At 61.8% G+C, this 56,213-nt stretch carries 53 protein-coding genes, 4 tRNA genes, 1 pseudogene and 1 riboswitch (2 of these 59 only partly in view); of the genes and pseudogenes, 23 read left to right on the forward strand and 35 right to left on the reverse strand.

What is annotated here, in order from left to right; all coding sequences use genetic code 11:
• The 5 genes from QRM57_RS02400 to QRM57_RS02420 all read right to left on the reverse strand — a co-directional run.
• A protein-coding gene (locus QRM57_RS02400; RefSeq protein ID WP_284985452.1) for a dihydrodipicolinate synthase family protein crosses the window boundary here: on the reverse strand, nt 1–382 show its 5' portion. The gene continues 536 nt to the left of window position 1, outside the view; only the first 382 of its 918 coding nucleotides appear in the window; the start codon lies at nt 380–382; the stop codon falls past the left edge of the window.
• A 38-nt stretch (nt 383–420) separates the two neighbouring features.
• A complete protein-coding gene (locus QRM57_RS02405; protein ID WP_284985453.1) occupies nt 421–1,227 on the reverse strand; it encodes an ABC transporter ATP-binding protein in 807 nt (268 codons plus the stop codon).
• Nucleotides 1,224–3,338 (reverse strand): dipeptide/oligopeptide/nickel ABC transporter permease/ATP-binding protein, encoded by a 2,115-nt coding sequence (locus tag QRM57_RS02410; RefSeq protein WP_284985454.1) that lies wholly within the window; start codon nt 3,336–3,338, stop codon nt 1,224–1,226. The genes QRM57_RS02405 and QRM57_RS02410 overlap by 4 nt, the downstream gene beginning before the upstream one ends.
• Nucleotides 3,339–3,341: 3 nt before the next feature.
• Complete coding sequence (locus QRM57_RS02415) at nt 3,342–4,298, reverse strand: ABC transporter permease (protein WP_255774092.1); 957 nt, start codon at nt 4,296–4,298, stop codon at nt 3,342–3,344.
• 93 nt (nt 4,299–4,391) lie between these two features.
• Nucleotides 4,392–6,014, reverse strand: coding sequence for an ABC transporter substrate-binding protein (locus tag QRM57_RS02420; protein ID WP_284985455.1), 1,623 nt, complete (start codon nt 6,012–6,014; stop codon nt 4,392–4,394).
• A 320-nt stretch (nt 6,015–6,334) separates the two neighbouring features.
• On the opposite strand from QRM57_RS02420, the gene QRM57_RS02425 reads away from it, so the two are divergent.
• The gene (locus tag QRM57_RS02425) at nt 6,335–7,063 is read left to right on the forward strand and encodes a FadR/GntR family transcriptional regulator (protein ID WP_235520029.1); all 729 of its coding nucleotides are present in this window, start codon (nt 6,335–6,337) and stop codon (nt 7,061–7,063) included.
• A gap of 155 nt (nt 7,064–7,218) precedes the next feature.
• On the opposite strand, the gene QRM57_RS02430 is transcribed toward QRM57_RS02425, so the two are convergent.
• A tRNA-Arg gene (locus QRM57_RS02430) sits at nt 7,219–7,292 on the reverse strand.
• Between the two features lie 284 nt (nt 7,293–7,576).
• On the opposite strand from QRM57_RS02430, the gene QRM57_RS02435 reads away from it, so the two are divergent.
• Nucleotides 7,577–9,403, forward strand: a complete 1,827-nt coding sequence (locus tag QRM57_RS02435) for a phosphoenolpyruvate carboxykinase (GTP) (RefSeq protein ID WP_257370383.1) — start codon at nt 7,577–7,579, stop codon at nt 9,401–9,403.
• Nucleotides 9,404–9,524: 121 nt separating this feature from the next.
• Here QRM57_RS02435 and QRM57_RS02440 read toward each other — a convergent pair whose 3' ends face one another.
• Genes QRM57_RS02440 through QRM57_RS02450 form a run of 3 tightly spaced genes read right to left on the reverse strand, consistent with a single transcriptional unit; the run spans nt 9,525 to nt 11,903 of the window.
• On the reverse strand, nt 9,525–9,995 hold the full coding sequence (locus QRM57_RS02440) for an RrF2 family transcriptional regulator (protein WP_284985456.1): 471 nt from the start codon (nt 9,993–9,995) through the stop codon (nt 9,525–9,527).
• 24 nt (nt 9,996–10,019) lie between these two features.
• Nucleotides 10,020–10,475: a hypothetical protein gene (locus QRM57_RS02445; RefSeq protein ID WP_284985457.1), complete on the reverse strand. Its 456-nt coding sequence runs from the start codon at nt 10,473–10,475 to the stop codon at nt 10,020–10,022.
• A 9-nt stretch (nt 10,476–10,484) separates the two neighbouring features.
• A complete protein-coding gene (locus QRM57_RS02450) occupies nt 10,485–11,903 on the reverse strand; it encodes a phosphomannomutase/phosphoglucomutase (protein WP_257370380.1) in 1,419 nt (472 codons plus the stop codon).
• 125 nt (nt 11,904–12,028) lie between these two features.
• On the opposite strand from QRM57_RS02450, the gene QRM57_RS02455 reads away from it, so the two are divergent.
• Both QRM57_RS02455 and QRM57_RS02460 read left to right on the forward strand, forming a co-directional pair.
• Nucleotides 12,029–14,194, forward strand: a complete 2,166-nt coding sequence (locus tag QRM57_RS02455) for a RecQ family ATP-dependent DNA helicase (RefSeq protein WP_257370379.1) — start codon at nt 12,029–12,031, stop codon at nt 14,192–14,194.
• Nucleotides 14,195–14,307: 113 nt separating this feature from the next.
• The gene (locus tag QRM57_RS02460; protein ID WP_257370378.1) at nt 14,308–15,741 is read left to right on the forward strand and encodes an MFS transporter; all 1,434 of its coding nucleotides are present in this window, start codon (nt 14,308–14,310) and stop codon (nt 15,739–15,741) included.
• Between the two features lie 38 nt (nt 15,742–15,779).
• Here QRM57_RS02460 and QRM57_RS02465 read toward each other — a convergent pair.
• Both QRM57_RS02465 and QRM57_RS02470 read right to left on the reverse strand, forming a co-directional pair.
• Nucleotides 15,780–15,867, reverse strand: a tRNA-Ser gene (locus tag QRM57_RS02465).
• A gap of 65 nt (nt 15,868–15,932) precedes the next feature.
• Nucleotides 15,933–18,164 (reverse strand): prolyl oligopeptidase family serine peptidase, encoded by a 2,232-nt coding sequence (locus tag QRM57_RS02470; protein WP_284985458.1) that lies wholly within the window; start codon nt 18,162–18,164, stop codon nt 15,933–15,935.
• A 60-nt stretch (nt 18,165–18,224) separates the two neighbouring features.
• On the opposite strand from QRM57_RS02470, the gene QRM57_RS02475 reads away from it, so the two are divergent.
• A complete protein-coding gene (locus tag QRM57_RS02475) occupies nt 18,225–20,186 on the forward strand; it encodes an FAD/NAD(P)-binding protein (protein ID WP_284985459.1) in 1,962 nt (653 codons plus the stop codon).
• Nucleotides 20,187–20,259: 73 nt separating this feature from the next.
• Nucleotides 20,260–20,358, forward strand: a riboswitch (glycine riboswitch).
• A 144-nt stretch (nt 20,359–20,502) separates the two neighbouring features.
• On the forward strand, nt 20,503–21,969 hold the full coding sequence (cycA, locus tag QRM57_RS02480; RefSeq protein WP_284985460.1) for a D-serine/D-alanine/glycine transporter: 1,467 nt from the start codon (nt 20,503–20,505) through the stop codon (nt 21,967–21,969).
• Between the two features lie 67 nt (nt 21,970–22,036).
• On the opposite strand, the gene QRM57_RS02485 is transcribed toward cycA, so the two are convergent.
• From QRM57_RS02485 to QRM57_RS02525, 10 genes are all read right to left on the reverse strand, one after another.
• Nucleotides 22,037–26,569 (reverse strand): ExeM/NucH family extracellular endonuclease, encoded by a 4,533-nt coding sequence (locus QRM57_RS02485; protein ID WP_284985461.1) that lies wholly within the window; start codon nt 26,567–26,569, stop codon nt 22,037–22,039.
• 180 nt (nt 26,570–26,749) lie between these two features.
• Nucleotides 26,750–27,241 (reverse strand): septum formation family protein, encoded by a 492-nt coding sequence (locus QRM57_RS02490; RefSeq protein WP_284985462.1) that lies wholly within the window; start codon nt 27,239–27,241, stop codon nt 26,750–26,752.
• A gap of 178 nt (nt 27,242–27,419) precedes the next feature.
• Nucleotides 27,420–28,205, reverse strand: coding sequence for a VOC family protein (locus QRM57_RS02495; RefSeq protein ID WP_284985463.1), 786 nt, complete (start codon nt 28,203–28,205; stop codon nt 27,420–27,422).
• Nucleotides 28,206–28,617: 412 nt separating this feature from the next.
• Complete coding sequence (locus QRM57_RS02500) at nt 28,618–28,776, reverse strand: hypothetical protein (RefSeq protein WP_284985464.1); 159 nt, start codon at nt 28,774–28,776, stop codon at nt 28,618–28,620.
• A gap of 114 nt (nt 28,777–28,890) precedes the next feature.
• Nucleotides 28,891–29,109: a hypothetical protein gene (locus QRM57_RS02505; protein WP_284985465.1), complete on the reverse strand. Its 219-nt coding sequence runs from the start codon at nt 29,107–29,109 to the stop codon at nt 28,891–28,893.
• Nucleotides 29,110–29,509: 400 nt separating this feature from the next.
• Nucleotides 29,510–29,983, reverse strand: coding sequence for a type II toxin-antitoxin system PemK/MazF family toxin (locus QRM57_RS20930; protein WP_350309815.1), 474 nt, complete (start codon nt 29,981–29,983; stop codon nt 29,510–29,512).
• Nucleotides 29,984–30,277: 294 nt separating this feature from the next.
• The gene (locus QRM57_RS02510; protein ID WP_284985466.1) at nt 30,278–30,613 is read right to left on the reverse strand and encodes a hypothetical protein; all 336 of its coding nucleotides are present in this window, start codon (nt 30,611–30,613) and stop codon (nt 30,278–30,280) included.
• A 96-nt stretch (nt 30,614–30,709) separates the two neighbouring features.
• A complete protein-coding gene (locus QRM57_RS02515; RefSeq protein WP_284985467.1) occupies nt 30,710–31,609 on the reverse strand; it encodes a hypothetical protein in 900 nt (299 codons plus the stop codon).
• A gap of 9 nt (nt 31,610–31,618) precedes the next feature.
• Complete coding sequence (locus QRM57_RS02520; protein ID WP_284985468.1) at nt 31,619–32,149, reverse strand: hypothetical protein; 531 nt, start codon at nt 32,147–32,149, stop codon at nt 31,619–31,621.
• Nucleotides 32,142–32,684: a hypothetical protein gene (locus QRM57_RS02525; protein WP_284985469.1), complete on the reverse strand. Its 543-nt coding sequence runs from the start codon at nt 32,682–32,684 to the stop codon at nt 32,142–32,144. Before QRM57_RS02525 ends, QRM57_RS02520 begins: the two co-directional genes overlap by 8 nt.
• A 191-nt stretch (nt 32,685–32,875) precedes the next feature.
• Here QRM57_RS02525 and QRM57_RS02530 point away from each other — a divergent pair, with 191 nt between their 5' ends.
• Together QRM57_RS02530 and QRM57_RS20935 are read left to right on the forward strand one after the other, a co-directional pair.
• Nucleotides 32,876–33,373, forward strand: coding sequence for a GvpU-like protein (locus QRM57_RS02530; RefSeq protein WP_284985470.1), 498 nt, complete (start codon nt 32,876–32,878; stop codon nt 33,371–33,373).
• 76 nt (nt 33,374–33,449) lie between these two features.
• Nucleotides 33,450–33,704, forward strand: coding sequence for a DUF3263 domain-containing protein (locus QRM57_RS20935; protein ID WP_350309816.1), 255 nt, complete (start codon nt 33,450–33,452; stop codon nt 33,702–33,704).
• Between the two features lie 100 nt (nt 33,705–33,804).
• On the opposite strand, the gene QRM57_RS02535 is transcribed toward QRM57_RS20935, so the two are convergent.
• Nucleotides 33,805–34,053 carry a hypothetical protein gene (locus QRM57_RS02535; protein ID WP_284985471.1) on the reverse strand — a complete coding sequence of 83 codons (249 nt, stop codon included), beginning with the start codon at nt 34,051–34,053 and terminating at the stop codon, nt 33,805–33,807.
• A gap of 113 nt (nt 34,054–34,166) precedes the next feature.
• Between QRM57_RS02535 and QRM57_RS02540 the strand changes: the two genes are divergently transcribed.
• The 3 genes from QRM57_RS02540 (at nt 34,167) to QRM57_RS02550 (ending at nt 36,379) form a co-directional block, all read left to right on the forward strand.
• Nucleotides 34,167–34,718 (forward strand): hypothetical protein, encoded by a 552-nt coding sequence (locus QRM57_RS02540; RefSeq protein ID WP_284985472.1) that lies wholly within the window; start codon nt 34,167–34,169, stop codon nt 34,716–34,718.
• Nucleotides 34,715–35,506, forward strand: coding sequence for a hypothetical protein (locus QRM57_RS02545; protein WP_284985473.1), 792 nt, complete (start codon nt 34,715–34,717; stop codon nt 35,504–35,506). The genes QRM57_RS02540 and QRM57_RS02545 overlap by 4 nt, the downstream gene beginning before the upstream one ends.
• Before the next feature lie 288 nt (nt 35,507–35,794).
• A complete protein-coding gene (locus QRM57_RS02550) occupies nt 35,795–36,379 on the forward strand; it encodes a hypothetical protein (RefSeq protein ID WP_284985474.1) in 585 nt (194 codons plus the stop codon).
• Nucleotides 36,380–36,530: 151 nt separating this feature from the next.
• Here the strand turns inward: QRM57_RS02550 and QRM57_RS02555 are convergent.
• From QRM57_RS02555 to QRM57_RS02595, 9 genes are all read right to left on the reverse strand, one after another.
• Nucleotides 36,531–36,603, reverse strand: a tRNA-Met gene (locus QRM57_RS02555).
• 71 nt (nt 36,604–36,674) lie between these two features.
• Nucleotides 36,675–37,385, reverse strand: a complete 711-nt coding sequence (locus QRM57_RS02560; RefSeq protein WP_284985475.1) for a hypothetical protein — start codon at nt 37,383–37,385, stop codon at nt 36,675–36,677.
• A gap of 144 nt (nt 37,386–37,529) precedes the next feature.
• Complete coding sequence (locus tag QRM57_RS02565; protein WP_284985476.1) at nt 37,530–37,781, reverse strand: hypothetical protein; 252 nt, start codon at nt 37,779–37,781, stop codon at nt 37,530–37,532.
• 146 nt (nt 37,782–37,927) lie between these two features.
• Complete coding sequence (locus QRM57_RS02570) at nt 37,928–38,539, reverse strand: DUF7341 domain-containing protein (RefSeq protein WP_284985477.1); 612 nt, start codon at nt 38,537–38,539, stop codon at nt 37,928–37,930.
• Complete coding sequence (locus tag QRM57_RS02575; RefSeq protein ID WP_284985478.1) at nt 38,536–39,846, reverse strand: replicative DNA helicase; 1,311 nt, start codon at nt 39,844–39,846, stop codon at nt 38,536–38,538. The genes QRM57_RS02570 and QRM57_RS02575 overlap by 4 nt, the downstream gene beginning before the upstream one ends.
• On the reverse strand, nt 39,843–40,643 hold the full coding sequence (locus tag QRM57_RS02580; RefSeq protein WP_284985479.1) for a phage replication protein O: 801 nt from the start codon (nt 40,641–40,643) through the stop codon (nt 39,843–39,845). The genes QRM57_RS02575 and QRM57_RS02580 overlap by 4 nt, the downstream gene beginning before the upstream one ends.
• A 178-nt stretch (nt 40,644–40,821) precedes the next feature.
• Nucleotides 40,822–41,232 (reverse strand): hypothetical protein, encoded by a 411-nt coding sequence (locus QRM57_RS02585; RefSeq protein ID WP_284985480.1) that lies wholly within the window; start codon nt 41,230–41,232, stop codon nt 40,822–40,824.
• Nucleotides 41,232–41,588, reverse strand: a complete 357-nt coding sequence (locus QRM57_RS02590) for a hypothetical protein (RefSeq protein WP_284985481.1) — start codon at nt 41,586–41,588, stop codon at nt 41,232–41,234. The genes QRM57_RS02585 and QRM57_RS02590 overlap by 1 nt, the downstream gene beginning before the upstream one ends.
• A gap of 157 nt (nt 41,589–41,745) precedes the next feature.
• Nucleotides 41,746–41,964: a helix-turn-helix domain-containing protein gene (locus QRM57_RS02595; protein WP_350309817.1), complete on the reverse strand. Its 219-nt coding sequence runs from the start codon at nt 41,962–41,964 to the stop codon at nt 41,746–41,748.
• Nucleotides 41,965–42,086: 122 nt separating this feature from the next.
• On the opposite strand from QRM57_RS02595, the gene QRM57_RS02600 reads away from it, so the two are divergent.
• The 3 genes and pseudogenes from QRM57_RS02600 (at nt 42,087) to QRM57_RS02605 (ending at nt 44,128) form a co-directional block, all read left to right on the forward strand.
• A complete protein-coding gene (locus QRM57_RS02600) occupies nt 42,087–42,818 on the forward strand; it encodes a helix-turn-helix domain-containing protein (protein WP_284985482.1) in 732 nt (243 codons plus the stop codon).
• A gap of 56 nt (nt 42,819–42,874) precedes the next feature.
• A pseudogene (locus QRM57_RS20940) lies at nt 42,875–43,021 on the forward strand (Arm DNA-binding domain-containing protein); the annotation flags it as partial.
• 51 nt (nt 43,022–43,072) lie between these two features.
• Complete coding sequence (locus tag QRM57_RS02605; protein ID WP_284985483.1) at nt 43,073–44,128, forward strand: tyrosine-type recombinase/integrase; 1,056 nt, start codon at nt 43,073–43,075, stop codon at nt 44,126–44,128.
• A gap of 80 nt (nt 44,129–44,208) precedes the next feature.
• Here the strand turns inward: QRM57_RS02605 and QRM57_RS02610 are convergent.
• Nucleotides 44,209–44,296, reverse strand: a tRNA-Ser gene (locus QRM57_RS02610).
• 102 nt (nt 44,297–44,398) lie between these two features.
• On the opposite strand from QRM57_RS02610, the gene QRM57_RS02615 reads away from it, so the two are divergent.
• The 7 genes from QRM57_RS02615 (at nt 44,399) to QRM57_RS02645 (ending at nt 50,790) form a co-directional block, all read left to right on the forward strand.
• Nucleotides 44,399–45,382, forward strand: a complete 984-nt coding sequence (locus QRM57_RS02615; protein WP_284985484.1) for an NAD(P)H-quinone oxidoreductase — start codon at nt 44,399–44,401, stop codon at nt 45,380–45,382.
• Between the two features lie 29 nt (nt 45,383–45,411).
• Complete coding sequence (locus tag QRM57_RS02620) at nt 45,412–45,954, forward strand: PadR family transcriptional regulator (RefSeq protein ID WP_284985485.1); 543 nt, start codon at nt 45,412–45,414, stop codon at nt 45,952–45,954.
• A gap of 221 nt (nt 45,955–46,175) precedes the next feature.
• Entirely contained in the window at nt 46,176–48,446 is a 2,271-nt protein-coding gene (locus QRM57_RS02625) for a carbon starvation CstA family protein (protein ID WP_284985486.1), read from the forward strand.
• On the forward strand, nt 48,446–48,637 hold the full coding sequence (locus tag QRM57_RS02630; protein WP_284985487.1) for a YbdD/YjiX family protein: 192 nt from the start codon (nt 48,446–48,448) through the stop codon (nt 48,635–48,637). The genes QRM57_RS02625 and QRM57_RS02630 overlap by 1 nt, the downstream gene beginning before the upstream one ends.
• Before the next feature lie 95 nt (nt 48,638–48,732).
• Complete coding sequence (locus tag QRM57_RS02635) at nt 48,733–49,374, forward strand: bacterial proteasome activator family protein (RefSeq protein ID WP_284985488.1); 642 nt, start codon at nt 48,733–48,735, stop codon at nt 49,372–49,374.
• Between the two features lie 8 nt (nt 49,375–49,382).
• Entirely contained in the window at nt 49,383–49,829 is a 447-nt protein-coding gene (locus tag QRM57_RS02640; protein WP_235520068.1) for a hypothetical protein, read from the forward strand.
• A gap of 121 nt (nt 49,830–49,950) precedes the next feature.
• Nucleotides 49,951–50,790, forward strand: coding sequence for an aldo/keto reductase (locus QRM57_RS02645; protein ID WP_284985489.1), 840 nt, complete (start codon nt 49,951–49,953; stop codon nt 50,788–50,790).
• Nucleotides 50,791–50,945: 155 nt separating this feature from the next.
• Here QRM57_RS02645 and QRM57_RS02650 read toward each other — a convergent pair whose 3' ends face one another.
• Nucleotides 50,946–52,376: an SLC13 family permease gene (locus tag QRM57_RS02650; RefSeq protein WP_350309818.1), complete on the reverse strand. Its 1,431-nt coding sequence runs from the start codon at nt 52,374–52,376 to the stop codon at nt 50,946–50,948.
• A 33-nt stretch (nt 52,377–52,409) separates the two neighbouring features.
• Nucleotides 52,410–53,528 (reverse strand): PrpF domain-containing protein, encoded by a 1,119-nt coding sequence (locus QRM57_RS02655; protein ID WP_284985490.1) that lies wholly within the window; start codon nt 53,526–53,528, stop codon nt 52,410–52,412.
• Between the two features lie 241 nt (nt 53,529–53,769).
• Between QRM57_RS02655 and QRM57_RS02660 the strand changes: the two genes are divergently transcribed.
• Nucleotides 53,770–54,708, forward strand: a complete 939-nt coding sequence (locus tag QRM57_RS02660; protein ID WP_235520076.1) for a LysR family transcriptional regulator — start codon at nt 53,770–53,772, stop codon at nt 54,706–54,708.
• A 22-nt stretch (nt 54,709–54,730) separates the two neighbouring features.
• Here the strand turns inward: QRM57_RS02660 and QRM57_RS02665 are convergent, their stop codons facing one another.
• A complete protein-coding gene (locus QRM57_RS02665; RefSeq protein ID WP_284985491.1) occupies nt 54,731–55,300 on the reverse strand; it encodes a hypothetical protein in 570 nt (189 codons plus the stop codon).
• A gap of 246 nt (nt 55,301–55,546) precedes the next feature.
• Here QRM57_RS02665 and QRM57_RS02670 point away from each other — a divergent pair, with 246 nt between their 5' ends.
• Nucleotides 55,547–56,213, forward strand: the 5' portion of a protein-coding gene (locus tag QRM57_RS02670; protein ID WP_257370364.1) for an Lrp/AsnC family transcriptional regulator. It continues 290 nt past the right edge of the window; only the first 667 of its 957 coding nucleotides appear in the window; it begins with the start codon at nt 55,547–55,549; its stop codon lies beyond the right edge, outside the window.

A 56,213-nucleotide genomic window follows, 5' to 3' on the forward strand; every position in this document is an offset into this window, starting at 1 on the left:
CGGCGTGGATGTCGCGGAAGTGGGTCTCCGTCTCCGCTGCGTTGCCGATTGCGTAGTACATGGAGGTCACCACGATCGCGTCGGCACCAAGGTCAACCACCTTGCGGGCTTCCTCGATCACGCGGGTGGTGGTCTGCTCGTTGGCGCCCACGATCAGCGGGACCGCACCGGCGTTGGCGTCGGCGATGGTGGAGACCACCAGCTCACGCTCGTCGTTGGTCAGGTAGGGGACTTCGCCGGAGGAGCCCAGGACGAAAAGGCCGGACACACCGCCGTCGATCAGGTGCTTGGTGACGTTCTTCAGCGACGCGGTGTCGATGCTGCCGTCGGCGTGGCGGGGGGTGATGACCGGGGGGATGACGCCCTGGAATTGAGTGGACACAGAAATCTCCGTTGTTTGTAACTTGTGAAGGGAAAAAACTAGATGTGAAGAAGGCTCGGCGCGGCGCCCAGCAGCTTCTTGGTGTAGTCGTTGCTCGGGTTGTCGAAGACTTGCGCAGCGGAGCCTTGCTCGACGATCTTGCCGAAGTACATGACGCAGATCCGGTCCGAGACGTAGCGGACGGTCTGGATGTCGTGGGAAATAAACACCATTCCCAGATTCAGCTGGGTCTTCAGGTCGGAGAGCAGGTTCAGGACCTGCGCGCGGACCGAAACGTCCAGGGCCGACGTCGGTTCGTCCGCCACGATAATGTCCGGGTCCAGGGCCAACGCGCGGGCAATCGCCACGCGCTGGCGCTGGCCACCGGAAACCTGCGACGGCGTTACTTCGGCCGCCGATTGCGGCAAGCCGACCAGCGCCAACAGTTCCTTGACCTTGGCGGCACGGGAGGAAGCGTTGCCGATGCCATGGATCTGCAGTGGATCGGTGAGGATGTCCTGGATGGTCATGCGCGGGTTCAGCGCCGTGGCCGGGTCCTGGAAGACCACGGACACGGAGCGGCCAAACGCCTTGCGCATGGCTGCGTTCCGCTTGATGGCCGGCTGTCCGTGGAACAAAACCTTGCCCGACGTCGGCGGCTGCAGTCCCACGAGCACCGAAGCAAGCGTGGACTTGCCGCAGCCGGACTCACCGACGATGCCGACGGTTTCGCCGCGGCTGATGGTGAAGTCGACGCCGTCTACCGCTTTGACGATGTTAGGGCGGAACAGGCCATCGGTCCGTGCATGGTGGTAGACCTTGACGTCCTTGAGCTCGATGACCGGTTTGCCGGTTGATTCACTCATCGTGCGTCCTCCTTCAGGTGGCTTGCCCAGTAGTGGTCGGCATCGTCATCGCCATTGGCCGAGGCCACCGAAGTGAGCACCAGCTTTTGGTGGGGATCGGCGTCGGGGCGCAGCGACCGGGCGGCAAAGCGATCTCCCGTGGCAAAGTCGCGCGGGGATGGCACGGTGCCCGGAATCTGGTGGAGCCTGGCGGCGTCCGCTTCAATGGACAGGACGGCACCCAGCAGGCCGCGGGTGTACTCGTGCTTGGGGTTCCGCAGAAGCTCGGAAGCCTGCGCGGATTCCACCACCTGGCCGGCGTACATCACAGTGATGCGGTGGGCCAGGGAGGCCACCAACGCGAGGTCGTGGCTGACGAACACCATGGCAAACCCGAGTTGTTCCCGCAGCTCGTTCAGCAGATCCACAACTTGCTTCTGGACAGTGACGTCCAGGGCGGTCGTCGGCTCGTCGGCCACCACGATCTTGGGGGAACGGGACAACGCCATGGCAATCAGCACACGTTGTCGCTGGCCGCCGGAAAGCTCATGCGGATAGCTGGCAAGTGTCCGGACCGGGTCCAGCTTCACCATCTCCAGCAGTTCCGCGGGTGTCTTGCGGCCACCTCGCTTGGTGAGTTGCTCCATCTGGTCCTTGATCTTCATGGACGGGTTCAGCGAACTGAGGGCGTCCTGGTAGACCATGGCGATCTGCTCACCGCGCAGGCCAACGTAGGCCTTGGGATCGCTGTGCTTGGTGCTGGAATCCAAGAGTTCCTTGCCATCGAACTTGATGGAGCCCGTGACCTCCGCGGTTTTGGGGAGCAGGCCCATGACGGCCAGCGAGGTGATGGACTTGCCGCAACCGGACTCGCCCACAAGGCCCATCGTTTCGCCCTCGCGGACAGTGAAGGACACGTTGTCTACGATCGCGATGTCGCCGAAGCGGCCTGGGAACCGGATGGACAGGTTCTTTACTTCCAGCACGTTGCGTGAGCCTGCCGGTACCTGCGGGAGGCGGTCGGTGCGCTTCGCTTCGATTGCTGCCAGGAGTTCCAGTTCGCGGTCCAGCAGGAGGTGCGGGTTGGCGGCGGCGAGCTTCACATCGGTGAGGACGGCTGAGGCGCCCACCTCTGAAGTGGCGCCGGCGCTGGAAGCCGCCAGTACGCCGTCGAGCTCGTGTTCCTCAACCACTGAAGGCTGGGCAACGGACGTACCAACTGCGGTGTCCACGGCAATAACTGCAGCCGAACCGTCGTCGTCCTTCACCACGGGGGCGCGGCGAAGCTTCGGGTTCACCATGGCGTCGGTGAGGCCCTCGGCCAGGATGTTCAAGGAAAGAACGGTCAAAAGGATGGTGAGGCCCGCGAACGTAGTGGCCCACCAGCCGCCGGACAGGACCAGGTTGCGGCCGTAGGAGATCACGTTGCCCCATGACGGTGCGGGATCCTGGACGCCTGCCCCCAGGAAGGACAGCGAGGCTTCGAGGATGATGGCGTCGGCAACCATGACCGTGGCGAACACCAGCACGGGAGCGGCAGTGTTGCGGACAATGTGCTTGACCAGGATGTAGAAGCGGCCGGCTCCGATGACCCGCTCGGCACGGACGTAGTCCTCGCCATACTGGGCCAGCACGTTGGCGCGGACCACCCGGGCAAGTTGCGGGGTGTAGATGATGGCGATCGCGATGATGATGGTGGGCACCGAGTTGCCGAACGCTGCCAGCAGCACAGCGGCCAGGGCGATGCCCGGGAACGCCATGAGGATGTCCATGAGCCGCATGATGATTTCATTGACGGACTTGCTGGACGCGGCCGCGAACGAACCGAGGAGTGCACCGGCAAGGATGGCCAGCGCAACCGCGCCGAGGCCGATCATCAGCGACGACTGTGCGCCGAAAAGCAGGCGGGAGAAAATGTCCCGGCCCAGGCGGTCGGTGCCGAAGAAGTGCTCGGCGCCCGGAGGCGTGGCGGGAATGAATGTTTCCAGCGGATCATGCGGGGCGATGACGGGCGCGAAGATGGCCGCCAGCACAATCAGCACAAGGAAAAGCAGGGCGATACGGGAGCCCCAGGGCAGGGCCTTGAAACGAATGCCCGGGGCACTTAGCCGTTCTGCGAGCTTGCTGCGCATGAGCTATACCGTCCTGATTCGGGGGTTGATAAGCAGGTAGAGAAGGTCCACCACGATGTTCACCAGAACAAAGGTGACCGAGATGGTGAGCACCACGCCCTGGACCAGGTTGACGTCCAGATTGGTGATGCCGTTGAGGATCAGCTGGCCCATGCCGGGCAAGGCGAAGATCATTTCAATCACGACGGCGCCGCCCAGCAGGTAGCCAACGCGCAGTCCCAGCACGGTCACCGGTGTGACGAGGGCGTTGCGGAGGACGTTCTTGGAGACGACCTCGCGGTAGGGGACACCGTTGCCGATGGCGGTCCGGACGTAGTCGCGGTCCAGTTCTTCCACCATGGAGGTACGGACCACACGGATCAGGGACGCGGACACGGGAATGCCGAGGGCCAAAGCCGGGAGGGCCATGGAGTTGAGCCAACCGCCAAAGCCGGATTCCGGCGTCGCAATTCCGCCCGAGGGGAACATGGGGTTCTCACCCAGGGCGAACCACTGGATCAGCAGGATGCCCAGCCAAAACGACGGCGTGGCAATTGCGGCGATTGAGAAGACGCGGACCAACTGGTCCTGCCACTTGTCGCGGTACAGGGCGCCCATGATGCCAAAGGCCAGGGAGAGGACGATCGCGATGAGGACGCCCAGGAAAGTCAGTTGCAGGGTCAGCGGGAAGGCCGAGCCGATCATGGACGCCACCGACTTTGCCGGTGGGGTGGTGACGCCGAGGTCGAACTGCAGGAGCTTGCCGAGGAAACGGAAGTACTGCAGGACCAGGGGGTCGTTCAGGCCATTGTCCTGGCGGTATTGCTGCTTCGCTTCTTCGCTGGCGCCGTCGCCGAGGGCTGAACTGGCTTGGTCGCCGGGAGCGGCCTGAAGGACGAGGAAGACGAGCAACGTGATGCCCAGGATCATCAATGGCAATGCTGCAAGCCTGCGGCCAAGCAGACGCAATATCGTGACCAATTTGTTCTCCGGTTGATCTGGTTGTGGGGCCCGCTCCGCAGGGTATTTAGGGGTTCAACCCTGCAGAGCAGGCCTCACAACGCGAAGGATTGCTTAGGCAGTGCGTCCGACGCCGACGAACGACAGGCCGGTGGTGGGAAGGGGCTGGAAGCCGTTGAGCTTCTTTTCGTCCCAGGCGCTGGGAAGCTGGCGGTGGAAGACCGGGTAGAGCGGCACTTCATCAGAGACCATGTCCACGATTTCGCCGACGATCTTCTTGGCGTCATCGCCCGAGGCCTGCGAGCCCTTGTCCATAAGGCCCTGCAGCTTGGTGCGCTCCGGGGTGGTCCAGAAAGCGCGCTTGTCCATCCAGGTGGCACCCGAGTAGAACCAGCTCAGCAGGAGGTCTGCATCGTTGCCGAAGACGGAGGGATCGCCCGGGGCTGCGACTACGGAGTAGTCACCCTTGCCAACACGGTCGCTGTACAAGGCGCCGGACTGGAGGCTCTTCACGGTGACCTTGACGCCGGGGATCTTGTTCCAGGATTCGAGGATCAGTGGCGCAACGTCCTTAACCCAGGCGGTGTCTGTGGTGAGGAGTTCGAATTCGAGGGTGGTGACACCGGCCTGCTTCAGGAGTTCCTCGGCCTTCGACGTGTCGAAGCCATAAACGTTCTTGGCCTTGACGTAGTCCGGGTGGCCTTCCTGGAAGTAGGAGGTAGCGGCTTTGGCGTTTCCGAACAGGGCCTTCTTGATGATGGCTTCCTTGTCCAGGCCGTAGTGCAGTGCCTGGCGGACCAGCTTGTTGTCGAACGGTGCCTTGGCACAGTTGAACATGAGGAACAGCAGGCCGAAGGACTGGACGGATTCGACCTTCACCTTGGACTTCAGCCCATCGACGTCCAGGTAGGGAACGTCCTCGATGGCCTGGACGCGGCCGGATTGGACTGCGGTGACGCGGGCAGCGGCATCGGAGAGCAGCAGCCAGGTCATGCCCTTGGCCAGTGCAGGCTTGGGGCCGTTGTAGTCGGCGAATGCCTCGAAGACGATCTTGTCGTCCTTGACTGCGGAGATGAGTTTGTACGGTCCGGAGCCGACTGGCTTGGCGTCGAAGGCTTTCAGATCGGTAGCGAGTGCCTTGGGGACGATCTTGACCACGGAGATCCGGGGTCCGAAGCCGGGGAAGGCGTACTTAAGGGTGAACTCCACCGTCTTGGCATCAACAGGCTTGACGTCCTGGATGAAGGGGATGAACTGCGAGAACAGCGACTTGTTCGCCGGGTCCATCACGCGGGTGAAGGAGAAAGCGACGTCCTCGGTCGTAACGGGGGAGCCGTCGTGGAACTTTGCGCCATCGCGGATGGTCACCTGATAGGTGGTGTCGTTGATCTTCTTGGGGTCCGCTGCGGCCAGGGCGTTGTAGGGCTCGCGGGTGGCCGGGTGCAGCTCGATGAGGCCTTCGAAGATATGCAGGTTGGCAGCCATCGGCGTCGCACCCGAAGAGCTCAGCGGGTCGAAGCCTGTGGAGAGCGCGTAGGAAATGCCTGCCTCGATGGTGAGGTCCTTGTTGACGGCGGCCGTGTTGGTGCTGGTGCCGGTGGTCGTGCTGGCAGCGCCGCCGCACGCAGAAAGTGTTGCCGTGAAGGCGGCTGCTGCACCAACTGCGCCGCTTAGCTTCAGGAAGTTCCGGCGGCTGGCGTCATTGACCAGCGGCAGGCTGTTGATCGTCTTGCTCATAGGGTGCCTCACCAATCGCGTTTCGTGGGTTATCGGATGTAGGACGTCCGATGCTCGTATGGAAACTGTAAGGGCGGTCACAAGAGAACGTCAAGTGAGAGTGGGCGGCCTGGCCTCGTCCGCGCGCCCGGCGGTTTTCCGGCTGCGGCCGGTCCTAAGGGGAAATCCCAGCGAAATCCCTGAACATACTTATCAAGGAGGTGGGACATCCGATATTGTATGTTGCGAGTCACTCATTCTGCGGTGGGCGCTAAGCTCGCCTCAATATTAACACCGCATCGCCCAGGCTTCCCGGGTGATGCAGCGGCAAGGAGAAAGCCATGACAACTTCCGGTGTAGTTCCGCAGGCGCGGTTCAGTGCACAGGCCCGGCTTCGTGCCTTGCAGTCGGACATTATGGAATTGATCCTCGAGCGCGAGCTGGAGGCGGGCGATCCATTGCCGACAGAGAGCGAGCTGTCAGTGGCTCTCGGAGTGGGGCGCAATACGCTGCGCGAATCCCTCAAGGTCCTGCAAGCCCTGGGCGTCATTGAGATCCGGCATGGCTTCGGCATGTTCGTGGCCCCGAGCAATTTTGACGCCCTCGCCGACGGCCTCACCTTCAGGGGCCGGTTGTCGCTGCGGCACCAGGGGCTTGAGGCGTTGCAGCTCGTCGATGTGCGCCAGGCGTTGGAGTCGGGCTTGATCGGCTCTTCGATGGACGTCATGACACCCGAACAGCTTGCCTCCATTGAGGAAGCGGTGAAGCAGATGGAGGATCTCGCCGCTGCCGGCGAAAACTTCGTGGCCGCCGATGCTGAATTCCACCGCAGGCTCTTCGAGCCGCTCAACAACGAGCTCCTGATCAACCTGATGGGTGTTTTCTGGAAGGTCTACCGGAAGATCCACGTCGAAATCGGTCCGGGCAACGAGGACCTCATGAAGACCGCCGCCATGCACCGCAACATCTACGCCGCCGTTGCCGCCGGGGACAAGGCCTCAGCCTCCGAGCTGCTCAACCGGCACTTCGACGGAATCCGCCGCCGTATCGGCGAGGCCGTGGGCGACTGACCCTCCACTCGCAACGTGACGGGCCGCCGTCGTACTTTCACCTGAAGTACGACGGCGGCTCTTTCCGTTCTGCGCGCGGGTCACCGCGCGCTGTGCGAACTAATGCTGAGAAAACAAAAGACCCGCACCGGCGAACCGGTGCGGGTCTTTATTTGTGCGCCCAAAGGGATTCGAACCCCTGACCTTCTGTTCCGTAGACAGACGCTCTATCCAGCTGAGCTATGGGCGCATTTCGTGTGATTCTCGGCGGTCTGTTTCTCTGACCCCCTCGAACCTCAATAAACTTTACAGAAGTTCATGTGAAGTTCCAAATCGAAAAGCTGTAATCTGCGCAACTAGACCGGTCTACGTGACCTTAGTCACTTAAATCTGCCTCTGGCGAGCCATTGCCCCTGATTTCTAGGCGTTTTTACTTTTCGGCCCCACAGTTGTCCGATGTCTGACAGCCCATTGGTCTGGTCCGCGGCCCCTATCGTTTAGGACACACCACTGAACCCGAGGAAGGGAACCACAATGGGCGATCTGGCGCGACTGCCGCTGCTTGAGAAGGCACCTACTACGCATGCACGCCTGCTGGCTTGGGTTGAGGAAGTTGCCGAGCTGACCCAGCCGGACCGCATCCACTGGGTCGATGGCAGCGAAGCAGAAAACAAGAAACTCACCGACGAGCTTGTCGAGGCCGGCACGCTCAAGCGGCTGAACCCGGAGACGTTCCCGAATTCCTTCGCGGCATTCTCTGACCCGGCTGACGTTGCCCGTGTGGAAGAGCAGACCTTCATCTGCTCCGAAAACGAGCGCGACGCAGGCTTCACCAACAACTGGATGGCCCCGGCCGAGATGAAGCAGAAGCTGCGCGGTCTGTTCGCCGGCTCCATGCGTGGCCGCACCATGTACGTCATTCCGTTCGTCATGGGCCACCTGGATGCTGAAGACCCCAAGTTTGGCGTCGAGATCACCGACTCCGCCTACGTTGTTGCCTCCATGCGCATCATGGCCCGCATTGGCACGGACGTCTTGGACCGCATCACCGAAACCGATGCCTTCTTCGTCCCGGCCCTGCACTCACTCGGTGCCCCGCTGGAAGCCGGCCAGGCCGACGTCGCCTGGCCCTGCAACCCGGACAAGTGGATTGTCCACTTCCCCGAAGAGCGCTCCATCTGGTCCTTCGGATCCGGTTACGGCGGAAACGCCCTCCTCGGCAAGAAGTGCTACGCCCTGCGCATCGCCTCGGTGATGGCCCGCGACGAGGGCTGGCTGGCCGAACACATGCTGATCCTCAAGCTGACCTCCCCGGAGCAGAAGACCTACTACATCTCTGCTGCCTTCCCGTCCGCGTGCGGCAAGACCAACCTCGCGTTGCTCGACCCCACCATCAAGGGCTGGAAGGTGGAGACCCTGGGCGACGACATCACCTGGATGCGCTTCGGCAAGGAAGGCGAGCTCCGCGCCGTCAACCCCGAAGCCGGCCTGTTCGGCGTCGCTCCCGGCACCGGCTGGGGCACCAACCCCAACGCCATGCGTGCCATCGCCAAGGGCAACAGCATCTTCACCAACGTCGCACTGACTGATGACGGTGGCGTCTGGTGGGAGGGCATGACGGAGGAGACTCCGGCGCACCTGACCGACTGGCGCGGCGAGTCCTGGACACCGGACTCCGACGCCCCCGCCGCGCATCCGAACTCCCGCTTCTGCACGCCGATCGACCAGATCGACATGCTGGCCGAAGAGTACTTCAGCCCCGAAGGCGTTGAGCTCTCCGCCATCCTGTTCGGTGGCCGCCGCAAGACCACCATTCCGCTGGTTACCGAGGCCCGCAACTGGTCCAACGGTATCTTCATGGGATCCACGCTGTCCTCGGAAACCACGGCTGCTGCAGCCGGTGCCGTCGGTGTTGTCCGCCGCGACCCCATGGCCATGCTGCCGTTCATCGGATACGACGCGGGCGACTACCTAAACCACTGGGTCAACCTGTCCGCGAAGGCCAACCCGGAGCGACTGCCCAAGATCTTCCTGGTCAACTGGTTCCGTCGCACGGCTGAGGGCGGCTTCGCCTGGCCGGGCTTTGGTGACAACGCCCGCGTCCTGAAGTGGGCCATCGAGCGCCTTGAAGGCAAGGCTGACGCTGTGGAGACTCCGATCGGTTTCGTACCGACCGGCGAATCCATCGACCTCGAAGGGCTGGACATGACCCCGGCAGAGGTCGAGGCAGCCGTGCGCGTCGATCCTGAAGAATGGGCAACCGAGCTGGCGTCCATCGAGGAATGGTTCGCCAACTTCGGCGAATCGCTCCCGGCGGCACTCCAGTCCGAGCTGGATGGGCTCAAGTCCCGTCTGGGCTAGACCTCTTAGGAACAACGGCGTTCTTAAGTGAACGACGACGGCCCGTCACCTTTCGTTGGAAAGGTGGCGGGCCGCCGTCGTTCTTCGCGCAGGTTAGGAACGGTATCGTTCCGCGCGGCGGTTAGGTCAGTGGGGCGGGTGTCCTGAACTCCGGACGGAGCCCGATTGATTGGAACACCGGGTTCATTTGGCGCGCGTGCGGAAGGGTGGAAATGACCACGGAGTCGAGCTCGCGGTAAAAGGCCTCCTTGGCCCGGGTCATGGCCCGGCGCAGTTCGCACTCGTTGATGAGCGGGCAATTCTTGGTGGGGGATTGGCACTCGGCTGGATCCTGCCGGCTGTCCAAGTGGCGCAGGACCTCGCCGACGGTGGCCCGCCGGCCGTGTTCGCTGAGCCGCGAACCACCAAGCCGGCCACGCTCGACGTCAATGAAACCTAAAGCACGGAGCCGGACCATGGCTTTACTGACGTGGTTGTACGGCGTCCCCACGGCGTCGGCCACGGCCTGTGTGGTCAACAACATGCCTTCGGGGGCCGCGGCCAACACCATGATGGCGCGGAGGCTAACGTCTGCGAACGCGTTGATTTTCATGGGATCAGCTCATATGAGTAGGGTCTAGTCCACCCAGATGGATGGCTCGTGGGTATCGGGCTCCATAGGACGGAAGGCAAACCCCTCCGCGGTGGGGGAGTACGGGATGATTGCTGCCCGGACTTCGCCATTCCTGTGTTCGGCGGCACCATGGATGCCGTCCGAACCATGGTCCGGCAACATGACGTCACTGACAAGGGCCACCGCTTTGAAATCGTCGCGGCCCTGGCGCAGGAGCTGGTGGATATCGGTCAGCATCTGCCCGGCATCGACGTCACCATTTTCGTCCGGCTCGCCGGGCGCGATCATCACGATCCGGAACTCACCATCGTTCGAAAGCGTCACGCCGAACGGAAAGAAACCACCGTTCTGCTGGATGTGCTCCTGCGCGGTCCCCAGCGCCGTGCCCAGTGTCTCCCGGAGCTCGCGGTCCTGGTCGGATTCTTCCGGCAACGTCTCGCCGGTGGACTGGTCGGTCATGGCTTGGCCTTAGGCCCGAACCAGAGCCAGGACGCGGTCGCGGATCTTCTCCATGGTGGGCTGGTCCTTGGCTTCGGCATTCAGGCGCAAGAACGGTTCAGTGTTGGAAGGCCGCAGGTTGAACCACCAGCTGCCGTCCTTTGCAGTGAACGTGGAGCCGTCCATGTGGTCGATGTCGATGTCTTCGCTTTCGAAGTCCACGCGGACCCGCTCCACGGCCCCGGCCTTGTCTTCGATCTCGGAGTTGATTTCTCCGGATGAAACGTAGGGCTCGTATTGGCGGCCGAGCTCGGAGAGCGGGCCGTCCTGCTCGCCGAGGGCAGCGAGGACGTGCATGGCTGCGAGCATGCCTGTGTCAGCGTTCCAGAAGTCCCGGAAGTAGAAGTGCGCGGAGTGCTCGCCGCCGAAGACAGCGCCTTCCTCCGCCATGACAGCCTTGATGAAGGAGTGGCCCACACGGGTGCGTACGGCACGGCCGCCGTCCTTGGCCACCAGTTCCGGTACGGCCTTGGAGGTGAGGAGGTTGTGGATGATCACGGGGGTTTCCTCGCCTGCTGCCCGGGCACGGGCGATTTCACGCCTGGCCACCATGCCGGTGATGGCGGACGGGGAGACGGGCTCGCCCTTCTCGTCGATCACGAAGCAGCGGTCAGCGTCACCATCGAATGCCAAGCCGATGTCGGCACCGTGCTTGACCACGGCGGCCTGCAGGTCGCGGAGGTTTTCCGGTTCGAGGGGATTGGCGGGATGGTTCGGGAACGAGCCGTCGAGTTCGAAATAGAGCGGCACGATCTCGAAAGGCAGGGCAGGGAGCAATTTATCGCCGAGAACTGCGGGGGTCGTCAGTCCGGCCATGCCGTTGCCTGCGTCCACCACGATCTTCAGGGGACGCGAGCCGGAGAGGTCCACGAGCTGGCGCAGGTACTCGGAGTAGTCCTTTAGGACGTCATGGACACTGATCTCTCCGCGGGTTTCGGCTGCGGGAATGATGCCGGTGTTGAGGTATTCCTCGGCCAGGGCCTGGATTTCCTTCAGGCCCGATTCCGATGAGATGGGCTGCGCGCCGGCCTTGGCCATCTTGATGCCGTTGTATTCGGCTGGGTTGTGACTGGCTGTGAACGTGGCTCCGGCTGCGTTCAGGGCCCCGCAGGCGTAGTAGAGCTCGTCGGTGGAGATCAGGTCCAGCAACCGGACGTTGGCGCCCCGGGTGGCTGCCCCGTTGGCAAAAGCCTGGCTGAACTCAGGGGACGAAGGGCGCATGTCGCCGCCCACCAGAACGGTGCCGCCTTCAAGGCCCAGGACGTCGATGAACGCAGCGCCTACGGCCTCGACAATTTCAGCCGTGATGGATTCACCCACGATTCCCCGGACGTCGTACGCCTTGAAGGATGCCGAGAGGTCGAATGTCTTGTTCTGCTCGCTAGTCACGCGCTCAATCCTACTGTGGCTACGCAATGGGGCATGAACCGGGCGGGGGGCTATGTGGATAATCACTATCCACATAGCCAGGTCCGCGGGTGATGGGCGTCGGGGGTGGCTGGAATACTGGGTTCATGGCCAACAACTCCCCGAATGCTGCCGTTTCCGTGCAATCACCTACCGAACAGCAGGCCCTGGCGTGCCTGCGGGAGTTGGTGGGACACCCGGAAGCCCGGTTCCACGACGGCCAGTACGAAGCTATTGAAGCGTTGGTCGATGCCGGCCGCAGGGCACTGGTGGTCCAGAGGACAGGTTGGGGGAAGTCCGCCGTCTACTTCGTGGCATCCCTGCTTCTACGGCGCCGGGGCGCGGGACCAACGCTGATTGTTTCCCCGCTGCTGGCACTCATGCGGGACCAGGTGGCTGCAGCCGCCAGGGCAGGAGTGCGTGCCGTGGCCATCAACTCTGCAAACGCCCTCGAATGGGATACCGTCCTGGCGCAGCTGGCCGCCGACGAAGTTGATGTCCTTCTGGTTTCACCGGAGCGCCTTACCAACCCATCTTTCCGGGAAAACCAGCTTCCGGAGCTCATTCGCCGTACCGGCCTCCTGGTTATTGACGAGGCCCACTGTATTTCGGACTGGGGTCACGACTTCCGGCCCGACTACCGGCGCATCGCCGACCTCATTGCCCAATTGCCGGAGTCGGTTCCGGTGCTGGCCACCACGGCTACGGCCAACTCCCGGGTGGTCCACGACATAGAGGAACAGCTCGGTGCCGGAGTACTGACCATCCGTGGGGCCCTGGGGCGGGAGTCCCTGCGCCTGGGCGTCCTGTCCTTGCCTGATTCCAGGGACCGCCTGGGATGGCTGCTGACCCATCTAAAAGACATGCCCGGCAGCGGCATCATTTACACGCTCACCGTTTCAGCTGCGGAGGACACAGCCAGGCTCCTCGCTGAGGCCGGGCACAACGTCTTGTCCTATACAGGCCGGACGGACCCTGCAGACCGGGAGCGCGCAGAACAACTGCTTAAGGACAACCAGGTGAAGGCGCTCGTGGCCACATCAGCGCTGGGCATGGGATTCGACAAGCCGGACCTGGGTTTTGTCATCCACCTTGGTGCACCATCATCGCCCGTTGCCTATTACCAACAGGTTGGCCGCGCAGGCCGAGGAGCGGCCAATGCAGACGTGCTGCTGCTTCCAGGCTCAGAGGACCGCGAGATCTGGCAGTATTTTGCAACGGCTTCCATGCCGTCCGCTGAAAAGGCCGATGCCGTGCTTGGTGCCCTCGGGGAAGCAGGCTCAGCTTTGTCCACCGTCGCTCTGGAGGCCCGCGTGGACCTCCGCCGCACGCCCTTGGAACTCCTCCTTAAGGTCCTTGCCGTGGACGGGGCAGTTGAACGCGTTGGCGGCGGCTGGAGAGCAACCGGGAGCCCCTGGCATTACGACGCCGAGCGGTACGCACGCATCGCAGAGGCGCGGGTGGACGAGCAGGACTCCATGGTGATCTACCAGGACACGGCTGGATGCCGCATGGAGTACATCACGTCCGTCCTCGACGACGAGACCGCAGCAGCGTGTGGTCGCTGCGACAACTGTGCCGGCCGATGGTTCCCCGTGGACGTGGCAGCCTCGGCAGCCGATGCCGCTGGCCAGACCCTACGACGCGCCGGTATCGCCGTGGAGCCGCGACTCCAATGGCCCAGCGGCATGGATCGGCTGGGGGTGGCCGTCAAGGGCAAGATCAAACCTGACCAAAGCGTCTCAGAAGGCCGGGTCCTGGCCAGGCTGACGGACCTGGGCTGGGGTGGGGCGCTGCGAGAATTGTTCGCTGCTGGTTCCCCGGACCGCGCCGTGGATCCGGCCATGCTGCAAGCCTGTGTCCAGGTGCTTCGTGAGTGGTCAGGAGCTGAAGGCGGAACTCCTTGGAGCGGAGTGGGTCGACCCGCAGCCGTGGTCAGCATCCCGTCCAGGAGTAAGCCGCAGCTGGTGGAGTCCCTGGCACAGGGAATAGCCGGCATCGGGCGGATGCCCTACCTGGGCCAGCTGCAGCCCCAACACGGTGGGCCCACCGGCGCCCGAGGAGGCAACAGCGCCTACAGGCTTGCCGGCGTCTGGGACCGGCTTGTTGTGGGCCCGGACCTTGCCCAGGCCCTGGCTGGTACTGGAGGCCAGCCAGTGCTGCTGGTGGACGACCTTATCGACAGCCGCTGGACCATGACAGTTTCGGCCTTGGCCTTGCGCCAAGCCGGTGTGGGAGCCGTTCTACCCCTGGCCTTGGCGCAAGCGGGATAGGAAGGCGGGGTAAAGAACGTCATGTTGTGATCGCTCCCACTGTGCCTCTATAGGATCGAGCCAACACGCCAGCGGCCTGTCACGGGCCCACAGCCAGATCCTGGACCGGAGCCATGAGCACAAACCCCAGCAACACAGAAGTCGACACCCCCGGCGAAACCAGCTGGCGGCCGCGCCTGGCCCTGTTGGTGGCTGCAACGTTCTTCATGGAGTTCCTCGACGGCACCATCCTCACCACAGCAATCCCCAGCATCGCCTCCGATTTCCGCGTGGCACCGGCCGACATCAACATCACCATGACCGCATACCTGGTGACGGTTGCGATGGGAATCCCGCTCAGCAGTTGGCTGGCTGAACGGTTCGGTGCCCGCCGGATCTTCTGCCTCGCCATCTCGGTGTTCACCGTCGCCTCCCTGCTGTGCGCCGTGAGCACAGACCTGTCCATGCTTACCCTCAGCAGGGTGGCCCAGGGCATGGGCGGGGCCATGATGGTGCCCGTTGGCACCCTGGTGGTGTTGCGCGGGACTCCCAAATCCGAGCTCCTCCGGGCCACCGCCTATTTGGTGTGGCCCGGACTGCTCGCCCCTGTACTGGCTCCGATGGTCGGTGGCGCGCTCACTACCTTCCTGTCCTGGCACTGGATCTTCATCATCAATGTGCCCCTTGGCCTGGCGGCGTTCATTGCTGCGCTCAGGCTGGTGCCCCGGACCCAGTTCGACTCCAAGCGCCGCCTTGACTGGTTTGGGCTCCTGCTGACCACCCTGGGTGTGGGTGCCTTGGTGGTGGGTTTGGAAACATTGGGCGGCCACGCATCCAACGCGATCGCCGTCATGGTGGTCGCCGCAGGGCTGCTGTCACTCGCGGGTGCTGTCTGGTGGATGCGGAAAGCCGACGTTCCCCTGTTCAACCTCGGAGTGTTCCGGACCAGGACGTTCAGGGCGACCTCCACGGGCGGTTTCATTTACCGGCTGACCATCAGTTCGGTGCCGTTTCTGCTGCCGCTGATGTTCCAGGATGGCTTTGGCTGGGACCCCCTCAAAGCCGGTGTGATGGTCGCCGCCGTTTTCGTTGGCAACATCGGAATCAAGCCGGCCACCACGCCCTTGATCAGGCGCTTCGGGTTCAAGCCGGTGCTCGTCTTCGCTTCGTTCGCTTCCGCCGTAACGTTTGCGTTGTGCGCGTTCCTGGATGCCCAAACTCCCGAGCCCGTGATCTTCGCTTTGCTGCTCTTCAGCGGAGCTTTCCGCTCCATCGGATTCTCGGCGTACGCCTCGGTGCAGTACGCGGACATCGTCCCGGAACAGCTGCCCTCGGCCAACGCGATCTCCGCGACGCTGGTTCAGTTGGCTGCCGCGGCCGGCATCGCGGTGGGAGCTTTGTTCCTGCGGCTGTTCGAAGCGACGCATCTCCTGGGCGGTGACCAGGTAGCGGCATATAAGGGGGCGTTCATTGCCATGGCCGTCCTGATGCTGATCAGCACGGTGGACAGCCTGGCCTTGCACCGGCACGCGGGCGCCGAAGTGAGTGGGGGAGCGAAGCGGGGTTAAACGCAAAAGGTCCCGGTTCGAAAACCGGGACCAATTCGCGGAGACGGGGGGATTTGAACCCCCGGTGGAGTTGTGCCCCACACTTCATTAGCAGTGAAGCCCATTCGGCCGCTCTGGCACGTCTCCCTTTGCTATTGCTAGCCCACCAAGGATACGCAGAACCTGCACTCCAGCGCAAAACCAGTTGTTGGTCAGTTGCTCCCGGCCAGCGAACGCCACAGGAAATGGTTGCTCCGTGCCTGCAGCGCGGCAGCCTGCCGGTTGTCCGATGCTCCCGCGTGGCCGCCCTCCAAGGCCTCGTGGAACCAGACGTTCGGGATACCCATGGCCTGCATGCGGGCGGCCATCTTGCGGGCTTGGACGGGTCCCACCCGATCGTCGGACGTGGCAGTCCAGATGAAGGTTTCGGGATATTCCACGCCGTCGTGGAGGAGGTGATACGGCGAGAACGTGCGGATGAACTCCCACTGTCCAGGCACGTCGGGGTCGCCATACTCGGCAATCCAGGAGTAGCCGGCGGACAGCTTGGTGTAGCGGCGCATGTCCAGGAGCGGAACGCCGCAGGAGACAGCGCCGAACAGTTCTGGATACTGGGTGAGCATGTTTCCCACCAGCAGCCCACCGTTGGAACCACCTACGCAGCCCAGCCGGCGTCGACTGGTGACGCCGCGGGAGATGAGGTCTTTCGCGACCGCGGCGAAGTCCTCATAGGCGCGGTGCCGGTTCTCCTGGAGCGCGGCGCGGTGCCAGGAGGGTCCGTATTCGCCGCCGCCACGGATGTTGGCCACTACGTAGACGCCGCCACGCGAGTGCGCGGCAGCTCCGTCGTCGGAGGGGGCTCCAAATGTCCGCCGTTCCAGCCAGGCGCGCCCAATCGTGCCGCTGTATGCGGGTGTACGGGAAATCTCGAACCCGCCGTAGCCGGAGAGCTGGGTGGGGTTCTGGCCGTCCAGGACCAGGTCCTTGGAGGCGACCTGGAAGTAGGGGACCTTGGTTCCGTCCGCCGAGACGGCGAAGTGTTGCTGGACTTCATAGTCCGCTTCGTTGAAGAACGACGGCGACCGCTTCACTACCGAGTGCTCGCTCACCACGCCGCCGTCCTCGCCTTGGGACGAGGCAGGGGAGAGCGTTCCACGGGTCAGGGTGGTGGGCGTGGTGAAACCGGTGGCCACGAGCCAGAAGTCGTTGCCGGCGGAGCCTGGGTCTTCGTCGTCCACGGCGTAGGCGTTCACGTCGTGCAGCGGAGGGCAGGCGTCCAGCGGCGTTGAAGCCCACGCTCCATGGGAGTCGAGGACTGCCGGATTCAACACCCGGATCTCCGAGGAGACATCGCGGAGGAGGTTCAGCAGGAGGTAGTCCCGCGTCCAGCTCCAGGATTGCAGGGATGTGTGCTCGTCCGGCGCAAACAGCACCGTCAAGGAACGTGTGCCCGCCAGGTAGTCCTCGAAGGCAGCCCCGAGCAAGGACCCTGCCGGGTAAACAGTGCCATCAACGTCCCAGTCCTTCTGGGGGCGGAACAGCAGCCAGTCGCGGTGGGCGCTGATGTTCACGTCGGTTGGTACATCGATGGCCACCCAGGATCCGTCCCGCAGCACCCACGTGCTGCGGTTGTAGAAGTCGATGTAGTCAACGGCAAAGGTCCGCTCAAAGCCGGGGGTGGAATCGTGGCTCACCATGGCCAGCATGTGGTCTTCGGGGATTTCGAAAAGCCGTTCAGCATCGGCCAAGGCCTCCCCGCGGCGGAGTTTGACGCCGGTCCGGGCGTACGAGGAGGTCGTGGCCGGGAGCCCGTCCGCGGTGCTGGAGACCAGCAGGGTATCGGCATCGAGCCAGCTGACGCTGCCCTTGGCGGTGGGGAGGTCGAAGCCGCCCTCAACGAAGGTGCGCGATTCGACGTCGAACTCGCGGTGGCGGTCCGCGTCGCCGCCGTCCGGGGACAGCGACACCATGGCCAGCCGGTACTCGTTTCCGTCCGCAGGGCGGAGGAAACCGGCCCCATGGAAGACCCATTCGACGCCCTCCGCTGCAGCCAGCGCATCAACGTCCAGGAGGACGTCCCATTCAGGAGCGTCGGTGAGGTAGCTATCCCATGTGGTGCGGCGCCAGAGACCCTTGGGGTGTTCCTGGTCTTTCCAGAAGTTGTAGTAGAACCCGCCGCGCTTGGAGACCATGGCAATGCGGTCCGTTGAGTCCAGGACCTCAAGGATTCCGGCTTCGACGGCGGAGTATTCAGCGTCCTCAAGCAATTCTTCGGTTCGCGCGTTCTGTTCCCGGACCCATGCAAGCTGCTCTTCGCCATGGATGTCTTCGAGCCAGATGTTTTCATCCGTGGGTTCAGGCGCAACCTCAGCGGCGTGGCGGGGACGGCCTGGCGCAGCCTCGTTCCCGGGAAGTGGCGTCTGATCAGCTTCTGTGGTGGTCATTGCCCCATCCAAGCAACACTTTTCAACAGTAAGCAAGTCACGCAGAAGTTAGGCTTGAGCGTGGCTAAATCCGAAACCAACCGTGTTGCCCTGCTGGGGGCTGGCCCCCGGGGCACCAGCGTCCTTGAGCGGTTGCTCGCGAATTGGGCTGCCGGGGGTCATGCTGTGCGCGCGTCGGGGGCCACCCTGCACATCGACGTGGTGGATCCTTTCCCCGCGGGTTCGGGCCACGTGTGGCAGCCGGGGCAGTCCCGGCTCTACCTGATGAACACCCAGTCGTTTTATCCGACGCTCATCCCGGAGGACCCTGAGCTCGCTCCTCCGCTGGCCGGTGGTTCGTTCGACAAGTGGCGCGAGGCCCGGCGTCGTGATGGCTTGGGACTGGACGACGCCGAAAAGGCGGAGCTTGCCACCCTCGAATCGCATGACTTCCCCAGCCGTGCCCTGTATGGGCGGTACTTGCGCCAGACCCTGGATGGCTTGCTCGAGCGGCTGCCCGACGGCGTCAAGGTCACGTTCCATGAGACCTCCGCCGTCGCGGCGCGACCGGTGAAGGACGGAACAAAAAACGCGTTCGACGTCGAACTCGCCAACGGTGCCACCCTCACCGTCGGCTCCGTGGTCCTCGCGTTAGGTCATATCGAGTCCCGGCTGAATCCCGAGCAAAGGTCTTTCAAGAGCGCGGCGGAGGAGCAAGGACTGCTCTATTTTCCGCCGGCGCCACCCGCCGACGTTGAGTGGGAGGCGGTGCCGGATAACGAGCCGGTGCTGATCCGCGGAATGGGATTGAACTTCTTCGACGTCATGGGACAGCTGACGGAGGGCCGCGGCGGGAAGTTCGTCGAGGCCGGTTCTCCGGGGGCAGGGGTGTTGGAGTATCGGGCATCGGGCCGGGAACCCAGGATTATTGCTGCCTCCCGGCGGGGCACCCCTTACCGGGCCAAGGCGGGGCTGGCGGGTTACTACCCCAGCAGCATCACCATGCGCTACCTGACCGAAGACGCCGTGGACCGGTTTCGCGCGGCCGGAATCCAGCCCGGTTTCGACCACGATCTTTGGCCGCTGCTGCACCGTGATGCGCTGTGGGCGTATTACTCAACGCTGGCCCGCTCACAACCCACTGCGATCAAGGACCCCGCGCAGTTCCTGGCGGACCTCGAGGACGCACTCCAACCGCACGCGCACACCACAGCGAAGTGGGAGAACGACGTGGGCGATCTCGTGGAAAAGCACGTCGTCGCGTCCCGTCGGCTGAATCTTCGCGGGCTAGCCGCGCCGCTGGCAGGGCGTACTTTTGCGTCCAGGCGGGAGCTGGACGCGGCCATCACGGCATACCTTGATGATGACGCGCGCCGATCGGCTTTGGGCGAATCGGACCCTGTGAAGATGGCCATCGGAGCACTCCACACCGGCCGCGCGATCCTGAAATCCGTGGTGGCTGATGGTGGCATCACGGACGAATCCTGGTTGGCAGGGCTTCGGGGCTGGTTCGAATCCTTCGTCGAAGGGCTGGCCAGTGGGGCGCCCGCGCTGCGTTCGGAGCAGCTGGCCGCCCTGGCGCGTGCCGGCGTCGTAAGTTTTGTTGGCCCGGACCCGAAGTTCAGTGTGGACCGGAGCGCGAAACTGTTCCGTGCGGTTTCGCCATGGGTGCGCGACGCGCCGGTGGAAGCCCGGACCCTGATCGAGGCGATGTCGCCTGCCAACAGGGTGGGCATCAATATGTCACCGCTGCTGGAGCAGCTCATGGCTGACGGGTTGGTCCGAACCAAGATCATGATGAGCGTCGAAGGTACCCCGATGCAGACCACGGGTCTGGACGTCGTGCCACATCCGTACCGGCCCTTGGCGGCGAACGGGGCGGTCACCGAGAACCTTTACGTGCTGGGCCTACAGTTGTCTGCCTCACAGTGGGGCACGGCCATCGCGGCGGAGGCCCGGCCCCGAACCGGGCAGGCCTATGCCAGCGGACAGCGGACCCTGCGGGACGCCGACGAGATTGCGCGTAGCATTCTGGCCCGCTGAGGACTCAGGGTTGCAGTGCCGCCCGGCCTTCGTTAGTGTGTGAGCTGCATCACCGACTGGTGGTGCGCGCTTTTGATCCGCGGCGGGAGAGCCCTGCCGGTACATCACCACAGGCGCCGTAGGAGCAAACCCTCCCCAGGAATCTCTCAGGCCCATGTACCGCCGCGGCGAGGCAACTCTGGAAAGCAGTCCGGAACGCCGGGCTCACCGAAGGTGCAAGCAGGCCCACGCCTGCGGAAACTCTCAGGTCCATCTACAGAGCGGGGAGGAACCCGAATCTTGTGGCACCCCGTGCCGCCTGAACGATGGAGTTCCTTTGACGATTCAGCGCCCACCTTCAACCGGTACCGATTCCCCGCATCTTGAGCGGCAACTCACCAACCGCCACATCCAGCTCATCGCCATCGGCGGAGCCATTGGAACCGGCCTCTTCATGGGCTCCGGCAAGACCATCTCCGCCGCCGGCCCGTCCGTCATCTTCGTGTACATGATCATCGGCTTCATGCTGTTCTTCGTCATGCGTGCCATGGGCGAATTGCTGCTCAGCAACCTGAACTACAAATCCTTCAGCGACTTCGCAGCTGACCTCCTGGGCCCCTGGGCCGGCTTCTTCACCGGCTGGACATACTGGTTCTGCTGGGTCATCACGGGGATCGCGGACGTCATCGCTATCGCAGGCTATTCGCAGGAGCTGTGGCCTTCCCTTCCCCTCTGGGTGCCGGGTCTCATTACCATCGGCATCCTCCTGCTACTGAACCTGGCAACGGTGAAGGCATTCGGCGAAACCGAGTTCTGGTTCGCTCTCATCAAGATCGTCGCCATCGCGGCCTTGATCATTGTTGGCCTGTTCATGATTTTCAGTGGCTTCCAGTCCGACGCCGGCCCCGCCAGCTTCACCAACCTCTGGAGCCATGGAGGCTTCTTCCCGAACGAATTCATGGGCTTCGTCGCCGGATTCCAGATAGCGGTCTTCGCTTTCGTAGGCATCGAACTCGTGGGCACTACTGCGGCCGAGGCCAAGGACCCGGAAAAGAACCTGCCCAAGGCCATCAACTCGATTCCCATCCGCGTGCTCCTCTTCTACGTGGGCGCCCTGATCATCCTGATGTCCGTCACCCCGTGGACCCAGTTCGCTGCCGGTCACAGCCCGTTCATTGCCATGTTCTCCCTGGCCGGCCTGGGCGCAGCAGCCACGATCGTCAACCTGGTGGTCCTCACGTCCGCCATGTCCTCAGCCAACTCCGGGATCTACTCCACGTCCCGCATGGTGTTCGGCCTGGCCCAGGAAGGCGATGCCCCCAAGGTCTTCGGCGCGCTCTCCGGACGCAAAGTACCCCGCAACGCACTGTTTCTGTCCTGCGTCCTGTTGCTGTCCGGCGTCGTGCTCATGTACGCCGGCCAGGACGTCGGCAAGGCGTTCGACATGGTGACCACCGTGTCTGCCGTCTGCTTCGTCTTCGTGTGGTCGATCATCCTGGCCAGCTACCTGGCGTTCCGGAAGCGCCGTCCCCACCTTCACGAGTCTTCGGCGTTCAAGATGCCGGGTGGAGTGGCCATGGTGTGGGTGGTGTTCGCATTCTTTGCCTTCGTGCTGTGGGCGCTGACCACCCAGCCGGACACGCTCGCGGCGTTGCTCGCAACGCCCCTGTGGTTCGTGATTTTGGGGGTCGCTTGGGCGGTACTCCGACGCCGTCCGGCCCACCTGGCCCGGTACGCCGCTTTCCAGGCCGAGCTGCGCAGCGATGCTGCCAGGGTCCAGGACCCGGAGCCGGCAAACAAGTAACCACAAGACAGGCCCCTCACGAACCAATCGTGAGGGGCCTGTCTCTTGGGGGCATGCTACGGGGCGCTTAGCCTCTAAGGCATTTCTGGTACTGCAACCATTCGATGCCGTACCGCAGCCATCCCACAATGTCGTACCACTTGGACGGCTTGGTGGGCGGGGTGCACTGCGGCGGGTTGGGTCCGCTCGTTGCCACCTTGACCAGGGCCTTCACCACCGTTCCGGACTCGACGGCGGTCAGCACCAGGGTGCCGGTACCTGCGGCCGCTGCAGCGGGCACCTTCACGTTGACGGTCGCCGCGCCGGCGGATACCGGGACGTCCCCGAGTGCCACGGAGGCGCCCTTGGCGTCGATAAAGACCGCTTTCAGCAAGGTGTTCGCAGGGCTGCCGATGGAGGTCAGGTTCAGCTTGGAGACCGCCAGCGTGATGGATTCGCCAGCCTTGACCTCGGCTGCGGTGGAGTTTGCCACAGCAACTGAGCGGCGCGCGAAGTCCGGCGAGACGGGGTTGTGCGCCTGAAGGTACTTGATCCAGGCGTCACGGTCCACCAGGCCGGTGTCTTTCGTGTTGCTGCCCTCCTTGAAGACCCGGAAGTTGTCACCGCCGGTTGCCAGGAAGCTGAAGGTACCGATCCTGTACTGCTTTGCGGGGTCGATCACAGCGCCATTGACCCAGATGCCGGTAATCCGGTCACCCGCAGGACGGGCAGCATCGTAGGTGTAGTTGACGTTCTTGGACACCCCCAGCTGCTGGTACGGGCGGCTTGGTACGGTACCGTCCGGGTTGGTCTGCCACTGCTGCTCCAGGAGCGTTTTGAACTGTGCACCCGTCAGGGACGTGGTCCACAGGTTGTTCACGAACGGCAGGACCGCGTTGGCCTCGGCGTAGGTGATGGTGCCATCCGGCGCGTAGTACAGCTCGTTGCGCAGGCCGCCGGGGTTGACGACGCCGATTTCCGCCGCGCCGAGTTCGGGCGCCTTGAGCGTGTCCACCAGGGAGTCCGCTACCAGGTTGCCCAGCGTGGATTCGCTGGCGCGGTCGTCCCGCTTGGGGGCGCCTCCGGCAGGGTCCGGGGTGAATGCTGTGGTGATATCGGCGGTCACGGCACCCACGGCCTGGTTGCCGATTTCAGCAGCCTGGGCCAGGGCCTTATCCACGATGGTTTTCACTGCGGCCGCCCGCGGGTAGGCCGCGACGAGGCTTTCAGCGGTTTCGGTGGTCCTGTCCACGACTGCTGCCTTGTAGGCGGTGACGGACTTGGTTGCCGTGTCGACGGTGAGCGTTACGCTGCCCACGTTCTCGCCGTAGTTGCCGGTCTGCACGATCGGGCGGGTCTTGCCGGTGGGTTGGCGGTTGGCGTCAAGTACGGGCGCGTCCCAGGCGTACTCCTTGTGGGTGTGCCCGGTGTAGATGGCAGCTACGTCAGGGGTGGTTTCGTTGACGAGCTTGGCGAACGGGCCGCCCGCGGCAACTTCCTGTTCCAACGTGGCGCCCTCGGGGGTACCGGAAGCGGCGCCGTCATGGTTTTCGACGATGATAAGGTCCGCCAGCTTTTCGGCCTTGATCTTCGCAGCCACCCGGTTGATGGCGTCCACGGGGTCGCCGAACTCAAGATCGGTGATCCCCGCGGGGGTTACCAGGGAAGGAACTTCCTGGGTGACCGTACCGATGACCGCTACCTTCATGCCGTTCATGTCCAGGACCTTGTACTCCGGCAGGACCGGGGTGGTGGTGCCCTTCTGGTAAACGTTGGCGCCCAGGTAGGCGAACTTTGCGTTGTTGCCTCCGGCGATGACGCGGTCGCGCAGGTCTGACCAGCCGCCGTCGAACTCGTGGTTGCCCACAGCGGAGGCCTGCAGCTCAAGTGCGTTCAGGACGTCGATGGTGGGCTGGTCCTTCGCAACCGAGGATGCGAAGAGGGAGGCGCCGATGTTGTCGCCCGCGGATATGAAGGCAGTCGCGCCGGGCGCTGCTGCTGCACGGAGCTTCTCAACCGTTCCCGCAAAGAGCACCGTGTTGGCGTCGATCCGGCCGTGGAAGTCGTTGATGCCCAGGAATTGCAGGTCAACGGTGGCCGGTGCATCCGGAGTCAGGTTCAGGCCCACCACCACGGGATCGTGGTCGCTGGCCCGGAACTCGTCCGGGGCATAATAGTTGGTCACATTGTTGTTATACCGGCTGTATTCCAGCGCCACTGACTCCACGGAGTTGATGTTCCAGATGTCGGTTCCCGTGACCACCTTGTGGGCTGCCGGGGACGCCAGGATGTGGTCGAGGGAGCCCACCATGCCGCCGAACAGGTAGGAGTGCTTGCCGGTGCCGACCTCAAGGTCGGTGTACCCTGCGCCGGTGAGGACGTTGATGGGGTCCTCCTTGGAGTAGGCGTTGAAGTCACCGATCAGGAAGACCTTGTCAGTGCCCTTGGAGGCCTGGAGGTCCTTGGAGAAAGCCAGCAGGGATTCGGCCTGCTTGGTGCGGGCAACGTTGGAGGCGCCCTGGCCCTTGTCGGTATCGTCCGGGGTCGCTGCGGAGCCCTTGGACTTGAAGTGGTTCACGATCGCGATGAATTTCTTGTCATCGCTGCCGCCAACCGGCTTGAACACTTGAGCCAACGGCTTACGGGCGCTGGCAAAAGCCACGGTGTCGTTGTGGATGATTGACTCGCCGACAGGTTCGGCCGCGGCTTTTTTGTAGATGAAGGCGGTGCGGATCATGTCTTCATCGCTGAGCGGGGGAGCGTTCGCTGGTGTGCGCACGTAATCCCACACGCCGGGAGTCTTGACGTTAAGGGACTCCACGAGCTTGGACAGGGCGTCGTCGCGGTTCTTGCCGAACTGGGCCGAGTTCTCGATCTCCTCGAGGGACACGACGTCGGCGCCCGATTTGGTGATCGCAGCAACGATCTTGGCCTGCTGGCGCTCGAAGTTCTCTGCGTTGGCAGCGCCGCGGGCGTTGCAGCCATCCTTGACGGTGATCGGGTTGCCGTCGCGGTCGGTGTAGAAAACACAGCCAGTGAGTTGGTCACCCGTGGTAGGGAAGTAGTTCAGCACATTGAAGGAGGCCAGCTTGAGACTGCCACCCACGTCTGCAGGACCTTCGGGGCGGGTGGAGGTGAAGGTTGCAGGCTGGACGGACGCGGCGTTTGCGGGGCTCAGCGCCGTCAGCGGCTGGAACTTCCACGAATTGTTCCCGTACCCCAGGATGACATCGGTCTTGAACGTGGCGGGCGAACCGACACGTACGGGGTCCGAAGGGGTCAGGTAGGGCAATTGCTGGGCCTTAGTGGCGGCGTCCTTGAGGAAGTTGGTGGACGCGCCGTCGTCGAGCTTGATGCCGCGCAGGGCGTTATCTGCCACCACGCCGGCATACTCGGGGGAGCCATAAGCAGCCACCGCCGTCGGCTGGACCAGCGGGGACTTGCCGGCCGCGAGGCCGATCTCGCCGTACTGGTTCAGGGAGTAGTTGTCAGTCACCGTGAAGTCACCCTGGGGTGAGACAAGCATGCCTTCGAGGCTTTCGCGGGCGGCCTCGTTCGCCGGCAACGCGAACGGCGTGGCCTTGACCTCGGGTGCCGCTTCGGCGAGCTTCTTCAGCCCCGCGGCTTCCACTGTGATCTGTGTTTGGTTGGCAAATTCGCTGACCGCGCCGGTGAGTTCCAGGTAGTCGCCCGGCTGGACCGTGGCCGCCGTCGTGGGTGAATAGACGAACAAAGCGTCCGACGCCGTCCTGGCCGCCCCTGCGGCGTCGCCGCCGGTGCCGGGGGTCTGGACGTAGTAGCCGTTGAACCCGCCGGTGGCGTAAACGGCGGTGACCTTGCCGCGGGTGGTTACCGTGCTGCCGACTAACGGGCTGGCCGTGCCGGTGCCTTGTATTTCCGCGATGGTCTTGATACCCGGTTGCGGCCCAGGATCGGTGGGCGGCGTGGTGCCAGCCGAAGGCGTGGGGGTGATGGTGGCGCTGAGGGTGAAATCAGCGGCATTGGAATCGGTGTCAACGCCGTTGGTCCGGTTGAGGCTCTTGACGTCTGAATTACTGGCGGGAGCCGTTGCAGGCGCAGTCTCAAAAGTGTTGGACGTTCCGTAACCCAAGAGATCGGCGATGGCGGCGTTGGCCGTCACTGAACCCGCGGGAAGTGGGGACACGGCGGTGCTCTGCTTCGCCAGGACCAGTGTCCCGGTGGTTCCGCTCGGGTTCAGGGTTCCGGAAGCCTGAACATCCGGCGTGGGGAGGGCCGGCGCCGTAGAGGAGGCGCTGTTGCTGGCCCCTTGGACCAGGAAGTAGCCCTTTGCCGGGATGCTCCCTGTCAACGGAGTGATTCCCGTCGGTGCTGCGGTGGCGGTGCCCGACCGGTATTGCAAGGACCAGCCAGCCAAGCTGACGGGCGCGTCGGAGGAGTTGTAGAGCTCCACGAATTTGTTCTTGAAGGCCGCGCCGCTGCTTCCGCCGCTTAGATAGGCCTCGTTGATGACCACCGGCGATGTGCCCGCCGGCGTGGCGGGATCGTCCGCCGCCATGGCCGGGACAGCCGTCAACGGGGCTGCAAGCAACCCCGCCGACAAGGCCGTTCCCGCCAGTAATTTCCAATGGTGTTGGTGCATCCGCTCTAACTTTCATTAGGGAGCCCTGTATGGCCCTGTGGACGACGCCCACCTTCTTGTGAAGTGGGCGCTGTTCCCGGAAGTTACTCCGGGGTAAAGCTGCCTCAGACGTAGCAGAACACGAACGGATGAATGGGAAGTGGACCAGTGGTGGCCGGAGAGTGCCCCCACTGTCCTTCTTTACTTGGCGGCGCCCTTAAGGGTCCCGGACGTAGCTGCGCCGGACGCGCCGCCGATCAGGCAGACGATCTCGCGGTCATCGGCCTTCCACGTATCGGTAGTGGGGTAGAAGTAGGTCAGTTCCAGGGTTGATGAATCAAAGGGCACGCCCACGAAGCTTGCGAACTCGGAACCGCAAAACTCTTCGGATTGCTTCTCAACCTCGGACTGGCCCGGGTAGGTGTCGGCCACAATGTTCTTCGCCGCGTACGCCTCGAGATCGTGTTCCTGCTCGCAAGGAATGATGGACACGTCCTTGACCTCAGTGCCGGAAGGCTCCGCGATGCAGTCGCCCACCTTCACTTTGAAGGCATCCGCAACAGATGTTTCGGTGGGTTTTCCGGACTCGTCCCGCTTGGCGTCCCCGCTGCTGATCAGCGAACAACCCGACAGGGCCAGGGTCGCCAAGCACAACACGGCGGTGGCTTTGATGGTTTGTGAAAGGTGCTGCAACTCAGGTCCTCGTTCCCCAAGGACCGCAGGGGGAGATCGTGGATGCCCACTCTGCGGCCAAACAATGAGGGACCGGTCAGGGCACCAACGCCGAACGATCCCCCAGGATCGGCGGTGGGCGGGTGGAGCCGGGCGCCCCTGGGTAGGAGGCGCCGGGCACCACCCGGAAATCAAAAGTCTAAGCGGACTGGCCCAGGTCCTGGATGACCTTGAATACTGCGCCGGTGGGATCAATGAGCGTCGCCAGGCGGCCGAACGGTGTTTCTTCCGCGGCATGCATGACTGTTGCTCCCAGGGCGAGGGCTTGCTCTACTGTGGCGTCGGTGTTCTCAACCGCGAAGTAGACGCTCCACATGGACGGTACTTCGTCAGAGAGTACGCCGGCGGCATCCATGATGCCCGCCTTCGCGTTGTCTCCTGCGCCCAGGGTGGTGTAGCGGAACTCCGGGGTATCACTCATGACATTCGTGTCCCAGCCGAAGACTTTCTGGTAGAAAGACACGGCTGAGTCGTAGTCCTTGGCAAGGAGTTCGTGCCACGCCGGTGAGCCCGGTTCTGCAGCTACTTCGAAACCCTTCATCTGACCGAATTGCCAGGCACCGATGGATGCGCCCGAGGAATCGCCGTACATGGCCATGCTGCCTTGCTCCGGAACATCCATTGGCTCCATGTAGACCTGGCCGCCGTTGGCCGCTGCGGCTTCCGTGGTGGCCTTGATGTCATCCGTGCGCAGGTAGGTGGACCAGAGGTCCGGCATGGCACCCATGTCGGCCTGCTTCTGCATGATGCCGGCCACCAGCTTTCCGTCCTTGGATGCGGTGATGTAGCCGCCGTACGTCTCCTCATCACCGGTTTCGTAGGTCCATCCGAAAAGGGCGTTATAGAAGTCCTTGGCTTTCTCTGTATCGGACGTCATCAGATCGATCCAGCACGGTGCGCCGGGGGTGATGTCAGGCGTAGGCATAGGTCAGGCTCCTGTTGTAGTTCCGCGGTAAAGCTGCGGTTTAGGTCAGAGGTGTGGAGACAGGTAGAACACTATGCGGGGGGTCTGACAGTTTCAATGATGTTCCGGTTGCCGGTTCTCAGTTAGCCCGGACGCACTGGGATCACGGGCACAAAAATGCCCCGGGTTTGGAACCCGGGGCATTCATTGGCGGAAGGTAAGGGATTTGAACCCTTGGTACGGGGTTACCGCACACTGGTTTTCAAGTTGTCGGTGGTGTTCCGCTTCAGTTCGCTTCAGCCCGAAACAGCTGATTTCATCAGAATCTAGCGGCATCTGGGTGCTGTCCGATGATGGGCTATTTCTGCTTCAACTGAATCGTCTGGCCACAGTTTGGCCACTGCGGAGCAGCCATGAGCGGCTTGGGCACTGATCAGGCGAAGGGGTCCTTTTCCGGTTCTTCCCACCATCGGTCCTCCTTGGCTGATTTTTCGCGGATCCAAATAACCAGCTTGTCGATGTCGTCCTGGCCAAGCAGCCTGGTGCAAAAGCCGGACTGTCGGCAGTATCGGCGGAGTTCGGTCTTAGTCATCCCTAACTCTGGCGCGACGTCCTCCGGTGTGCGGAACTTAGCTTTGGGGAGGGTGTCCACGTTGTGTACACCCTCTGAATCCTCAGGGGTCTGCAGATCGTGCCTCCCCTTCTCTTACCCATTAAGCGTGCGCACGGGCCAATGGCCTACTAGCGGTTCGGTCGGCAGATCTTTGAGCCATTGGGCGAGGTCTTCCCCGCCATTGACGCCCTTCGTGTCGGCGTAGCGGGCAAGGAGGTTGCCGGCGGCTACGTGGTGCTTGAGTGTTCGGACGCTGTACCCACTCGCCTCGGCAGCTTCCTCGAAGGTGAGCGCCAGTTTCGGTATCGTCATGTCATCGATCCTCGATACTCGCTGAATGAGTTTCCCCCATGGATCCTGTCGGCACCAGCGGGAGGTCTCCAATGACTGAAGAACGTTCCTACGCGACCACTCAGGAGATGGCAGCAAAGTATAGGCTCAGTGATCACACGGTGCAGCACAAGGTGCTGGATGGAGCGTGGCCCTGTGACCGTATTGGCCGCCTCTACCGCTTCTCACCAGCGCAGTAAGATGAGATAGCCCAGATTGTCTCAGGAGACAGACAGAGGCCGCGTACATACGACAAAAAACGGATCAACGAGGCGCTAAGGCTACTCACCGAGGGAAGGTGAGGAAACGCGCCAAGTCGCACCTTGTCTAGCCCTGCGGAAACGCTATGCACTTATGGCACGGTCTCGGCCCGGCGCCACGATCACCCTTGAGGGCGGGTGAGGTTTCCCGGAGGCCCGGGGCGTGGAGGCCCGGTTTGCACTGAAGCGACCGGGGGTGTTGCTGGTGCAACGACTTTTAGACCAAAAGAAGTAGCAAGAATTTTGTCTACTTCGAGCTGCTGCTCGCGTGATATCTCCCCTGCAAGCTTATCCAGACGCATCTTGGACACGGTCATTACTTGGAATCCAAGTACGGAGCCCTCCACGTCCATAGGATCTCCCTTAGGCAGGAAGAGGGTGACTGGGCTTGTGCCGTTCCTCGTGCTTTCCTTGACTTTGGTTGTCATCGCAGCAACCACCACGGTATCCATGACCTTGTTGAAACTGTCCAAGCTAATGACAAGCGCAGGCCGGTGGCCTTGTTGCTCAGAACCGCGTCCGGGGCTCCAATCCACCCAGTAAATCTGACCGCGTCGAACGACGTTGGGCGTGGGTGGCAAAAGGTTAGACGTCACGCGTATCTGAGGCTGAGGTATGCCACATATCTTGGGCCATCTCGTGTGATTCTTGAGCCCATTCTGCGAAGGCTTCTTCGAGGGTGAGTTCTAACCCGGGTTGCGGCGCTGAATCCACCACGTTGTGACCAGAGGTCCGTATCCCGGTGACTTCGACTGTATAGGGCGCCCGTACTAACGTGTCAGAGCCAAATGATTGAAATTGCATTGGCGATACCTCCCGATAGGGGGCTGCTGCCGCAGGTGCGCAACAGATGATGACAGCTACCGCAGGCCCCAGTGCCTTCGATGCGATCATTCTGTAACTCCCGCGTTTCTAAGTGCTTCGTTAAGTGAGTCTCGTAAGGCTACAACTGACTGCATTGGGAGGTAGAAGTTACCCACCACTACAACTGGCAACGCCGCGATGCTCTGCGCCTGACCGGCGCTGACTTCACCCTTGAAAATAGGCGGGTTGACATGACCAAGATGGATATACATCCCGGTTGGGTGCCCGGTATTTCCGTCAAACATTGCATGCTGTATAAGAACCTGGTTAGCCACGGCCGGCAATGCTCGGGTGTCGTATTCCCACTCGGCAGCCACGGCCACTTGCTCATGTGACTGGGGGTGCAGAGGTGTCTCAGACATAGTTTGAGTATTACATATGGGGTCAAATCCGCCCACGGGCGCCAGTCTGCTTTCAGGTGGTTAGGGCAGGACTCGCCACGTAACGGCACGATCCATTCAGATGTTCCCGGTCATCTCTTGCGTCATTTCGTAGTAGGACTTAAGTCTCGGGACAGGGTATCTAGTCAGCCCGTGGAGCCGCCGGATGCTAGCAGCGTCGCGGGTAAGCCCATTCGCTTGGAGTACCCCAGATGCCTTGCTAATGATTGAGCTGAGCCGGGCGACTTCAGAGCGCAGAGCTTTTAGTTCGTTCCAATCTTGAACCCTTGAAGCGCCGAGCCATCCTCTGATGATGACTGCGGCTTCAGTGAGGTCCTCAATCCGGGGACGAGTGGACGATCCATTCCAGGTCCATCTCTTGTAACAAATCCGTCCGAGGGCAGCGTCCTCCAGTTGCTCTTCAGAGACTCTGCCCAGCTCCACCTCAAGGGCGCCTTGGATCTTTCCTGGGTCGCGGATGGCAAGCCGGCGGGCCAGCTCCAGGGTGTCTTGAAGCGAAATGATGATTGCACCATCATCCTCGAAAGACAGGCTACCGACGAACTCTTCCAAGCGAATTGAGTGCCGCACCTCGAACGAATCTGGGTTTTCTACGGCAGTTACGCCATGGTGGTTCCCTACCCAGTAATTGAGCGAACCTGCCTCGTCAAAGCATCCGAATACCAGCTCAACCACTTCGGCCTGCACATCAGAGGCATGAGCAGAAGCCGCTGCTATAGCCTCCCACTTCGCCTCGATTTCCTTGAAGTGTTCGACGTCCTCCCACCGGCACTTGAGCCTGCCAATGGGCACCCAGGCCTCTTCGCCTTCTTCCTCCACCGCAACGAAGGCGATGTAGGCGCGATGAGGGTGCTTGACTCCCAGCTTGACTACTCGCACCTCTTGAAAACTGTCGTACTTACGGGCTCGATAAGCCCAGTGGGAGTTAACCGCCAGTTCTGAAGCTCGCTTGACCATTGGCAGCCTTCACTCGGCATCGTCGTAGAGGCCGCCTGGGTTCGGTACCTGTTTAGAACATTTCGTTTCGTGCGTGAGGTGCTTCTTGAGCCTCGTTGGGGAAGTAATCCAATTTATTACGATGCTTGCTTCTGACCAATCCGATTTGCGCATGCGGCCCGTGAAATTGAACTTAGCACCAGGCTCCAAAACGGCAAATGCCTCATGATAAGCAGCTGTAATGCCGAAGGGCGTGGCATTGGCGAGCGGGGTGGACATCAATACCCTTGTGCCGTCTGAAGCTTCCACGACGACGCTGAAGCCTTTAGCATCGCCGCAGTTCATGGCCTCGCCGCGGAACGAGACCATGTCAGGTGGCACGATTTCGGGGCTGTTAGGATCGTCCTCCAAAATCCAAGCCCAAAGCTGAACGATCCAATCAGCTTCAGGTCGCGCCCGTGCCTCCGCGACCTTGTTTATCACGTGGACGGTCAGGCCGGTCAGGGCACTAGTGGTAGCGGCCGTGGCACCTACCGCAGTCCAGATGCCCGGATCAGACATGGATGCCACCCAGCGTTGCTGGCGGGTTCGTCTTCAAATCAACTAGCAAGGATGAGGGGTCCAGGGACCACCTCACGATCCGTTCTCGCGTTTTATGGGCGAGGTCATGCGCGGTAATGACTGGATCGGGCTCGAACCGGCCGTCGAGGATCCCAAATATCTGCTCGCCGAACCATTCCCCCAAATTTCTCCCTGCGCTGTTGCGGTCGAGGCTCAGAAGGGCCATGAGATCGCGAACCTCGTTGTGTAGTCGAAATACCTCCGAGTCCTGAGAATCTTGATCCGTCATCATCAATAGGTCACATGCTTTGGATACAAGCAATACGGCGCGTTCAGCAATATGCCTTCTCCAGTCCGACCACGCCGCTTGTTCCTGGGCAGCGAATGCTGCTTTCAGTTCGTCTTCCCGCCGTCTAAAGTCCCGTCTTTGCGACCATAGACTGAGCAACACCGACCCAATAACAGCAACAAGCGTGAACATGCCGGCCCAGAGAACCTCCGGACCGTTGCCAGCATCTGAAAAATCAAGACCCATAGCGTTGAGTCTCTCATCTTGGCTGACATGGCCTTGGCTATACCGGTCAGTGCACAGCCACCACACACCACCCAGACACAGACGGAGCCCGGAAATGCGGCTGCGCTGGTCGCCCCGTTTATGTCGGCGGCTCACAGTATGCTGCACTTGGATCCGCCCATGGCTCCCACGAATCTGAGAGGTCCATACCTTTGACAACCAATGATGTAACCCCGTCCTATGATTTCTCCGCCGATCCCCACGGCTTGACCAAAGAAGATGTTCTCGGCCAGGACTTTGTCTTTGACGTAATTCTTAAGGGAAATGTGGGCATTGCCAACGACAGTGACGGTGAGATTTCCTTGACCGTGGTCATCGATGGCCAAGTCATTTCAGGGATCGCAATCAGCGCCAAAGCCTGGCGAGAAGGCATGGATGCGTATATCCGTCCCGGCTTCCCTAAGCTTGCCGACAGCGTAGGAACCTTCCTGACAGAACTGTTCGCTGACCTCGAAGAGACGAGGAATGAGCGCGTCGAAGCTGACGTTCCGGCGGCTGCTGTTAGATACCTGCATCTGCGAGACGCATACATCCTGTCAGGAGGGGCAAGCCACCATGCGCCGCTTTGGCGAGGAGACTTGCGGAAGCTGTCTGGTTGGTCTTTGGGAAGCGTAAATACCCCGGAGGAAGTTTCAAAGAGCTCTGAGTGACAACGGAGGCGCTCCCATGGCCTACCTTGGGAGCGTCTCATCGTAACCGGTCATTTTTTCAGACCGTTGCTATAGTTTGGCCAAGCTGCTCACCGACCAAGAAAAAGACATGCTCGACCTCGCCAGGGAGCACTTCAGGCACGCTGGTTACCTGGACTCGGCAGCCATGGAACGCCTCGGGCTCAGCCCACGTCGGTGCTGGCAGGAACCGAGCTATCTCGTACGAACCGAAGCGGCCGCGGCGTACCGTCCAGCTTTCATGGCAAGGATCAACAATCGCCGGCGCCACCAAACAGCGCGGATAACCAGCAGCCCGCACCAGACCCGGTGACCAGAGTCTGCCGTGTACCCCGGGATCCGGTCAGCGTACTCGCGGAGATGCAGCCGCAAAGCAGCCTCACGGCCTGAGGCTCGGCCCCGAACATCCCGGATCACTGCCGTGGGGGGGTCTTAGGATCGGACGCCACCCGGCCCAAGATCTGCGGGGTGGCGAAAGTCGCCGCCCTCGCCAGACGCTCCGGAGTGACGTCCTGACGGCTGATCACGCCAAAGACCACCTCCTTGTGGGCCTCAGGTGTCATCAACGCCTCCGCCACTTCAGGGCGGATGCTCGCACGCGACAGAACAGCTACAGCCGCCCGCCAATCGCCACCAAGGACTTTGCGTTCGAACTCGTCCATACGGCGACCGTACGTCCAGGCTCCGACACAGATGCAAGCGCAGTAAGCCCTCGCACACCCGCCCAGTAAGCTGCCTTCATGACCCTGTACCTGATGATCCGCAGGACGGATGGTTGATGCATCCCTATCACCTATTGCTTGAGTCTGCAGCTGATCTTGAACGACTAATCACCCCTGGCTCGTCCGAATACCAGTTGATGAAGGCATCAGCCATCCTGCGGCAACTCTTCCTTGATAGCCATCCGCTCGTCCATCTCGTGAATCGTGATCTTCGGCAGCCTCTCGTTTTCGAACTGTCGCACCTAAAGCCAAACGATCATCTGCCACCGTTGGAAGCTGGCCAGCCGGAGGTTACATACAGCGCTGTAGAATCACTGGGGAAAGCGCAAACAGGCGTAACGCTTCGGGAATTCCTGAACCACCCGACGATCACGGTGAGGGGTCATTCCTACACGGTCAAGAACATCATCAAGTGTGCAGCGCACGTCGGCGGCGGAGTGCACGCCGCACCACCAGATGACGACGATGAAGCGAACCTCTATAAGTTCAGTCGGGAACTGGAGATCTTGGACCGCAACATGCTGATGCACTCGCTCGCGGACATTGGCCGGGTATCTCTGAGAGGTTTACAACCTATTCTGTCTGCCGCAAGAGCGGCCCCATGATGATGCACATCCCTGAGTTCACGAAACCTGGTCAGTGGCCAGTTCTCGAAGATTCCGAAAACGTGATGGAAGTTGAGGCCCTAACCGATCTGCTCGTCCGGTGTGTGGAAGAAGCATCGTTGGCCCTCTACCTCTTCAACGAAACCGGAGAGGCACTGCGTGGCAGGGCAGACGACCAGAATCAGTGGAGCCAGGAGCTAAGAGCAGAGTGGAAACTCCGACAAAGCTATATGCCCAAGATTCCCCCCGACGCGTCGGATGAAGAATACGAGCGTGCAGACGCGGAGGCTACCCGTCGCGCCCGAGTTGATCTACGGCAGCAACAATTGGCGAATGGGGTGATGCCTTCGCAGTACGTGCGCATGCTTCGCTTCATGCACGCCCGGTCATTCCTCTACGCTTTCGACACCGTGGACAAGACGTTGGCTCTGTTGGCAGCCGGGCCCGGAGCCTCGGAGGTTATAGCTGAAGCGAAAGCTCGGTTCAAGGCCGCGTTTCCCGATCTGACCGACGTTCGGGATTCAGCGCACCATTTAGGGGACCGGGTTCAGGGCAAACGGCGAAACAGAAAGATTGACCTCCAGCCCATTTCGTCGCGAGGGGTCGATACGACAGGCGGTGTCTTAGTCATAGACCACCTGAATAATGACAAGTATGGATCGGTTCTTGGGGACGGACGGTTCGGAGAAATTGAAGTGACTGTTGAGTCCGTCAAGTTGGCGCAGGACGTTGTACAAACCGTTCTTGACTCGATCACGTGGCGAGGATCCCCGGACTACTCGCCCTAACGTCTGGACACAGAAAAGACCCCCACCCTCGTGAGAGAGTGGGGGATGTCCGTGATGGGACCTTCCTGCGGGCGCACGCGAACACACGGAGGGGGCTTGCCGCACCATGCACAGTCCAGGCCTCGGCGTTTGAGTGCTGCCTCCGTCGGTATGCGCGGTGTCCGCGTCCGTCACGTACTGAGCCCATGATCCCCGAGGACGCCCGTTTCTAGCTTCGCTTCTCGGACAGTGACGTTGGACTGCTCCCACACGTCCACGCGCATGTCAGGCCTCCAATAGGATTCAGGGGTGGAAAAAGTGAATAAGTGGCTTACTGGACGACCGCTGGGGGCGTATTGCGCCGCTATCGGCTTGGCTGGGGCGGCCGTGCTGGTGGTGGCTTTCGTGACTGTATGGGGCACAGGATGGGGCAAGGATCTGTTTGCTCCTGGCGCAGTGTTGCTCACAGTGGCTCTCACGGCTTACATAGCCTCTCGGGGAGTCGTGAGCTGGCAGGAGCAGAAGAAACGTGACCGTGAGTCTCGCGAGTTTGAGCGACGAGAGAAGGTCTATTCCGACATCGCGACATTTATGCTTCAGCGTTTCCTTGCCACTGGTCGGACTCCCGATGAGGTTAAAGAAGACCGCAAGAGAGATTCAGAGCTACGTACTCACGCTGCCCTTTGGGCTAGTTCACATACGGTCCACATGCTCGCTTACTGGCAATCCCTGCTGTCGGCGGTTGATGGGAACAATCTGACCCCCACGCAATCCGAATTGCTGAAGCAATCATTTGGCCGGACCCTAGTGGCCATGCGCGAGGACCTGGCCCCCAATCCAGATGATCGCGACCTTCCCCGCAGCGTCATCCTGAAGTCAATATTCAACGATTGACGTAGTTGTGTGCCCGCCACTTCATCGCTGGCGTGGGCATGCCTGGTTTGTGTCCGGCTTACGCTGCTTTGCCCGCCCTTGCGACGAGTGGTGCGGGCGTTGGGCGGCACTGGCTGGCCGGGACGGACAACCGTTGCTTGGCTTGGGCCAGTGGCAACGCGAGGACTTGAACCTGGGAACTTCCGCTTATGAGGCGGATGCTCTACCTGCTGAGCTGCATAGCCGCGTGCCGGCGTCGACACGACGAGCGGCGATGTCCGTGACACTGTCCAAGACCGTCAGAATGCCACTGCAGTTAGCCCGAGCCCTGTGGTCTTGTGAATGCTGAATAACCCGGCACCTGAGGATCCGCGGGGAGCATGGCCTCATGCCAAATCCCATGGAGGAGTGATTCAAGGCGCGCCGCATACTCCTGAAGATTCTCAGCAATCGCCTCTATCTGTTCCATCCTGTACAGGATCTGGGTTCCGTCCTGTTTCCTGTGGAATCGGGACAGAATGATGGCGGGCATCGCGAAGTCACAGATGGAACCGTGAACAAAGTCGTCTCGATGCGCTTTCAATCCTCGCCGCTCGGCCCACTGGATGTGTTTCGACAGTTCTTCCCGGACTTTGCCGAGCTGTGGCCCACCATCTTCCCTAGTCAGTTCTTTGACCAGGATCTTATGGAGGTCGGTCCAGGTTTTATCGACCAAGCTGAATTGACGTGTCCGGTTCTCCTGCAGAGTGAGGATTACTCGCTTCATTGCAGCCTCGATGTGGCCGCTCGAAACAGTAATTGCTCCGACGAGGTAGTACAGCTTCTTGCGGAGTTCAATGTCAGCGGGTGCTGGGCCGCCGATTCGGCCGTAGATGGCGTTACTCACGTCCATCTGGTCAACATCGGACACTGTCAGTTCGAATTGGAATGGTTCGAACCCATCCAGATTCATCTCGGTTGTCCAGGTGAAGTTGTGACCCGGAGGGGGCCATTCCCGCGCTGCGGTGTGATCGAATTTGTCGTCCATATTGGACATTCTGTCCCATGCACTGGAGGGCGATCACAAAGCAGAAGCCCCGGAGCAGTTGGCGTCCGGGGCTTCTAAAGGTTTTGGTTACAGCTGTGGGCTGCGGCACCAGTGTATTAAATAGACGCCTGACTTACAAGCTCGTCATTTCCCTTGTAGTTTCCGGCTCAGACGGCGCCATCGCCCCGGGCTCCAGCGGTCGGTGAACGCGGTAGCGATCCCGCCCTTGGGGTGCAGGAACTTGCTTGCTACCGGCTTGCCGGCCTCCTCAACACAATCCTTGCAGGCTCCCGTTTCGGCGGGTTTGAAGGAGTTTGGCATTACGACCTTAACTTTGGCTCCGCAGAGCGCTGCCCGGTAGTTGTAGGTGTCTTCCAGGAAGGAAGGGCCAAGCATTGTCAGTTCCCTGGTCGTGGGACGAACTGCGTGGATTGGCCCGGGGTCGTCAGGTACTTGGGGTGCTCTGGCTCCGGCCTGTAGGTCTCGAGGCGTCTCCCATCGAGTTAGCCCCGCTTTGTAGATTGGTTCCGGAAGATTCGGGGTCATGCTGCGTCCTTCCTGAGTTGGAATGCGAGTTCGTGAAGTTCGGCGCCCACCCATGTCGCTCCACATGCGCCGCATTGGGCTTCTGTTCCGGTTGCGGTGATGGCGGTGTTACGGACATATTCGTCTTCGTCCCAGGTCCAGGCATGTGCGGCTCCACAGTCAACCTGCGGGCAGGCTCCGACAATCTCTGTGCGTCGGACGGGGTTGAGCATCTGCTGGATGGAGTGCATCCATTTGGTGGTGTTTTCAAGGCACTTCCTGGCGGCTTGTCCGCTGTTGTCACTTTGGGTCCAGACAGCCCATTTTTGAAGCTTGCTTTCGGCGCTGAGATGAGGTTCGTCTTTCCCTGTTGTGGCGATGTGCATGGTCGCGAGGGTTTCGCGGATCTCGGACCATAGGCTGAATGCCGGGAGGGCAATGGGAGAACGAGAACCTGATCCGCCGCTTCCTGAGTTGGGGCGGCGGCCGGACTCGATTTCCTGCCGGAGTTGATCGAAGAGGCTCAGCTCGGTCGGGAACGACTTCGCACCGGTCTCCCTATCGATGTGGATGGCACGGTGTTCGCGGGTCAGCCGGTGAACGTTGTCGTTGAGGGTATCGATGTTCAAGATGCTTCCATTCCGTAGCGGTAGTCGTTGGGGCCGATGGACATGCTGTTGACTGAGGCGAAGTGCGGGCGCCAGGCGAGTCGGATCTTGCCTGTTTGGCCGTGGCGGTTCTTTTCGATGATGAGTTCTAGTTCGCCTTCCATTTCTTGGTCGTCCCGGTGGAGAAGGATGATGTTGTCGGCGTGCGCTTCGATGCCTCCGGACTCTCGGAGGTCCGCCATGGTTGGGCGCGTGTCCGCTCGCTGAGTGGATCCTCGGTTGACCTGGGCGAGGGCCAAGACGTGGGTGTCGAATTCCTTTGCGAGGTGCTTGCAATCCTCAGCGATTCGGGACACTTGGCGTTCGCGCATGTCCCTCGGGTCGGCTGGGGCGCAAAGCTGCAGATAGCCGATGATGATCAGCGGGACCGGTTTCCGACGAACCCATGTGCGGACCGTGGCCCGGATCTGGGCCATGGTGATGCGGGAAGCCTCTTCGATGTAGACCGGCCAGTCCGCAGCTTTCGTCGTTAGGCGGGCTACCTTTGCCCACTCATCGTCCCCGAGGCTGTGGGAGTTGATCTTATGGAGGTCAATCCCTTCGGAGGCAGCGGCCACACGGCCCACGACTTCGTGCTCTTTCATCTCGAGTGAAAAGAACCCGGCGCCGTACTTCGATGCCGCCACGGCCGCGCAGCCTGCGACCAGGGACTTACCCACGGCCGGCCTCGCACCCATGACGGTTAGCTGGCCTGGATGCCATCCGCCATTGAACTTATGATCGAGCTCAGACCAGCCCGTGGGGTAGCTCCTGCCCTTGGGCGCCGACCAAAGGTTCACGGCATCCTCCAGCGCCGCCGAGAACGTCCGTACCCGAATACCTGTTGTTTCGTTGGCTGCGGCGTCCAATGCCACTCGGGCCTGGTCCAGCGTCCCCTCCGCCTCGTCCCATCCTGCGGTGTCGGACATCTGTTGCAGCTTGCGGCCAACCTCCGCCAGCCTTCGGAGCCTGGCTGTCCCGGTGATGATGCTCGCGTAGTGCGCCGCTGCCGAGCGAACGGGTGCCACCTCCAAACACTGATGCAGGTACGTCGGCTCCATTCCAACGATTGGGTTGGACACGAGCTTTTGCGACATAGCCAGCGCGGAGGCAGGCCGCCCGGCCCTCGATTCCGTCAGGATCATGTGCCACAGCTGCTCGTGCTGTGGAAGGTAGAAGTCCTCCGCCTTCAGCTCCACTTCGTCCAGGGTTCGCTGATCCAGAAGCACGGCGCCGATGACTGCCCGTTCGGCGTCGATGTCCTGCCGCGGCTTCGCATCGTTCGTCATGAAATCCCCAGTTTCTGCTTGGCCTCGGCCAGCCGTTTGGCGTTGTGGATGTTCCGCTGCTCTTTCTTCCATGCGATCTCGCCGTTGAAGCCTGCCGCGGTCGCTTTGGTCCCAACACCTGCCTTTGCCTTGAGCTGATCGAACTTCTCACGGAGCTTGGACATGGACAGGATGTTGGCCCTCCAGAATTCGTCAGCCGTTGCCCAGCGGATCATCCATGCCACCTGCTCGATCTTGTAGCCGTCTCGGTCGAGCAGCAGCCGGGCTGCATCTCTGTTCTTCTTGTTCCTCGAAGGCTTCTTGGATCCGTTCGCGGCCAAGCAGGAATCGAGAAGATTATGAAGTTCATCAACTTCCGGTCGCGGGATTTCGTCAGAAATCTCCGACGAAGGAATATCTTCTTTAGAAGATGTAGCAGTAGCAGTAGCTGTTCGCATAGGAACGCTATTCGAATCCTTTACCAAGGGTTTAGCCATGGCGCTTCCAAAGCTCTTGGCATCCTCTTGGCTTACCCCTTTCATATCCCTTGCCTTGGCCTTAAGGATGGTCTGGACTTTCGGGTGGTTCCAGAGAGCCAGTTCAGGCTGTTCCCGGTGAAGCTCCTGAATCTCAAAGGCGAAGAACTCCTTGATGTCAGTTGAGGCGATCCCCGCGAATGCGTTGGCCATAGTGACGTGGAGGCGGGGGTGCTTGATTACTCCGTCGTGGCGGGCGAAGGAGCGCACAAGCACCTCCTCTGTCGCGTCGTCAGCGTGGATGAAGTGAGCCTCGGCGAGCTCGCAAGCGTCGCGCTGCACATCGGCAGATGTCCGATCCTTGGTGAGCGCCGCGAGCCGCCCTGGCCGCCAGTCAGCGACGCCAGCATAGTTCAAGGTCGGGTGTGTCAGGATCTGCTGGTACAGGTGCTGGGCACCCATTGAGAGGCCGCGCCAGTCAACGTCCGCCCAAAGGTCCACACGAATGTTTGCCCGGTCCCTAGCCAACTGGCAGCGCTCCTTTCGCTGACGTGAACCCGTTGATGGAGAGCTTGGAGCGCCTGTACTCCCTGTAATCCTGGGCCGACCACTGGGCCGTAGCGATCAGGGTGCGAAGACGAGCATTAGCTGTCCGCCGATCTGCCTCTACGAAGTCCGCCTCATTCGCCTCCACGGTGCCACACCGACGAAGACGCACATCCTCCACATCAACGATTAGGGCCTTGATGTCCCCTGGGTATGCGGGTCGTTTGAAGGGCTTTGAGTGGAACCTCTGCACAGCGTCAACTGCATCCTGCAGCGAGTGCTGTCCAAGGATTTCAAACCAGGCGTCAGATTGAGCACTCGAGAAATTCCGATCCTCGAGCAGCTCAAGCTTCCCCAATACGGCGCCAATTTCCGATCGAAGCATCAGTTAGCCCCTTTCGGTAAAGCTACATTGCGAGCGCAGTTGGAAAGCGTTTCAGCAAGCTCGAGGGCGTCTTCTGGCGACAGGTCCGCGTACGTGGGTGGTTGGTGTTCTGTGAGCCAGACATCGAAGGAGTGGGCATCCGTTGTGGAGTTCCAAACGGGCGTGATGATCCACTTCTGGTGATAGGACTCTGGGCCGAGCCATCGAACGTCGGAGTGAGGGTCAGGAGTGTAATCTGCCGGCGGTTCCGGCCAAGGGCCAAGGAACTCGAGCAACTGGGACGCTGTCATGTTCATTTCTTCGGCCATGTTGCCGAGCTCTCGCACAGTGGCCGGGCGCTTGATAGTGTTGTTCACAGGATCTCCTCGTTGATTTGGGTAGGTTCTTCGGCCGTGGCGGACTTTGGCGAGAGCGTCACGGTCGTTTGTTTTAAGTGGCACCTTCTCGAACTTGGCTGGTGTTCGGCTCCCGCAGGTCGCTTACCAGACGGGACCTCAGCCGCGGAGAAAGTGCTCATGGTTGCGATTCCCCAAGGTAAGTAAGCAGGTCTGCGCGACTGACCCGGAACTTTCGCCCCAATCGGAGAACCCGGATTGGAAACTCTCCGCGCTTGATCAGGTCATATGCTGTAGCGCGGCCGATTCCGAGAGCTCTGGCGGCGTCCGGCCAGACCGAGAGCGTCGGGGGCATATCCCTCGGTTCGATGGATGCAGTACTTACCCTATGTGTCATATCAGAACAAAACTCCTCATGTCTTTGCGTTTCGCTCCAAATCGGAACGGTGGAAACAGCGTAGCACCTACAAGATTCAAAACGACACACACTGAAACGCGTGAGTCTGATATTGTTCCGATATGACACAAAGTGAGTGGCCTGCAGACATCCATCGCTCGGTTGGCAAACAGCTCCAGTTCATGCGAAAGCGCGCAGGTTTATCCGCAGAGGAGCTGGCGTCGCTTTGCAACGCCGCCGGTTCGGGGGTCAACATAACCCGCAACATCATCACCGGCATCGAGAATGGCAAGCGCAGCACCGTCACGCTTGCTGAGCTGCTGATCTTTGCTCATGCCTTGAAAATCCCGCCCGTCTACCTAGTCTTCCCGGCTCAAAAGCCCGCAGCGGACATCGAAGGCCTCCCAGGTCAGACCGGAAAGGTCTACGAGTTCGTCAACTGGTTCAACGGCGATCCTTGGGCGAGCACCTTCCAGCTTGATGATGGCCAGCTCATGGACTCCTCAAAGCACGCGTGGATTTCGTTGCATGAAAGGCGCGAAGCTGAACGCTCATTCAACATCTTGGACGACCTCATTTCATTACTGGACGAAGTTGACGAATCTAAGCCACCCACCGCTAGGCAGAAGAGCTCCCTTATCCAGATAGATTCCAAGCTCGCAGACCTGCACAGGCGCTACAGCATGCTTCGCGAACTCCGCGTAGACATGTATCCCCTCCGCGAGGACTTTGAAGTTGAGGCTTATTCGCGTCGCCTGAATGCCCAGGCTTTTGCTTCCTGGGACGATGATGCCCGCTCATCGATGGAAAGCATCAAGTCCACCCTTCGGGCTATTATCGAGGACCAGCTGTGAAGGGGTCAGTCTTTAAGTGCTGCCCATGTCCACCGTCCGACCTAAAGCGGAACGCTGTGGGGCAGGTTCTAGCCTGCAAGAAAAAGCATGGCACCTGGTCTTACCGTCTAGATGCTGGACTGGATCCGCTAACTCAGAGGCGCCGGCGATCGTCGGCTGGAGGTTTCGCAACTAAAGAAGATGCTGAGGAGGCTCTCAGCCGCAAGATCACTGAGGTAAATGCCGGAACTTGGACTGATGATGGTAGGCAAACCGTGTCCGAGTATCTTGACCGTTGGCTGGCGCGTAAATCGCTGGCACTGAAGGCCACGACTGCCGATACATACCGGACTCACATAGAGAAGTATCTGAAGCCGGAACTTGGCCAGTACAAACTGCGCGAGCTACGCCCGGAGCACGTCTACGCGATGCTGGACGTCGTGGCAGTGGGCCGAAGCGCCGCCATGGTCCACAGAGTGCGCTCTACCCTGCGCACTGCCCTTGCGTCCGCCGTAAAGGAGCGCTTGCTGACTTGGAACCCTGCCCGTGAGCTGCAGATGCCAAAGGAGATCCGAAAGAAGGTTCATCCCTGGGAGCCCACAGAGATAGGCGCGTTTCTGGATGGCAACCAAGAGGATCGACTAATAGGCCTGTTCCACGTCATCGCCTACTGTGGGCTCCGGCGCGGTGAGGGCATCGGCCTCCGCTGGGATGACGTGGATCTAGTGAAGCGCACGCTGACCATCCGGCAGCAGATCGTCCAGGTAAACCGGAGCGCTTCCGAGGTCCCCTGCCCTTATTGCCGTACCGTCCATGGCGGCTTGAAGTTCGACAGCCCAAAAACGGAAGACAGCTCCGCGGTTGTTCATCTGGACGCCACCACAGTTGCCGTTCTACTTGGGCAGCAACTGCGCCAAGGTGACGAGCGTGCTCAGTGGGGCACCGCCTATGTCGACCACGGACTGGTGTTCGCGAAGGAGGACGGAAACCCGCTAGTGCCCAACGGGGTCTCCCGTCACTTCGAAGACCTTCAGTTAGGCATCACCGTCCCGGCCGATCCAGCAAAGCCAGACGGCGCACGGCGGCCGGTAAGGAAGGTGCGCCTGCATGATCTGCGACACGGCACGGCTTCCTTGATGATCGCGGCCGGTGTCGATATTGCCATTGTGTCCAAGGTGCTCCGCCACTCAACTATCAAACTGACGGTGGACTCCTATGGCCACTTACTCCCTGGCGTGGGCGAAGACGCGGCTGACAAGCGCGCGGCACTCATCCCGCGGAACGCTGCAAGTAAAACCAGCGGCCACGGATTGGCCACAAATCAGGCCTGAGGGTGTGCGAAAGGCCGGCTGAATCAAACCTCTCGGATCGACTCAACCGGCCTCTGACCTGCATAAATGCAGGGCCTGCGCGGAAGGTAAGGGATTTGAACCCTTGGTACGGGGTTACCGCACACTGGTTTTCAAGACCAGCTCCTTAGGCCGCTCGGACAACCTTCCTCGCCTAGTAGTGTTTCATAGGGAGTTGGCTGTTCCAAAACATCACGTCTGTCCGGTCCCCGCCCCGGGGCCGGCGGACAAGCAAGAAACCGGGAGTTCGTCATGAAAGCCGTCTACATCTCAGAGCCAGGCGGGCCCGAAGTCCTCGAGGTCCGGGAGGTCCCTGCTCCGGTGCCGGGCGAGGGCGAAGTCCTGATCGACGTCGTGGCCGCAGGCCTGAACAGGGCAGATGTCCAGCAGCGACGCGGTTTCTACCCGCCACCCCCCGGGGCTTCAGAGATTCCCGGGCTTGAAGTGTCCGGCCGCATCGCCGCCTTCGGTCCGGGCGTCACCAAGGCATTCTCCGTGGGAGACAAAGTTGTGGCCCTCCTTTCCGGTGGCGGCTACGCCCAGCAGGTCGCGGTGTCAGCCGAGCAAGTGCTCCGGGTTCCCGACGGCGTGGACCTCATCACCGCAGCCGCCTTGCCCGAGGTTGCTGCCACCGTGTACTCCAACCTGATCATGACCGCCCAACTGCAACCCGGTGAGACGGTCCTCATCCACGGGGCAACGGGCGGCATCGGCACCATGGCCATCCAGTTGGCCAAGGCCTACGGCGCAAAAGTTGCGGCCACAGCCGGCACGGACGAGAAGGTTGGCACCGCCAAGGCCTTCCTGGGCGCCGACATCGCCATCAACTACACCGAAGAGGACTTCGCTGAAAGCCTTCGGGCACAAAACGGTGGCAAAGGCGCTGACGTGATCCTCGACGTCGTCGGCGCCAAATACCTGCAGCAAAACATTGACGCCCTTGCCGACTACGGCAGGCTCATCGTCATCGGGCTGCAGGGCGGGACCACGGCGGACATCAACCTTGGCCAGCTGCTCAGCAAACGGGCGGCCGTCATCGGAACAGCCCTCCGGCCCCGGTCCGTGGCCGAAAAAGGCATCATCATGTCTGCCGTGCGCGAGTCCGTATGGCCCATGATCACCGACGGCAGAATCCGGCCCCTGGTGGCCAAGTCCTTCCCGCTGCACCAGGTGCAGGAGGCGCACCGGTACTTTGACTCCGGCGACCACGTGGGCAAGGTCCTGCTTCTGCTCTGACCAGTCAATCCACCGCAGCGAGGAGTCCAATGTCCATCCGGCACAGTCTGCTGGCCCTGCTCCAGGACCGGCCGCGGTACGGCTATGAGCTGCGGGTCGAATTCGAGGACCGGACCGGTGCCGCCTGGCCCCTTAATATCGGGCAGGTCTACACCACCCTGGACCGGCTGGAACGTGACGGCCTGGTCAGCAAAGACGGCGACGACGGCGGTGGCCACGTCGTCTACAGCATCACTGCCGCCGGGGCCGAGGAAGTCGCGGCCTGGTTCGCGGGGGCAGTCGACCGGGGCAGTCCGCCGCGGAACGAGATCGCCATCAAACTCGCGCTCGCCGTAACCCTGCCTGGCGTTGACGCTTCTGAAGTGATCCAGTCACAGCGCGAAGTCTCACTCCGTGCCCTGCAGGAACACACGCAGGCCCGCAAGGCAGTCTCCGCCAACCAGCGACTGTCCGACACAGCCTGGCTTTTGGTCCTGGACTCCTTGATTTTCCAGGCCGAAGCGGAGGTGCGCTGGCTGGACCTTTGTGAAGCGCGGATGGTCCAGGCGCAGGGCAACGGGGGAGCGGTCTAGGTCCTCCGGTTCCAGGGGCGCGTCTGCGGGGCGTTTAGGAATGGTCGCCCGTCGCATGGCTGTGACCGCTCACCGCGGGCCAGGGTCACGCACGCGTGTACGGCCTTTACTTGTCGGTAGCAGTTGTTACTGTGCTGGAAGGCACGTGGCGAAGCGGTCCCCACCGCGGTTTTCGCCACAACAGCATTTCCCATCACCGCAGCAGTTCTCAAGGAGGAGATATGGGCAAGGTTCCTGACCAAACCGGACTCGCGGAAGGACTGGATCCCACACTGCCATCGCCGGCCGTGGATGATTCCGTTAGTGAGGCTGAAGAGCGTAACTGGACGCCGGCCAAGATTGGGCTCTGGGTGGCGATTTCGCTCCTTGGGGCGGTGGCATGGTTCATGGTCGCGTTGGTCCGTGGCGAAACAGTGAATGCCATCTGGTTCGTTTTCGCCGCGGTGTGCACGTACTTGATCGGCTACCGGTTCTACTCGAAGGTCATTGAGCGGTACCTGCTCAAACCGGATGACCGCCGGGCCACTCCTGCTGAATACAAGGCGGACGGCAAGGACTATGTCCGAACAGACCGCAACGTGCTCTTCGGCCACCACTTCGCTGCCATTGCAGGCGCTGGCCCGCTGGTAGGACCTGTCATCGCGGCCCAAATGGGTTATCTGCCGGGCACTATCTGGATCATCGTCGGCGTCGTCCTTGCCGGTGCTGTGCAGGACTACCTGGTGATGTTCTTCTCGATGCGCCGCGGTGGCCGTTCGCTGGGCCAGATGGCCCGCGAAGAACTTGGCCTCATTGGCGGGACCGCTGCGCTGATCGCCACGCTCCTGATCATGATCATCATTGTGGCCATCCTCGCGCTCGTGGTGGTCAATGCCCTTGGTGAGAGCCCGTGGGGTGTGTTCTCCGTAGGCATGACGATCCCCATCGCGTTGTTCATGGGCGTTTACCTGCGCTTTATCAGGCCCGGCAAGGTCATGGAAGTGTCCATCATCGGCTTCGTGCTCCTCATGGCCGCCATCATTGGCGGCGGTGCGGTGGCCGGCACCGAGTGGGGTGCGGCCTTCTTCCACCTGGACAAGGTAACCATTGCCTGGGGCCTCATCATCTATGGCTTCATCGCCGCGATCCTGCCCGTCTGGCTGCTCCTTGCGCCGCGGGACTACCTGTCGACGTTCATGAAGATCGGCGTGATCGTGATGCTCGCGCTTGCCATCATCGTGGTCCGTCCGGAAATCACGGTGCCGGCGTTCAGCGAGTTCGCCAGCCGCGAGAACGGGCCGGTCTTCTCCGGTGCACTGTTCCCGTTCCTGTTCGTGACCATCGCCTGTGGCGCGCTGTCAGGGTTCCACGCGCTCATTTCCTCGGGCACCACCCCCAAACTGATCGAGAAGGAGCGGCAGACGCGCTTCATCGGTTACGGCGGCATGCTGATGGAGTCCTTCGTGGCCATCATGGCGCTCGTAGCAGCGATCTCGATCGATCGCGGCATCTACTTCGCCATGAATGCTCCGTTGGCCCTGACCGGCGGCACCGTGGAGACCGCGGCGACCTGGGTGAACAGCCTGGGTCTGGCCAACGTGAACATCACGCCGGACGTCCTTGCCCAGACAGCGAAGGACGTGGGCGAGGAAAGCATCATCTCCCGCTCCGGTGGTGCCCCGACGCTTGCTGTTGGCTTGGCGCACATCATGCAGCAGTTCATCGGCGGACCCGGCCTGATGGCCTTCTGGTACCACTTCGCCATCATGTTCGAGGCCCTCTTCATCCTGACCGCAGTGGACGCGGGTACTCGTGTTGCGCGGTTCATGCTGCAGGACTCCATTGGAAACTTTGTTCCCAAGTTCAAGGAAGCCTCGTGGCGGCCCGGTGCTTGGCTGTGCACGGCCATCATGGTGGCAGCCTGGGGAGCGGTGCTGATCATGGGTGTCACAGATCCCTTGGGTGGCATCAACACCCTCTTCCCGCTGTTCGGTATCGCCAACCAGCTCCTCGCCGCGATCGCTTTGGCGGTATGCATGGCCATCGTGGCCAAGCGGGGCACCTTCAAGTGGCTGTGGATCGTCGCCGTCCCGTTGGCGTTTGCCGCCGTCGTCACCATCACGGCGAGCTTCCACAAGATCTTCTCGCCCGTCCCGGCCGTTGGATACTTCGCCAACAACCAGGCCTTCTCCAAGGCCCTGGCTGATGGCAAGACAGAATTCGGTACAGCCAAGACTGTCGCAGCCATGGAAGCAGTGATCCGGAATACCGCTATCCAAGGGTGGCTGTCCGTGATCTTTGTGGTGCTGAGCATCATCGTGATCCTCACCGCCCTCCTGGCCTCCTTCAAGGCTATCCGCGCAGGTGGGGGACAAGGGCACGAGGATCCAGCGGTGCCTTCCAGGGTCTTCGCCCCTGCAGGGCTGATCCCCACTGCGGCGGAGAAGGCTTTGCTCGCTGAATGGAACGCGCTACCCGTGGAGAAACGCACTGAGAAGGCCGGACACCACTGATGAACGCCATCGCCAAGGGCTTCCGGGGCTTCGCCGCCTACATGGGTTCGCTCATGGGTGCTGATGCCTACGCGAAGTACCTTGAGCATTTCGCCGCTACCGGTCATGCCGGTCCCGCCATGACCGAACGCGAGTTCTGGCGGGACCGGATGGACCGGCAGGACAGCAACCCGCAGGGAAGGTGCTGCTGACACCTGCGCCGGTGGTTGCCTGTTTCGCTACGAACGAAGTCCAAAAATGATGACTCGGACCTGGGTTCGCCCGAACCACATGAGAGTATGAACCAATGAGCGATCTGAACGACATTCAGCCCAAGGATGAGGCTTCGGACGACACCCCCGTGGAGGGCACCATGCTGGACGAGGGTGAGGCACAGGCCCCTGGCCAGCCGCAGACTCACGGGCAACCTGCGGACGATGCCAAGCCCAGGAGCGGTGGCCTCCACGAACTGGTGGATGAGCCTGCCAAGGTGATGCGGATCGGCACCATGGTCCGGCAGCTCCTGGAAGAAGTTAAGGCAGCACCGTTGGACGATGCTGCCCGCGGACGCCTGGCAGAAATCCACGAACGCTCCATCAAGGAACTCGAAGATGGGCTTGCGCCGGAACTCATCGAGGAACTGGAGCGCATCAGCCTTCCGTTCCCGGAGGAAAAGGCGCCTTCCGACGCCGAACTCCGCATCGCCCAAGCCCAGCTGGTGGGCTGGCTTGAGGGTCTTTTCCATGGGATCCAGGCCGCCATTGCGGCCCAACAAGCCGCCAAAGAACACGCAGCCGCCCAGATGCACCTGCGGCAGCTCCCACCTGGAACCGTCATCGCTCCCGGAATCGTTATCGGGGAAAATGGGCAACCGCAGCGGGCCGCCGCGCCCGGCGTTCCGCAGGGACGTCCCGAAGATCCCGACCACGGCCCGGGCCAGTACCTCTGAGCCTGGGGGTGGGTTTCTTTGGGGCCGTCCGGCAAGGGCGGAAAGACGATGTGGAGCTCGGCAAGGGCCTGTGGCGCCGCGCCCATGACCGCTTCCATCGGGGATTGGACCGGTACCACCAGGTACTGGAGGGCGTGGATGACGAGCAGTTGTACAACGAACTGGTGGTGATCGCCAATGAACTGGCCGGTTTGTCGCCGCGTGTCAGGGCTATTTGCGTTGAGGCGCAACGACGTTCGCCCAGTGACGGACTGGATGTTCCCGGCGCGCTGGCGGGCGTGCACCGTGCGCTGTCCAAGGCTGGGAACTCCCTTGCGACGACAGCGGAAGCTGCGGCAATGTTGAGGCTGGCGGTCGGCCCGGTGCCGGTGGGCGCGCTTTCGGTCCGTCGTCGCGCGGAAGCCGTCTTCGAGCAGGTCGCCGACGCTGAGCGGGAACTCTCCCAAGACGCATAGTGTGCAGCGTGCGCAACTACAGGCGTGCGCCTTTATTCCTCGGACGCAATAAGTTAAGCGCATAGCTGATCTGCGTAATAATTGGCGCTTTTCGATACGCCGTGCTGGCAGTATGGCAAACATGACTTCGTCACCAACACTTACTTTCAACGACGGCAACACCATCCCCCAGCTCGGCTACGGGGTGTGGCAAGTTGAAGACGATGTAGCCGAAAAGGTGGTGCGCCAGGCTTTCGAGGCCGGGTTCCGCCACATCGATACCGCCAAGATCTACGGCAACGAGGCTGGCGTCGGCCGTGCCATTGCCTCCTCCGGCCTTTCCGCCGAAGAAATCTTCATCACCACCAAGCTGTGGAATGCCGACCAGGGCTACGAGTCCACGCTGCAGGCTTTCGAGGAATCCATGGATCGCCTCGGCCTGGAGACCCTGGACCTCTACCTCATCCACTGGCAGCAGCCCAAGCAGGAAAAGTACGTTGACACCTGGAAGGCCCTTATCGAGCTCCAGAAGCGCGGCCGGGTCAAGTCCATCGGTGTTTCCAACTTCACCAAGGAAGGCCTGCAGCACATCATTGATGAGACCGGCGTAGTGCCGGCCATCAACCAAGTGGAGCTGCACCCGTTCTTCAACCAGTCCGAGCTGCGCGAGTTCAACGCGTCCAAGGGCATCCTGACCCAGGCGTGGTCCCCGCTGGGCCAGGGAGGCGAGCTGTTGGAGAGCGCCACCATTGCTGAGATCGCTACCAAGCACGACGCCACGCCGGCACAGGTGGTCATCGCCTGGCACCTGGCCATCGGCAACGTTGTCATCCCCAAGTCGGTCACCGAGTCACGTATCCGGGAGAACTTCGCCGCCCTGAACGTCACGCTGGACGCTACCGACGTCGAGGCCATCAACGGCCTGGACCGCGGCGCTGAGGGCCGCATCGGTCCGGACCCGGCAGTCTCCGACTTCGCCTGACATCCGCCCTTTCCCGGGTAAGCCAAAGGCAGGACGCTCTGTGAGCGTCCTGCCTTTGTCCTTAGCGCATGAAGTCCCTGCGCCCGTCCGTCGGGTTTCCTGTTGCGATGGAGTGCAGGGCCTTCCCGCGCTTGCCGGATATTGCTCCGGCAGGCCTACATGATGCCGGTGGGTACCAGCAGGGCCCAAGCCAGTGCCGGGGCAACCAGGACGACTCCACCGGCGTACATCATCAGCTGCTTGTATACGCGCTGGCGGTCGTGCTCCCGTGCGTTGGCCACCACCAGTGCGCCGTCAGTGGAGAACGGCGAAACGTCTACCACCGTGGCTGCAATCGCCAGGGCCGCGACCGTTCCGGAAGCGCTGAGTGAGCTGGTGGCCAGCAGGGGCCCCGCCAGCGGGATGAAGGCGGTCAGCAGGGCGGTGGACGAGGCGAAGGCCGATCCGACGCCAATGACGTAGCAGAGGACCAACGCGATCAGAAGGGGTGCGCCCAGGGCGAGTGCCTGCTCGGCGAGGGTGTCGATGACGCCGACGTGCTGGAGCAGGGAGACGTAGGTGATCATGCCGGCCACCAGCAGGACGGTGGACCAGGAAATGCCACCGATGAACGTCTGGTGCTCCTTGATGTTTACCAGTGCCAGGAGAAGTCCGGCGGACAGGGCAACGAAGCCGATGGGCATGTGGAAGCCCAAAGTGCACACGAGGATTGCCAGGATCAGGGCCAGGGTCAGGAACTGCTGTCCATTGGGGCGTCCGATCCGCGGGGTGTCCAGCGCGGAGTACTCGTTGGCGTGCTTGTCCCGGAGTTTGCCCAGCAGCCCAAACAGTACGATCGTCAGCGCCGAAAGAATGAAGTTCAGGGCGAAGCTTGCCAGGAACAGTGACCCCTGGTCGATCGGGAAGCCGTTCTTCATGGCGATGTCGTGAACCAATACGCCAGCCACGGACAGGGGCGAGAAACCGCCGGCATGTGCGCCATTGATGACGAAGGCCCCCATGAGGACGGGATGGATGCGCGACTCATAGGCCAGCCCCAGCGCCGCCGGAGCCAGAAGTGCCACAGCTGCGGGGGAGAACGTGCCCAATGAAGTCAGGGCTGCGGTCATGAGGAAGAAAACCCAAGGCAGCAGCATGGTCTTGCCGCGGACCAGGCGGACGCATGTCTGCACAATGATGTCGATGGAGCCATTCCGCTGCGCCATGCTGAAGAAGTACGTGACGCCGATGATCGTCAGCACGATGCTGGCCGGGAACTCTTCCAGGATTTCCTTGTCGGACATGCCAAGGACGAAATAGCCGACGCCGAAGGAAGCAACCAGCCCCATCACACCGATGTTGAGCGGCCACTTGGTTGCCACCACGAACATCACCACCAGGATGATGAGCGGGATGATCTGCGTTGCGGTCAAGGTCGGCTCCGATCCCGAGGCCGCCGCAGGGCTGCCAAGGACACCTCCGAACAGGAGGGCGGCAAGACCCAAGACGGTGATGGCGACAGCCGTCACCAGCAGGATACGACGGCGGCGATTGGGCCGCGCTTCAACTGTGGGGCTTGGTGCAGTCTTTTCTGCGGTGTTAGTCATGGTGCTCTCTCTTCATCGAGTAGCGCTGGCTGTTCAGCGGGTAGCGCCGGCAAGTGAGGCGTCGACGGTGTTGTCGAGCGTCTCGGGGAGGTGGATGGTGGTGGTTGCGATGGTGCGGGCTGTCCGATCCACGCCAATGATCAGGGAACCGTCCTTTTCCTCGCTCCATGTCTCGATCACGCCGGCCGGCGTCCGCAGCTTCAGGGTTGGCCGAAGGCCGTGCTCGGTGATGTCGTACAAAACGGTGCCTGGTGTGCGGGCTGCGAGCGTCAGTGCGATGCTTCCCGTGATGGCGAGGGCGGGGTGCGGCTTGCCCATGGAGAGCATCATGACGCTGACGTCGCTGCCGGCGTCGGACTGGGCCGGCGGGGCGACGATGGCGACTTTCGGGATGGCCCGTGCCGCTTCGCTGGTGGACGCGGCGAGCCCCATGCGGACTGCTGCTTGGCGTCGAATCGTCTCGAGCGTCTCCAATTGCAGTTGGACGCCGGCCAACCAGTTGTCGTAGCGCTCAGGGTCCAGGCCGAGCTCTTCGGCCCGGACGATTACTACCGGCGCTCCGGCGTCGACAAGCGAAGCAGTCCAGCGTGTCCCGCCTGCAGTGATCGTCTCCGTCGGGGAGCCGGTGGGAAGAAGCTGGCCCGTGGTTTTACCGGCAGGGTCCTGGAAACCAAGGCCCACCCGATATCCGGGGAACGGAACGCCGGGCATCTCTGCCTGCGGGACGATCGGGAGGGCCCCGGCCGGGGTGGATACCCGCTGGATGATGATCTGGCCTGTGTTGGTATTCCGCGTGACGATCCGGGTGATGTCCCCGGCGGGTGTGACCCAGCCCTTCTCGATGGCATACAAGCCCACCACGGCCGAGCAGTTGCCGCAGTTGCTGCCCCAGTCCACGGTGGCTTCTTCAATTCCCACCTGGGCGAAGGTGAACTCGACATCCACGTCGTCGTCCGCTGGGCGGCGAACGATCATCGCTTTGCTGGTTGTCGACGTCGCGCCGCCCACACCGTCGATTTGCCGGTGGTCGGGGCTGCCAAACAGCCGCGGGAGCAGCGCATCCGGACTGGTTTCAGTCTCACCGAATTGCCCGCTTTCGAAGACCCAGCATTTGCTGGTGCCTCCGCGCATCCATTCCGCTTCGATGTTCATGGTCAGTTCCTTGCTTCTCTGTCGCCCAGGCTCGTTCAAGGGCATACTTCGAGATTGAGGCACATCACATTTGAAGACAATGTTGGATATCTTGGGTGGGATGAAGCAATGCTTCATTCACCAGCGGATCAGTCCTGAATGGGCGGTGGAGGAGGCGTTTACACCCGCTGGAAACCCGTTTATCCTGTGGTATCGACGGCAGCCTGTATAGAATGAACGAATTCCTAGGAAGGGTGAACTGTTGCTTAACGATGAGGGCCAGGATCTTTTTGATATTCGACGGCTCGCGCTGCTGGTCGAGGTTGTTGAGCAAGGTTCCATCACCGCGGCCGCGGATCTCATGCTTTACTCTCCCTCGGCGGTTTCCCAGCAGCTGAGGAAACTGGAACAGGAAGTGGGGCAACCGCTCCTCAACCGCCGCTCACGTGGGGTGGTGCCTACAGAAGCGGGCCAAGTGCTGGCTGGCCACGCCCGCAAGATCGTTGGCCAGATGCGTGCGGCCCAATCGGACCTGGACCAAATCGCTGGACTCAAGCGCGGGTCGCTGACAGTTGGAACCTTCCCTACCCTTGCCGGATCCTTCCTCCCGGTAGTCATCAGGGCGTTCAAAAAGCGCTACCCGGCAATTGGCCTGTCCGTGCGCAGTGCGCGTTTCGATGACCTGGTATCGGACCTGCAGTCCGGCGTCACTGGCCTGTGCCTCCTCTGGGACTACCCGTGGAACAGATTCCAGGACGACTCGATTCGGGTCACTGAAGTCTTCCAGGAGAGCACGGTGATCCTGGTGTCCCGGGGACACCCCTTGGCGGGGCGCGAAGAGATCCGGATGGAGGAGCTACGCAAGGAATCCTGGATCGTTCGGGCGGAGGCCCACCCCGTGGTGGAAGTGCTGCAACGTTCAGCCCACGAAGCCGGGTTCGAACCAACCATCGGCTTCCTGGCCAACGACTACCAGGAAGCCCAGGCCATGGTGAGCGTGGGGATGGGCGTGGCGATGGTGCCCAAAACCGCCGTCGCACTCCAACACCCTGACGTAAGGGTTATCAGCTTGGGTTCCGCCGCACCTTTGCGTCGGGTACTGCTGGCCCAACGCCAGGACAAGGTTTACGCACCGGCGGAAGTGGCCTTCCACTCCACCCTGCTGGAGATAGCGCGTGAGCGCGCGGGGGATTACCTGTAGCCGAGGGGCTTGCTGCGTCGGCCTACCGCCGGGACATGTTAAGGATGACCCGATAGCCGTCCGCGGGCCATTCTTCTTCCACTATGCATACTTCGTCCGTGCCGCCTCCGTCGGGGTCGTTTTCTTTGATGCAGCCGTCCTCTGACAGCTTCGATTTGCTGACGTCCATCCCTATGCGGGTGGCAACGTCGTTGAGGCTGACGGGATGATCAACCCTCCACTCGGCCCGGAGTTTAATGCAGGCGGTGTCGATGGAGAGACAGCCGGCCTCTACCTTCGGATCGCTCCGGTGCGTGAGAACCCAGTCGCCCTCCGGTGCATTGTCGGCCGCGGCCATGACAGCTTTGGCCTTCTCGGCGTGGCTCCCACCGCCGTTGATGGAGTTGACCAGGGCGGAGCACCCCGCGAACAGGAGGATCAGCACGAAAATGCCGATGCCACCGAGAATCCACCCGAGTTTGCTCTTCTTTTTGGGCTGTAGCGGGCCGTACTGCTGTGGTGGGCCGTCCTGCTGTGGCGGGTCGTACTGCGGGCGCTGCTGGTGATGCTGGCCGGGAAACGGTTGAGGTGGCGGATGTCCGTACGGTTCCATGCAGTGAATGTCTCCTGGGTCGTCGTCAAGGACAGTAGTTGTCGAGGCTGATGACAATGGCGCCTTGCCCGTCCTCCAAGACAGCGTAAGGGTTCATGCGCGCTGTCATGCCTCCCGCCGTCGGCCTCGAAGTGTTTCTGCCCGCAGTTGTCCCTAAACTGTGGCAGGAACCCCTCTCGGCAGTTGCCCGGAGGAGCCCCCGGGCGCATACGCCCAGTTCACCAGCACAGACCGGACGGAGCCTGCATGGCGGTGTTTGACGCATTGGAGCGGCAGATCGTGGCTGCCCTGCAACTGGATCCCAGATGTCCCTGGCGCAAGATGGCCGCCGTGCTGGGGGAGGCCGAGCGGACCGTCGCCCGACGCGGATCGCAGTTGCTGGAGTCCGGTGCCGTAGCGGTAGTGGGGATCAGGCCGAGGCCCGCGGTGGTGTTGGTGGAGATGCGGTGCCTGCCCGGGACAGTGCGCGCAGCCGCGAATGCACTTTCCCAGCGCGGTGACACCACGTTCGTCTACACCACAACGGGCACGGGCGACTGCGTGGCCGAAGTCCTCACCGAAACGGGCCGGATGGGGGACGTCCTGTCAGATGAACTCCCATCCACCATTGGGCTCAGGGATTCGACCAGCTATCCGGTGCTCCGATACTTCCGCACGATTCGCGGCTGGCGGCCGGAAGTCCTTCCGGCAGATAAGGCCGAGGCGTTGCGTTCGAACCTCGCGCAGGACTCCGGCATCCTGGTCAGGCAGCAGCACATGAGCCGCCAGGATAACGAACTCATCGACGCACTGTGCGCTGATGGCAGGATGAGCTTCGAAGCGCTGGGGCGTCGGGTAGGGGTGTCGGAGGCCACCGCGCGGCGGCGAAGCGAATGGCTGCTGACCAACAACCAGGTCCATGTGCGGGCGATTG

This window comes from Arthrobacter sp. fls2-241-R2A-172 (assembly GCF_030208885.1).
GTDB lineage: Bacteria > Actinomycetota > Actinomycetes > Actinomycetales > Micrococcaceae > Arthrobacter.

Coding starts and splice junctions, on each gene's coding strand:
- QRM57_RS02405 (WP_284985453.1), bottom strand. CDS start 1,227: ATGAGTGAATCAACCGGCAAACCGGTCATCGAGCTCAAGGACGTCAAG.
- QRM57_RS02505 (WP_284985465.1), bottom strand. CDS start 29,109: ATGACGATACCGAAACTGGCGCTCACCTTCGAGGAAGCTGCCGAGGCG.
- QRM57_RS02435 (WP_257370383.1), top strand. CDS start 7,577: ATGGGCGATCTGGCGCGACTGCCGCTGCTTGAGAAGGCACCTACTACG.
- QRM57_RS02565 (WP_284985476.1), bottom strand. CDS start 37,781: ATGCTTGGCCCTTCCTTCCTGGAAGACACCTACAACTACCGGGCAGCG.
- QRM57_RS02455 (WP_257370379.1), top strand. CDS start 12,029: ATGGCCAACAACTCCCCGAATGCTGCCGTTTCCGTGCAATCACCTACC.
- QRM57_RS02650 (WP_350309818.1), bottom strand. CDS start 52,376: ATGACTAACACCGCAGAAAAGACTGCACCAAGCCCCACAGTTGAAGCG.
- QRM57_RS02600 (WP_284985482.1), top strand. CDS start 42,087: ATGACACAAAGTGAGTGGCCTGCAGACATCCATCGCTCGGTTGGCAAA.
- QRM57_RS02440 (WP_284985456.1), bottom strand. CDS start 9,995: ATGAAAATCAACGCGTTCGCAGACGTTAGCCTCCGCGCCATCATGGTG.
- QRM57_RS02645 (WP_284985489.1), top strand. CDS start 49,951: ATGACTTCGTCACCAACACTTACTTTCAACGACGGCAACACCATCCCC.
- QRM57_RS02575 (WP_284985478.1), bottom strand. CDS start 39,846: ATGACGAACGATGCGAAGCCGCGGCAGGACATCGACGCCGAACGGGCA.
- QRM57_RS02620 (WP_284985485.1), top strand. CDS start 45,412: ATGTCCATCCGGCACAGTCTGCTGGCCCTGCTCCAGGACCGGCCGCGG.
- QRM57_RS02445 (WP_284985457.1), bottom strand. CDS start 10,475: ATGACCGACCAGTCCACCGGCGAGACGTTGCCGGAAGAATCCGACCAG.
- QRM57_RS02460 (WP_257370378.1), top strand. CDS start 14,308: ATGAGCACAAACCCCAGCAACACAGAAGTCGACACCCCCGGCGAAACC.
- QRM57_RS02595 (WP_350309817.1), bottom strand. CDS start 41,964: ATGACACATAGGGTAAGTACTGCATCCATCGAACCGAGGGATATGCCC.
- QRM57_RS02655 (WP_284985490.1), bottom strand. CDS start 53,528: ATGAACATCGAAGCGGAATGGATGCGCGGAGGCACCAGCAAATGCTGG.
- QRM57_RS02420 (WP_284985455.1), bottom strand. CDS start 6,014: ATGAGCAAGACGATCAACAGCCTGCCGCTGGTCAATGACGCCAGCCGC.
- QRM57_RS02635 (WP_284985488.1), top strand. CDS start 48,733: ATGAGCGATCTGAACGACATTCAGCCCAAGGATGAGGCTTCGGACGAC.
- QRM57_RS02495 (WP_284985463.1), bottom strand. CDS start 28,205: ATGCCTACGCCTGACATCACCCCCGGCGCACCGTGCTGGATCGATCTG.
- QRM57_RS02525 (WP_284985469.1), bottom strand. CDS start 32,684: ATGGGTCTTGATTTTTCAGATGCTGGCAACGGTCCGGAGGTTCTCTGG.
- QRM57_RS02630 (WP_284985487.1), top strand. CDS start 48,446: ATGAACGCCATCGCCAAGGGCTTCCGGGGCTTCGCCGCCTACATGGGT.
- QRM57_RS02515 (WP_284985467.1), bottom strand. CDS start 31,609: ATGGTCAAGCGAGCTTCAGAACTGGCGGTTAACTCCCACTGGGCTTAT.
- QRM57_RS02625 (WP_284985486.1), top strand. CDS start 46,176: ATGGGCAAGGTTCCTGACCAAACCGGACTCGCGGAAGGACTGGATCCC.
- QRM57_RS02585 (WP_284985480.1), bottom strand. CDS start 41,232: ATGCTTCGATCGGAAATTGGCGCCGTATTGGGGAAGCTTGAGCTGCTC.
- QRM57_RS02615 (WP_284985484.1), top strand. CDS start 44,399: ATGAAAGCCGTCTACATCTCAGAGCCAGGCGGGCCCGAAGTCCTCGAG.
- QRM57_RS02485 (WP_284985461.1), bottom strand. CDS start 26,569: ATGCACCAACACCATTGGAAATTACTGGCGGGAACGGCCTTGTCGGCG.
- QRM57_RS02520 (WP_284985468.1), bottom strand. CDS start 32,149: ATGTCTGATCCGGGCATCTGGACTGCGGTAGGTGCCACGGCCGCTACC.
- QRM57_RS02535 (WP_284985471.1), bottom strand. CDS start 34,053: ATGGACGAGTTCGAACGCAAAGTCCTTGGTGGCGATTGGCGGGCGGCT.
- QRM57_RS02545 (WP_284985473.1), top strand. CDS start 34,715: ATGATGATGCACATCCCTGAGTTCACGAAACCTGGTCAGTGGCCAGTT.
- QRM57_RS02665 (WP_284985491.1), bottom strand. CDS start 55,300: ATGGAACCGTACGGACATCCGCCACCTCAACCGTTTCCCGGCCAGCAT.
- QRM57_RS02410 (WP_284985454.1), bottom strand. CDS start 3,338: ATGCGCAGCAAGCTCGCAGAACGGCTAAGTGCCCCGGGCATTCGTTTC.
- QRM57_RS02510 (WP_284985466.1), bottom strand. CDS start 30,613: ATGTCTGAGACACCTCTGCACCCCCAGTCACATGAGCAAGTGGCCGTG.
- QRM57_RS02425 (WP_235520029.1), top strand. CDS start 6,335: ATGACAACTTCCGGTGTAGTTCCGCAGGCGCGGTTCAGTGCACAGGCC.
- QRM57_RS02500 (WP_284985464.1), bottom strand. CDS start 28,776: ATGACTAAGACCGAACTCCGCCGATACTGCCGACAGTCCGGCTTTTGC.
- QRM57_RS02470 (WP_284985458.1), bottom strand. CDS start 18,164: ATGACCACCACAGAAGCTGATCAGACGCCACTTCCCGGGAACGAGGCT.
- QRM57_RS02560 (WP_284985475.1), bottom strand. CDS start 37,385: ATGGACGACAAATTCGATCACACCGCAGCGCGGGAATGGCCCCCTCCG.